Source organism: Methylocella sp. (assembly GCF_041905455.1).
GTDB lineage: Bacteria > Pseudomonadota > Alphaproteobacteria > Rhizobiales > Beijerinckiaceae > Methylocapsa.
In genome coordinates, this window is the sequence record NZ_JAYRLA010000007.1 from 107087 (window position 1) to 162909 (window position 55823).

Below are 55823 nucleotides of genomic sequence, written 5' to 3' on the forward strand. Positions count from 1 at the left end.
TCGCAAGGACGGCCCGGCCTCCTGAGGCGCAAATTCTTATCATGCGCGCCTGCGTCGTTGTCCATCGTCGGCCCGTCTTGAAACATGTCCCCAGGCGGGCGGGAGAGGCGCGGGCGCCGACAATCGACGCTTCAGCCGGAGAATTTTTCGAAATCCGCCTCAGGCGCCCAAGCCTGCAATCTTGACGTTCCAGCGCTTGAGGAAGACCTTGCGGCTGGAAACGCCAGGATGAACGCGGATGACGGAACTCGAGAGTCCGACGACAAGTCAGCCGAGCGGTCCGGACGCCTTTGCGTCGGGTTCCGGGAAGCCGCAGTCCGCGCGCGAGCCGCATGGGCTGAAGGCGAAGGCGGCCGAGGAGGTCCGCAGCTTTTTGGCGCTCTTCTTCTATCTTTGGGTGGTGTTCGGCGTTTTCATGCTGAATCAGGACATCGCCCAGCGCGAGGACGGCATAAATTTCGCCATGCAGGGTTTCGCCGTCGTCAATGCCCTGGTCTTCGCGAAAGTTGTGCTGGTCTTCAACATGTTCGACCCCGGCGCATGGCTGCGCAGGCGCCCGCTCATCTATCCGATCGTCTATGAAACCTTTCTCGTCACGATTCTTCTTCTTGTCGTGCATGTCGCCGAGAGGGTGATCAACGGGCTGATCCGCGGCAGGACGATGCTCGAGAGCCTTCCGAGCATCGGCGGCGGCGGTCTTGCGGGATTGCTGAGCGCCTCGGTCATCATGTTCGTCGCGCTGCTGCCGCTCTTCGGATTGCGGAACCTTGACCTCGCGATGGGGCGCGGCCGCCTCCGGGCGATGCTATTGGGGGGAAAAAGCGGCTCGTGACGCCGATCGGCGACGCCGCCGCGCTCCGCAGGCGCGCAGGCTCAGCTGCGGCTGAATTCGCCGGCTGGCGATCGGCGCTCCGCCTGAAACCTTCAGAGGCTCGTTTGCGTCATGAAAACGCGGCGGGCGGCCTTCACTGCTGCTCAGCCAACGCCACGTTCAATCTCTCGCACGATGCTCATGAAGGCGGCGGCCGCTGGCGATATCATCCGATCGCGCTTGAGGATGAAACCATAATCCACGCTAAGGAACGGCGTCTCGACGGGCAGCATGACAAGATCGTCCGCATCGCTCGCGATCTGAAACGGCAACCCGGCCGAAAGCGCTTCGCCTTCAAGGACGATGCGTTTCGCCGCCGTGAAACTTTCGACGAGTATTCTCGGGCGCAGGCGCGCTTCATGTTTGTCGCGCACGCAGAAGGGCCGTTCGTCCTGCGGCATGGCCGAGCTTATCGCCGGGGGCAGACTAGGCCCCGCCCAAGGGTAGAGCGTGAGATCGTCGAAAGTGACGTCGCGTTTTTTAGCGAGCGGATGGCTGGCGCTGCAGAAGAACGAGAGCGCGCCGGCGCGAACCGGATGAACGTCGAATTCCGGGCTATCGCGCGCTGCGCGAATATCGGCGAAGGCGAGATCGGACGACCCGGTCAGCACTGCGTCCTTGGCTCTTGGCCAGTCGAGGATCCTGAAGTCGATGGCGATTTCCGGATGGCGCCGCGACAGCGCCGCCGCCGCCGCATGGCCGGATATTTCCGCGGGGTAGAAGCCCGCCGCGACGGACAGGTCGCCAAGGCCGAGACCCTTCGTCAACAGGATCTCGCGAGAAAGCGAGGCGGCCGCGCCGAGCATGATCTTTCCGTGCCGCAGCACGATCTCGCCAAACAGGGTCGGGGCGACGCCCTTGCGGTCGAACAATGGGCCTCCAAGCGCCGCCTCGATGCGGCTCAGGCTTCGCGTGAGCGAAGGTTGCGAGACGCCAAGCGACTGCGCCGCCTTGCCGAAATGTCGATGCGTCGCGAGCGCCTGAACGATTTCGAACTCGCGGATCGTCTCCAGGAATTTGCCCATGTTATCATCCGATACCGCCAGAGATATTGGACATCACGATTCTGATAAAATAGGACATGACGAGTATCGTAATCGCCGCAGGAGCGATAGCGACGGAGGAAAATCCCGGAACATTCGCGCGCATCGATTCGTGGCGGCGTTAGACCATGCTGGAGCGTTGTTTCAGCGATATAGTTCAGCGGACAAACATGGAATTGAGCCGGGGCGGCCTGGCCGGGGCCATTATTTCTGACGGAAATCACATGAAAACTGGGTTTCGGTTTTCGCACGTCGTGTGCGCGGCGACCTTTTCGGGCGCCGGAGCCGCTCTTGCGCGACGGCGGCTCAACGTCGCGCGGGACGCAATGGGCTACGTCGACGTTCAGACAGTCGCCCGCGCCCAGTTCGCCGACACATCCCGGGAAGACGCCGATTTTCTCGGCGGCCGGCGCGACGGCCTCTCCAAGAAGCACGCGATCGACGCCGCCCTTCAGGCCGAAAGGAGCCAGTAATTCTCGCGCCATACGTGAGGAGCCCGCGCGAGGGCCGCGCGAATTGACATCCGTGCTTTCGGGGTGACCTTTGATCGCTTTTCTCGCCGCCATCGCCGAGCGGAGCGTCGCCGCCTTCGGCCTGGCGCTGTTCTGCGGCCAGTTCGTCGCCCATGAAATTGGCTATCGTCTCGGGCGCCTGAGAAAACGGCACGCGAGCGCCGAAGGCGAAAGCGTCGGCGTCGTGGTAGGCGGAATGCTCGGTCTTCTGGCCTTCGTCCTGGCGCTGACGCTGTCTTTCTCCAACACCAGGTTCAGCGAGCGTCGCGCCGACACGCTTTCAGAGGCCAACGCTATCGGAACCGCCTGGCTCCGCGCCAAGGCGATCGGCTCGTCGCGTGGGGACGAAATCGCCCGTCTTCTGGAAGACTATACGCGGGCGCGCGCCGACTTCGTGCGCATCGGGCGCGACCCGACTGGAATCGACGCGTTGAACCAGCGCGCCAACACGCTGCAGTCGACGATGTGGGGGCATGTTTCGTCGATGATACGCGAGCATCCGGACCCCGTTTCGACGTCCCTGATGGCTGCGCTGAACGATGTGTTCGACGCGAGCATGGCGATGCGCTTCGCCTTCGAGATGCGGTTGCCGCCGCAGCTTTTCTGGCTTCTCATCGCAATGTCGCTGCTCTGCATGGGCGCGGTCGGATACCAGATGGGACTTAAGGAAAAGCCGGTGCGCGCGCTCGTCGCCGTGCTCACCCTCATGTGGACGATTGTGATCGTCGATATTCTCGATCTCGCGGCGGCGCGGCTCGGCAATTTCCGAACCGATGCGGCGGCGTATGACTGGACTTTGCAGGGGTTCCAGGGCGGCGTCTCCATTCCGCCGCCCCCGGAAGAGCGATGAAGTTCGGGCGTCGCCGCATGCGGCGACGCCCGTCGAACTGATCCCGGCGTGACGCAGGAGATGAAATCAGCATGACGGCTCGCGATTGCGTTCTCGAAATTCAGCGGCGCGTCGAGCAGGGCGTCGTCGGCCAGGAGCGCGTGGTCGAGCGGCTGATCATCGCCCTGCTCGCCAACGGCAACGTGCTGATCGAGGGTCTGCCCGGCCTCGCCAAGACGCGGGCGGTCAGAAGCCTGTCGCAGGCGCTGGAGAGCGACTTCAGCCGCATCCAGTTCACGCCGGACCTGCTCCCCTCCGACGTGACGGGCGGCGAGATCTATCGCGCGGACGCCGCCGGGGCGGGCTCGTTCGAGTTCCGCAAGGGGCCGATCTTCGGCAATCTCGTGCTCGCCGACGAGATCAACCGGGCGCCGGCGAAGGTTCAGTCGGCCCTCCTCGAGGCGATGGAGGAGCGGCAGGTCACGGTGTCCGGCAAGACCTACGCCCTGCCCGACCTGTTCATGGTGCTGGCGACGCAAAATCCGATCGAGCAGGAAGGAACCTATCCGCTGCCCGAAGCGCAGATGGACCGCTTCCTGCTGCATGTGCGCATCTCCTATCCGAGCGACGCGGACGAGGCGAAGGTGATGCGGCTCGTGCGCGGCGAGGAGGCGGGCGCTGAGGGCGACGCCGCGCCGAAGATTCCGCAAAGCGAGATTTTTGCGGCCCGCAAGGAGATCCATGCGGTGCGCACGGTCGAGGCGGTCGAATCCTATATCGTCGCCCTGATCGCGGCGACGCGCCGCCCCGACAAGTTCGGCGACGCTCTGAAGCAGTGGATCGCCATCGGCTCCAGCCCGCGCGGCACGCTGGCGCTCGACCGCGCCTCGCGCGCCTTCGCCTGGCTCAAGGGGCGCGACTACGTCACGCCGGAAGACGTCCAGGCCGTCGCGCATGACTGCCTGCGCCATCGCCTCTCGCTGACCTATGAGGCGGGCGCCGACGGCAAGAGCGCCGACGACGTCGTCGACGAGATTATCCGCCAGGTCGCCGTGGCGGTGTGAGGGAGGCCGGCATGACGCAGGCCCGCGTTTATGTCTCGCTCGACGATCTCCTGCGCCTGAAGCATCGCGCGAAGGGCTTCAGCTTCCTGCCGAAGCAGCCGGTTCATTCGATCCTCGCCGGCCGGCACGCCTCGCGGCTGCGCGGGCGCGGCCTCGAATTCGAGGAGCTGCGCGCCTATTGCGAAGGCGACGACGTGCGGGCGATCGACTGGATGTCCACCGCCCGCGCCGGAACGCCGCAGCTGCGTGTCTACACGGAGGAGCGCGACCGGCCGGTGATCCTTCTGGTGGATCAGCGGCTCGGCATGTTTTTCGGCAGCCGCGGGGCGATGAAATCGGTCGTGGCGGCGGAGGCGGCGGCGCTTGCGGCCTGGCGCGTGACTTCGCTGGGGGACCGCGTCGGCGGCGTCGTCTTCTCGGAAAACGGCCTCGACGAGATCCGTCCGCGCGCGCGACGGGGCGCCATCGGCCCGCTGTTCGAGGCCATCGTGCGGCATAACCGGGCGCTCAGGGCCGACGATCCGCGCCCGTCGGACCCTTCGCTGCTTGACGTCGCCATCGCCCGGGCGATGGCGCTGCTGCCGCATGACGGCCTGCTCGCCCTCATCTCAGACGCCGCCGGGGCGAACGGGGAGACCGCAAGGCTTGTGACGCGGATCGTCGCCCACAATGACGCGCTGACCGTCTTCGTTTCCGATCCGCTCGAGGAGGCGCCGCCCGACATCGGCCGGATCGTGGTCGCCGAAGGCGGCCAGCAGATCGAGGTCGACAGTTCGGCGCGCGGCCTGCGCGCGGCTTTCGCGTCGGAGTTCCGCCAGCGCAGCAAGGCGATCGAACATTTCGCGCGGCAGCGCTCCATTCCCGTTCTTTCGCTCACCACCGCGCGCGACACGGCGGAGCAATTTCGGGAGCTGCTCGGCCGCCGGGCCGCGCGACGGCCGGTCCATCTCGAGGGCGCGGCGTGAGCGACGATCCGGCCGATCTTTCGCAGCTTGCCGACATTGCGACGCCGGCGCCGGTCTCCTTTCTGCCGCCCGCGCCGGGCTGGCTGATCATCGCCGCCGCCCTGCTCGCGGCGGCCGCGATTCTCGGCGCCGCCGCGCTGCGCCGTCATCGGCGCGACGCCTATCGTCGTGAGGCGCTGAAAGAGCTCGCCGCGATCGGCAGAGTCAGCGACGCGGCGAGCGCGGCGGCGGTCTCCGCGATCCTGAAACGCGCGGCGCTCGTCGCCTATCCGCGCGCGCGGAGCGCAAGCCTGACCGGCGCCGCCTGGCTCGCCTTCCTCGACCGCACGGGCGGAATGCGCGATTTCGAGGAGGGACGCGCCAGCGCTCTCGCGTCGGCGGCTTTCGGCGCTCCCGTCCTCGACGGCGACGCGATCGCGGCCGCGGCGGCGCACTGGGTGAAGCGCCACGGAAGGGAGGCCTGAGCATGGCCTTCTCGCCGTCCCTCGCCTTCGCCTACCCGTGGCTCGGCCTGCTCTGGCCGTCGCCGGCGCTGGTCTATTGGCTGGCGCCGCCCTACAGGTCGCATCGCCCCGCCGTCCGCGTTCCTTTCTTCACGGCGCTGCGGCGCCTTAGCGGCGCCGCGCCGAGCGAGGGCGCGAGCGTGAGCCCCCGCGGCCTCTGGCGCTCCCTCGCCCTGTTCATATGCTGGACCCTCGCGCTTCTCGCGCTGACGCGTCCGCAATGGACCCTTCCGCCGGTCCATCACGAGAAGCCGGCGCGCGATCTGCTGCTGCTGGTCGATCTTTCGGGGTCGATGGATACGCAGGACTTCACGAACGCGGCCGGCGAAAAGGTCACGCGCCTCGCCGCGGTCAAGCAGGTGCTGGACGACTTCCTCGCCCGCCGGCAGGGCGACCGGGTCGGCGTCGTCGTGTTCGGCGACGCCGCCTTCACGCTGATCCCCTTCACCGCCGACCTGAAGCTCGCCCGCCAGATGCTCGGCGAGATGCAGGTCGGCATGGCCGGCCCGAAGACCGCGTTCGGCGACGCGATCGGCCTCGGCGTCAATCTCTTCGCCGCCTCGAAAGCGCCGGCGAAGACGATGATCGCGCTCACCGACGGCAATGACACGGCGAGCGGCGTGCCGCCCGCCGAAGCGGCGAAGATCGCGAAGGACAGGCGCGTCGTCATCCACGCCGTCGCCGTCGGCGATCCCGCGGCTGCCGGCGAGGAGAAGCTCGACGAGGCGTCGCTGAAGGAGGTCGCGGCGACGACGGGCGGCGGCTATTACCGCGCGCTCGACCGCGACGAGCTCGCCGGGATCTATCGCCGCCTCGACGCGATCGAGGCGCGCAAGATCGAGACCGTGTCCTTCCAGCCGCGGCTCGAGCTCTACTGGGCGCCGCTGGCCGCGCTCGCGCTCCTCTCCATGGCGGCGCAGGCGCTGCGGCTGGTCCGCCGGCCGCGCCTGCGAACGGCTGAGGCGGCGCGATGACGGGCGCGCTCGCCGATTTCCATTTCCTGCGGCCGTGGGGGCTGCTGCTGATCCTGCCGGCGCTGGCGCTCTGGCTTCTGCAGCGGCGGCGCGCCGACGCGACCGCGCGCTGGCGGGCGGTCATGGACGCCGATCTGCTCGCCGCGCTGACCGTCGGCGGCGCGGGCCGCCGGCGCCTTTCGCCGACCGATCTGCTGCTCGCCGGCTGGACGCTCTGCGCGCTGGCCATCGCCGGCCCGACATGGCGGCAGGCGCCCTCGCCTTTCGCGCAGGCCGCGCGCCCGGCCATGTTCGCGCTCAAGGTCACGCCTTCGATGCAGGAGCGCGACCTCGCCCCGACCCGGCTCGACCGGGCGCGCGAGAAGATGGCTGACCTTTTGAAGCTGCGCGAGGGCGCGCCGACCGGGCTCGTCGCCTACGCCGGCACGGCGCATCTCGTGCTGCCGCCGACGCCCGACGCGTCCGTCGTGAACAGCATGGCCGGCGCGCTCGCGCCCGACGTGATGCCGCGTCAGGGCGACGCGCTCGCCGACGCCGTCGCGCTCGCGGCGAAGACGCTCGATGAGGGCGGCCAGGGCGGCTCCATCGTCGTCTTCGCCGACGCCGCGTCCGCCCTTCCGAAAAACGCCGGCGGGCCTCCCGTCTTCATCTTCGCGACGCTGCCGCCGGCGCGCGCCGCAAGCGATCCGGCGCTGCGCGCGGCGGCCGGCGCGCTCGATGGCCGGCTCATCGCGCCGACCATCGACCCGAGCGACGTCGAGGGGCTGGCGCGGGCGCTCGCGACGGCCGGGCCGCCGCCGCCCTCGCCGGGCGAGGAGCCGCGCTGGGAGGAGACAGGCTACTGGCTGACGCCGCTGATCGCGCTGCTGGCGCTGCTGTGGTTCCGCCGCGGATGGACGCTGTCATGAGCATGCCGCGCGCCTTCGCCCTGCTCGGCGCCGTCCTCGCCCTCGCGCTCGCCGCCGCCGGCTGGGCGGTCGGCTGGTCGAATCTGTGGGCGAGCCCCGACCAGCGCGGGCGCTTTCTGTTCGAGCGCGGCCGCTTCGCCGAGGCGGCGCAGGCTTTCGCCGATCCGTTGTGGCGCGGCGTCGCGCAGTTTCGTGCGGGCGACTTCAAGGCGGCCGAGGCGAGCTTTTCCGGCGTCGACTCCGCAAACGCCGCCTATAATCAGGGCAATGCGCTGGCGATGCTCGGCAACTACGAGCTTGCGGCGGCCCGCTACGGCCATGCGCTCGAGCTGCGGCCGGGCTGGCCGCAGGCGCAGGCCAATCGCAAGATCGCGCTGCTGCGGGCCAAGCGGCTGAAGGCGCCCGGCGGCGATCTCGGCGAGCAGGGCGAGGGCGCCGATCAGATCGTCTACGACAAGGACGCCGGGCGGCCGGGCGGGCAGGAGACGCAGGTGACGGGCGCCGCCGCCATGAACGACGAGGCCGCGCGCGCGCTCTGGCTCAAGCGCGTGCAGACGAAACCCGCCGACTTCCTGCGTTCCCGCTTCGGCTACCAGCTCGAGGCGCGACGGCCGGCGAGCGCCGTGGAGGGCTCGCGATGAGGCGCCTCTTCGCGACGCTGCTTTGGCTCGCCCTCGCCCTCGCCGCGTCGCCGCGCGCGCAGGACTTTTCCGCAGGGAGCGAAAATGCGCCGGCGCCCGCCAATGTCGTCGTTCGCCAGAGCCTCGATCCGCAGACAGGCGCGGTGATCGGCCAGCGGGTGGCGCTTTATGTCGACGTGCTGTTTCGCGGCGATATGCCAAGGCCCCCGCGGGTGAGCCTGCCCGACGCGCCGGGCCTGCAGGCGTTCCGCTTCGAGACGCAGGGCCTCACCATCAGGGATGCGATTTCGGGCGAGCCCTATGTCGGGCAGCGCTTCGAATTCGCCCTCTATCCGCGCCGCGGCGGCCAGCTCGAGGTTCCCGCGGCGGCGGTCACGCTGCTCGACGCGCACGGCGACGCGGTCGGCCGCGCGCAGGGCGAGCCGACGCGCCTCGACGTCGCGAATCCTCCCGGCGTCGACGCCTCGCAGCCGGTGGTCGCCACGCGAAGCTTCAGGCTCGTCGAGCAATGGGCGCCCGAGCCGAAGGCGCAGCTCAAAGCGGGCGACGCCATCGTGCGCACGATCACGCGGACGGCTGAGGACGTGCCCGCCCTCGCCATGCGCGACCTCGCCTTTCCCGCGCCGGCCGGGGTTTCCGTCTATGTCGATCCTCCCGACGTCGACGACCGCAGCGATCGCGGCGTCGTCACGGGGCGTCGCGTCGATCGCGTCACCTATGTCTTCGAGCGCGCCGGACGTTTCGAGCTGCCGCCCGCGACGCAGCCCTGGTGGGACCTCGGCGAAGGCGCGCTGAAGACGGAGACGGCGCAAGGCGCGGCCTTCGACGTCGTCGCCGCGCCCACGGCGACGGACGACGGCGTCTCCCTCCGCGCGGCGCTCGCGGGCGTCGCCGCCGCGGCGGCCCTCGCAGGTCTGGCGCTGCTCGTCGCGCGAGTCCTGCGCCGCCGCCGCACGAGCGCGGCGCACGCCGAGCGCGAGGCCTTCGCCGCCCTGCGCCGCGCCTGCTCGAACGCGACAGCCGACGCAGGCGCCGTCTATGTCGCGTTCTCGCGCTGGCGCAGCTTCCTCGATCCGATCGCAAGGCGCAGCGCGACCGAAGCGGCCGCCGGCCTCGAGAAGGCGCTCTTCGCCGGCGGCGAGCGGCGATGGAGTTCCGCCGACGCCGGAGAGTTCATCAACCGCGCAGCCGGCGTTCGCCGATCCGCTCCAGCCGAACGGCGACCTGCCGACCTGTCGCCGCTCAATCCATGACCGCGGGCCTCGCCGTCCGCCGCGCCGTGGATCGCCTCTTCGCCCGCCTCGACGAGAGGCTGGCGGAAACCCCAAGACTAAAGGAGAGATGAGTGTCTAGGAACCAGGACGACAGCAACCGCAGCGGGGACTGGTCCCGCCGCTCGATACTGGCCGGCTCGACCGCGATCGTCGCCGCGGCGACAGCCGTCAGGGCGCAGGCGGCCACGGAGGCCAAACCCGCCTCCGCGGCCGGCGGCCGCTCGGGCAAGCCGCCGAATATCCTCGTCATCTTCGGCGACGATATCGGCGTCTCACAGATCAGCGCCTACACCATGGGGCTGATGGGCTATCGCACGCCGAACATCGACCGCATCGCGTCCGAAGGAGCGATCTTCACTGATTCCTACGGACAGCAGAGCTGCACGGCGGGCCGCGCCTCGTTCATTCTGGGACAGGAGCCCTTCCGCACCGGCCTCCTCACCATCGGCATGCCGGGCGACCCGCACGGGATCACCGACTGGATGCCGACCATCGCCGACGTCTTGAAGACGAAAGGCTACGCCACGGGCCAGTTCGGCAAGAACCATCTCGGCGACCAGGACCAGCACCTGCCGACAAACCATGGCTTCGACGAGTTCTTCGGCAATCTCTACCACCTCAACGCCGAGGAGGAGCCGGAGGGCTATTTCTATCCGAAGGACCCGGCGTTCCGCAAGAAATACGGCCCGCGCGGCGTCATCCATTCGCACGCCGACGGCCGCATCGAGGACACCGGTCCGCTCGACTCGAAACGCATGGAGACGATCGACGAGGAATTTCTGGCGGCGGCGAAGGATTTCATCGACCGGCAGCACAAGGCGGACAAGCCGTTCTTCGTGTGGTTCAACTCGACGCGCATGCATGTCTTCACGCATCTGAAGCCCGAAAGCAACGGCAAGACCGGCAAGGGCGTCGAGGCTGACGGCATGGTCGAGCATGACGGCCACGTCGGCCAGCTCTTGAAGCAGCTCGATGATCTCGGCGTCGCCGACGACACGATCGTTCTCTACACGACGGACAACGGCGCGGAGCTGGCGCTCTGGCCGGACGGCGCCATGACTCCGTTCCACGGCGAGAAAGGCACGACCTGGGAGGGCGGCATGCGCATTCCCATGGTGGTGCGCTGGCCGGGCGTGGTGAAGCCGGGATCGCAGATCAACGAGATCGTCAGCCTTATGGACTGGATGCCGACATTCGCCACGGCGGCCGGCGTTCCAGACCTCAAGGAAAAGATGAAGACCGGCTTCCAGGCCGGCGCCAAGACCTTCAAGGTCCATCTCGACGGCTACGACCTGACGGAATTGCTGAAAGGAACAGCGAAGACGCCGCCGCGCGACGCGCTGTACTACTTCGATCAGGGCGGCAACCTCAACGCCATCCGCTGGAACGACTGGAAGCTGAGTTTTGCGGTCGCCAGCGAGGGCAATATCGCGACGGCGACGCGCGAGAAGCCGAACTGGGCGCTCATCACAAACCTCAGAATGGACCCCTATGAGCGCGGCCTGAAGGAAGGCGGCGGCGCGATGGAGTTCTTGGGCCGCAACATGTGGCTGCTCGTTCCAATTCAGGGAAAGATCAAGGAGTTCTTCGCCGATTTCGATCAGTTCCCCTATCAGGAGGGCGGCACGCTCAATCCGAGCGGCATCAATTACGGCATGCTGCGCCAGCAGGCGGCGCTGAAGCGCCTGCAGGAAATCGAGCGTCTTACGCCCGACAGATAGCTGCGAACGAGGCCCGGCCCGCGCCGGGCCTTCCCGCCTTTTGACGCCTGTCGCCGCACGCGGCCATTTGCTCCCCGGCGCGACGCGGTAAAGCTGACGCCGACGGGCGCATTCGTTCTCAGCCGATCCGTTCTCGCAATGGGACGAACTCGCTGGCCATCCAGACAGACGCACATGACCGTCCCCGAAACCGCCCTCAACCTTCCTCCGCTGGCGCGCTTCGCCATTCTGCTTCTCGGCATGATGGCGACCCGCTGGGCCAGCCCGCGTCTGCGCCTGCCGGATTGCGTCGGCTATATTCTCCTCGGCGTTCTCGTCGGGCCGCATCTGCTCGGCGTCGTTCCCGAACATGCGGAAGTCGCAAGCTTTTTCGCCGAGCTCGGCAAGCTGCTGCTGATGTTTTTCGTCGGCCTCGAGATCGACCTTCAGGAATTCGCGCGCGCCCGCAGGCGCGCCGCCCTGTTCGGCGCGGCGACCTTCGCCCTTCCTTTCGCCGGCGGAGCCGCGGCGGCTCACGTCTTTGGCTATTCGCCCGTTTCCGCGCTGCTCGTCGGCTCGCTGATCGCGTCGCATACGCTCATCGCCTTTCCGATGGTCGCGGCGGCGGGACTCGCCACGAGGCCCTCCGTCATTGTGACGGTCGGCGGGACGGTGCTGACCGATCTCCTGTCTTTGCTGGTGCTCGCCGCCTGCCTGACGACGCATCGCGCCGGCTTTGCGCCAATCGCAGTCCTCGTGCAGATCGCAGAGGTGATCGTCTTCGCGACGGTCCTGCTCGGCGTGATCGGTCCGCTGGCGCGGCGGGCGGCGCTCGCCCTTGGCGACAGCGAACAGGCGAGCTTTACACTGCTGCTCGTCATCGTCTGCGCGGCCGCCATCGCCGCCGAGATGATCCAGCTCGAAGGCATCATAGGCGCCTTCCTCGCGGGCATGGCGGTCAATCAGGCGGCGAGGGCGTCGGCCGCCAAGGAGAAGCTCGAATTCCTCGGCAACGGCGTCTTCATCCCGGCGTTCTTCATCGTGACAGGATTTCTGATCGATTTGCGTCTGCTTGTCGCATCGCTGACCTCGGACCTGGCGCTCGTGCTGGCCATCATCATGACGTTGATCATCTCCAAGTGGGCGGCGGCGGAAATCTCGGGGCGCGCTTTCGGTTTCGGCGCGGCGGATCGCCTTTTGACCGCCTCGCTCACCATTCCGCAGGTTGCGGCTACGCTTGCGGCCGCGTTGGTCGGCTACGACGCCGTGAACGCCGCCGGCGAGCGGCTGATCGATGGCAGAATGTTGAACGCCATCCTCGTGCTCGTGGTCGTTACGGCCGTGCTCGGCCCGCTGATGACCGAACGCGCCGTCGCGCGTCTGCGCGAACGCCCGACGAGAGGCGATCCCAAGCAGAGCGCCGGGATTTCGATTCCCCGGTCCGGATGACGATCGCCCGCCAGAAAGGCGGCCCCTCCGCCATGGCGCGCACGAGCCCGCCGCCGTCCGTCAGCCTGATCGGCTTCCGGGCGGGCTTCGTCTTGCGGATTTGCAGGTCTGTCAGCGGCTTGCGCCATCCTCTGGTGGCCGCCGCGGGAATCGAACCCGCACGGGCGAAGCCCGAGGCATTTTAAGTGCCTTGTGTCTACCGGTTCCACCAGGCGGCCGCGCTGTTCTTCTAAAGCATCCGCCCCGAAAACCGGAGCGTTTTTCGCGTCGCGGCCGCCTCAGCGCCCGCGCTCGGCGATCGGCGCCTGGAAGCTGAGGCCAAGGTCCCACGGAAAATAGATCCAGGTGTCCTGCGAGACCTCGGTCACATATTCGTCGACGCAGGGCGCGCCGAGCGGCTTGGCGTAGATCGTCGCGACCAGCGCCCGCGGCAGGGCCTCGCGCAGCAGGCGGGCGGTGCCGCCCGTGTCGGCGAGGTCGTCGATCGCCAGCGCGCCTTCGCCGCCCGCCGCCGCGACCTCGGCGCTCGCGCCCTTGATGAGGCGCGTCCGCGCGCGCGTCGATTCGCCGACGTAGCTCGCGACGCAGAAGGTGTCGACGAGGCGCAGGTCAAGCTCGCGCGCGACGATCGCCGCCGGCACGAGGCCGCCGCGCGTCACCGCCACGACGGAAGAGAACGGCCCCCGCGCGGAAAGCTTCCAGGCGAGCGCGCGCGCGTCGCGGTGGAGCTGGTCCCAGGAGACGTGGAACGCCTTCGCCGGTTCGGGACGCGTCACTCCGGAACGGTCCGCGCGGCGAGGACGTCGGCGCCGGCGGCGCGCAGCCGCTCGAGCAGCCCCTCGATCGCCGCGGCGGCGGCGGCCAGCGTCGCCTCGTCCTTGCCGCGGGCGACGATCTCGTTGTGGAAGCTGTCGTTGCGGAAGGACGGATAGGAGCCGATCGAGACCTGCGGATAGGCGTCGGCGATCTCGCGCAGGCCGGCGGCGTAGGCGCCTTCGGGAATGGCCCCGGCGGCGATCGCCCGCGCCCGGCTCGGCGCGCCGCGGTCGAGCCGCGGCGCGACGCGCTCCAGCATCGCCTTCATCACCGCCGGCACGCCGGCCATGCAGACGACGTTGCCGATCCAGAAGCCCGGCGCCTTGGAGACGTCGTTCTCGATCAGCTCCGCCCCGTGCGGAACGCGCGCCATGCGCCGGCGCGCCTCGTTGAGGTCTTCGGGCCGGATGCGCTCGAGCAGCATGGCGATGGCCAGCTCGTTCTCCGAAATCCCGACCTCGAAGGCGACGGCGACGGCGTCCGCCGTGACGTCGTCGTGGGTCGGGCCGATGCCGCCCGTCGTCAGGACGTAGTCGTAGCGCGCGCGCAGGGCGTTGAGCGCGCCGGCGATCTCCTGCGTCGAGTCGCCGACGACGCGGATCTCGCGCAGGTCCACCCCGAGCGCGGCGAGACGCTCGGCGATGTGGCCGCTGTTGGTGTCCTTCGTGCGTCCGGACAGGATCTCGTCGCCGATGACGAGAACCGCAGCCGTCACGGACCCTCTGGCGGCGTCCTGCGCGTTGGCGTCCTGCGTGGTGGTGTCCTGGCTGGTCATGTTCCGCCTCCTCAAGCGCCCATGAGATGCAGCGCCACGCGCCGGCGCGAAGGGGCGCGCCGGTGCTCGTAAAGATAGACGCCCTGCCATGTCCCGAGCAGCATGCGCCCGTCCGCCACCGGAACGGCGAGCTGGGTCTGGGTCAGGGCGGCGCGGATATGGGCGGGCATGTCGTCCGGCCCCTCCGCGTCATGGATATAGAGGCCCGCGCCCTCCGGGGCGATGCGCGAGAAGAAGGTTTCGAGGTCGGCCCGCACGTCGGGGTCGGCGTTCTCCTGGATCAGCAGCGACGCGGAGGTGTGGCGACAGAAAAGGGTGAGCAGCCCGTTCGCCATCCCCTGCGCGCCGACGAAATCCGCCGCCCGCCCGGTGATCTCGACGAGCCCCCGGCCGCGGGTCTCGACCTCGATCTCGCGCAGGGCCTGCCGCATCAGGGCGCCTCGAAGTCATGCGCCGGCGCGCCGTCGAGCGCGCTGAGCGAGAAATGCCACCATTCCTGCGCGAGCGGGGCGAAGCCGGCCCGCTCCATCAATCCGCGCAACAGCGCCCGGTTGCGGCGCGCCTCGTCCGGCAGATGCGGCCAGTCCGCGCCGGAGACCGGATCGAACAGGTCGAAGGGCGAGCCGAAGTCGAGGCCGACGATCGAAAGGTCGACCGCCGCGCCGGTCGAATGCGAGGACTGGCGGGCGATGTAGCCGAGCTCGAACAGGTCCGCCTTGTCGAGGCGCGGATAATAGTCCGCCTTGCGCGCGACGTCGCGCGGATCCTGCGCCCAGGCGAGGAAGGCCCGCGTCGCGCGCTGCGGCCGGTAGCCGTCGTAGACGACGAACGACAGGCCCATCGCCGCGGCCTCCTGCGCCGCCGCCGCGAGGGCGTGCGCGGCCTCGCGCCGCAGCCAGCATTGCGCCGAGCGGTAGCCGGGAACGGGCCGGCCGAGGAAATTCTCGCAGCCCGCGTAGCGCATGTCCTGCGCGATCTGCGGCGCGACCTCGGCGAGGCGGACGAAATTCCCGGGCGGCGCGTCCGGCTGCGCCGCCGCCGGCGCCGCTTCGCCCGACCGGCGCGCGTCCTGCCTCATCGTCGCCTCCCCGCTGCGGTTGCGCCCATGCTTATGTCCGCGTTTTTCGCGGCGCGCAAACGGGTTTCGCGCCGCGGCGGCGAGGGCGAGGCTTCGCGCGATCTTGCGCGCGGCGGCGCGCGACTCCACATTCGTCCAGCGCCCGCAGCGGCGCGGGAGACTTCGAACGCACATGAGCGATTTTCGCAGCGCCGGCTTCCCGGTCGCGCCGTACGAGCCGGCCAACCTGCCGGCCGCCGCCTTCTCGGGCGTGCTGACGCGGCGCGTCAGCGCCTTCGTCCTCGACTTCGTCATCGTCTCGATCGCCTCCTTCGCGATCTGGTTCGGCCTCGCGGTGCTGACGCTCGGACTTTCCGTCGTGCTGCTGCCGCCGCTGTTCCCGCTCGTCGCCTTCTTCTACAACGGCCTCACCGTCTCGGGGCCGAACATGGCGACGCCCGGCATGCGGGCGATGGACCTCGAGCTGCGCACGACCGAGGGCGGCCGCGTCCCCTTCCTGATCGCCGCCGTCCACGCCGTGCTGTTCTACGTCAGCACGATGTTCCCGCCGGTGTTCCTGCTCGCCCTGTTCACCGACGGGCGGCGCTGCCTGCACGACATCGTCGCCGGCGTGGTGATGACCCGCCGCCCGCGCCAGGGATACTGAGCTTCGGGCGACGTTCGCCGGCGATTAATTTTGAGTTGCGGGGCCGGCGCGCAAAGCGCTAGCCTGATTCTCAACAGACGTCGGGTTCGAAAGGGCAGACCAGCTTGACGCGAGAGCCGCGCGACGCGCCGCAGTTCTACCTCACGGCGCCCGCGCCCTGCCCCTATCTGCCCGACCGCCAGGAACGGAAGGTCTTCACCCACCTGATCGGCGGGCGCGCCGCCGGCCTCAACGACCAGCTCACCCTTTCGGGCTTCCGCCGCTCGCAGACGATCGCCTACCGGCCGGCCTGCGAGCGCTGCCGGGCCTGCGTCTCGGTCAGGGTCAAGGTCGACGAGTTCCGCCTGTCCAAGACGTTCCGGCGCGCGCTCGAGCGCAACGGCGACGTTTTCGGCGGCGTCGGCCGCACCGAGCCGACCGCCGAGCAATACGCCCTGTTCCGCCGCTACCTCGACGCCCGCCACGGCGAGGGCGGCATGGCCGACATGACCGTGCTCGACTATTCGATGATGGTCGAGGACACCCATGTCGAAAGCCGCCTCGTCGAATACCGCCTGCCCGAGGGCGGACGTCCGGGCGCGGGCGAGCTCGTCGCCGCCTGCCTCACCGACCTGCTCGCCGACGGGCTGTCGATGGTCTACTCTTTCTATTCGCCCGACCTGCCGCAGCGCTCGCTCGGCACCTTCATGATCCTCGACCATATCGAGCGCGCGCGCCGCCTCGGCCTGCCGCACGTCTATCTCGGCTACTGGGTCGAAGGCTCGCAGAAGATGGCCTACAAGGAGCGCTTCCTGCCGCAGGAGCGCCTCACCATGAACGGCTGGGAGCGGGTGGGCTAGCGTGCTCAGGCCGAGTGTCGCCGGTGCTTGCGCTTCTTCGTCGGCGAGACGACGACGATCTCGATCTTCTGCGAGGCGACGAGCGGCGTGAACGGCCGGTGCTTGGCGTCGCCCAGCACGAGCTGCAGCGTATGCCGCCCGGGAGGAAGATCGAGCGTCGTCTCGGTCTGGCCGCCGCCGAAGTGCAGGTGGCTCTTGTCGGACGGAATCACCGCCGTCTCCGACACCGGCTCGGCGACGTCGACGAGCAGGTGATGGTGCCCGGCGTTCGGCGCGGAGCTTCCCGCCTGCGTCACGCCCATGCCCTTGAGGCCGAACTGGACGACGAAAGGCGAGCGGACGCGCGCCCCGTTCGCGGGCGAGATGACGTAGAGCTTCACGCCCGCCGGCGCCTGGGTCTGCGGCGCGGACGCCGGCGCGTCGGCGGAGGGCGCAGCGGGCGCCGGATTCGGCGCCTGCGCCATGGCCGGGGCGCAGGCGAGGGCGCAGCTCACGAAGACGGCCGTCGCGCCAGGATTCTTCATCATCGCATCCTCCTTCGCAGGGCCGCTCAAAGATCGCGGCCGACGCGCAGCCCATGGCCCGGATAGCGGACATTGGCGTCGTAGAATTCGCGGTTGGTCACCCTGAGGTCGGCCGGCGCGCTCGTCCATGAGCCGCCGCGCAGCACGTGCTGCGCGCAATCGGGCGCGCCGACCGCCGAGCCGTCGGTCGGCGCGCCCCTGTAATTCTTGCGCCAGCAGTCGGCGACCCATTGCGCCGCCGAGCCCGTGACGTCCTGCAGGCCGAAGCCGTTTTGCGGAAACTGGCCGATCTTCGGCGGCTGGTCGGAGTCGCCGGCCTCGCCGCAGCCGCGGCACGCCGACATGCCCGGCTTGAACTCGGACCCCCACCAGAATTTCGTCGGCGAGCCGCCGCGCGCGGCGTATTCCCACTCCGCCTCGGTGAGCAGGCGGTAGCGCTTGCCGGTCTCGTGCGAGAGCCAGTCGACATATTGCGCGGCGTCGCGCCAGCTCAGATTGTGCGCCGGAGCGTCTTCGACGCCGCCGGGATCGTAGCCGCAGCCGCCGGCCTCGACGCAGGCGCGCCATTGCGCGCCGGTGACCGGGAAACGTCCGACCGCGAACGGCGCGACCTTCACCTTGTGGACGGGCTTCTCGCTCGGGTCGGCGGCGCCGCCCATCGAGAAGACGCCGCCCGGCAGCGTCAGCATCTCGGGGCAGCGCGGGCAATCGCGGAAGGCGCCCTCGCGCGTCGAGGGCGCGGGCTCGGCCTGCGCCGCGGGCCGGTCGAAGGCGGCGACGCTCGTCGGCGCGACCGGCGCGGGGGCGGGCGCAGCCGGCGGCGCGGGCGGCGCGACGTCGGAGAGCTTGAAGTCGGAGAGCTGGTCCGGCGCCGCCCGCTCGTGCGCAGGCGGCGGAACGATCCGCGCGGCGGCGTCCGGGGCTGGCTCGCCGGCGCGCCCGGCCGGCGCCGCGTCGGCGCGCGGCGCGGCCGCCGACTCCTTAACCGGCTCTTGCGCCGGCTCGCGCTCCTCGACGAGGCGCGGCGCAGGCGCGTTTTCCATCGCCGCCGGCTTCTCGCCCGAGCGCAGCAGGACGAAGCCGCCGACGCCGAGCGCGAGCGCGCCGAGCGCGGCGGCGACCAGCGCCGCCTTCGGGCGCAGCTTCGCCGGCGGCGCGGCTCTCGACGGAACGGGCGTCGCCGCGGCGGCGGCGTCGGCCGCGGCGGCGACCTCGGCCATGCTCGGCCGCAGCTTCGGATCGGGCTCGAGCATGCGCGCGAGCAGCGGGCGCATCTCGGCCGGAACGGCGGAGAGGTCAGGGACCACGCTGCGCTTGCGCACGATGTCGGCCGGCAGCCCCTCCATGTCGAGCGGGCGGCCGATAAGGGCGGCGACGAGGGTGAGGCCGAGGCTGTAGACGTCCGTCTGCGGGCCGACCTCGCCGCCGAAGAGGCCGATCTGCTCGGGCGAGACGAAATTCGACTTGCCGGCGAATTCGCCGCCGATCACCGTCGCCTCGCCCTTCGAGTCGCGGGCGATGCCGAAGTCGATGATCTTGGCCCGATTCGGATCGTTTTCGGGAATGATGATGTTGTCGGGCGAGACGTCGCGGTGGATCACGCCGGCGCGGTGGGCGACGTCGAGGCCCGAAGCGATGCGGCGCTGCAGGACGCGCACGGTCTCGAGCGGCAGCGGTCCGCGCGCCAGCACGTCGGCGAGCGCCTCGCCCTCGACGAACTCCATGGCGAGGTAGGGGCAGCCGAGCTGCGGGTCGGTGGTGAACAGATAGTAGCGGACGATCGCGTCGTGCGGCGCCCGGTGCAGCGCCGCCGCCTCCTTGCGGAACAGGGCGAGATAGGTGTCGCTTCTGGCGAGCTCGGGCCGAATCATCTTGATCGCCACCTTGTCGGCGGTCTCGATGGCGTGGCCGACGAACACTTGCCCCATGCCGCCGGTGGCGATGAGCTTGTCGATCACATAGACGCCGTTGAGGCGCGTGCCGGGTCCGGCGAGCGAATAGGAGACCAGCGGAGGGCTTGCGGACTCGTTCAAGGCGGCGAGCTCCGTGCGCTGCGGCGAGGCGCCAGCCTAGCGCTCGCGCATGGTAGCGCGGAGCGGGGCGGCGGGCCACGGGGAAATCGAGGACCGCCTCATGCGGCCCGGCATGCAATAAGCTTACTACGAGCGGCGCGCGAATATCCTTATGGCGGCCTCAACCATCGCTGATCCCGGTCTTAGCTTTCTGTTAATTATCGTCTATCCGCGCCGTAAGCGCTCCAGCGCACATTCCGCGCAGGCTTGCGCCGCCCATCATGCCGCCCATCTCATACGAACGACCTTCGCCGGTCGATGGAGTAAAGCGCATGACGGCTTTACAAACGCGCCTGATTCTTATCTGCCTCGCCGGCGCCCTCGTGAGCTTTTCCGCACGCGCCGCGAGCGATGCGCCGCCCCGCGGCGCGATCAGCCAGTCGACGACGCCGCCGTCGGGGCAGGTCGGGCGTTATCTGATCCCGTTCTTCACGTCGGATACGCAGTTCGCGTCCGGCCGCACTGTGACGGTGGTGTCGGTCTTCAATACTTCGAACGTCGTCTGCAAAGCCTACGTCGAGTTCCAGTACGGCGCGCTGAAGAGCAGCGCCTGCACGATCACGACCTCGATAGCGGCGAAGACCTCGGCGCGCCTGTGCAGCCGTCTGGTCAGCGACCCGATCTCGCCCTGCAACGCCGTCTGCCCGAACGGCGGGCTGACCTTCACGACCGGCCACGCCTATGTCGGCTCGGGCCCGTGCAAGATCGCCGTCGACCCGCGCGTCTTCTACAGCAACGGCGACGATACGACTCTTAGCGGCAGCGCGCGGCTCAGCCTCGTTCCGATCAACGCCGGCTCGGCGGGAGACTGAGCGGGAGGGCTCAGCCGAACCTGTTGTCCTTGGGAAAGCCGCGCGGCGGCAGGCGGCCCGCCTGCGCGCGCTCGCCGATCCATTCCTTCAGCTCGTCCGGCGTCACATGGCGCGTGCGCCCGGCGGGGTCCGGCCATGACAGGCCGTCGGCGAGGCGGAAGACGCGCGCGTCGCAGAGCGAGCCGCCGGCCGCGTATTTCTGCAGCCGAACCCCGCGCCCGCGCGCCATCGCCGGAACCTGCTCCAGCGGAAAGACGAGCAGCTTGCGGTTGTCGCCGACGACCGCCACATGGTCGCCCTCGCCGGGGACGACGATTTTCGCGCGCGCCGGCTTCTCGACGTTGAGCAGCTGCTTGCCCTTGCGCGTGCCGGCGACCATCTCGTCCTGCGGCGCCAGAAATCCGCGCCCGTCGCTCGCCGCGACGAGCAGGATCCCGCCGGGCTCGTAGGGACGCACGGCGACGATCTCCTCGCCCTCGCCGATGTCGGCGAGCAGCCGCAGCGGCTCGCCCTGCCCGCGCCCGCCGGGCAGCTTGCCGGCGTCGAGCGCGAAGACGCGGCCGTCGCCGGAGAAGACGAGGATCTTCGAGACCGTCTCGGCGAAGAAGGAGAAGGCCAGCGCGTCGTCGCTCTTGAAGGCGAGGCCCGAGAGGTCGGCGACCTGCCCCTTCAGCGCCCGTATCCAGCCCTTCTGCGAGACGACGACGGTGACCGGCTCGCGCTCGACGAGGGCGCTCGCGACGTCGATTTCGCCGAACTCGGGCGCGGCCGCAAAGCTCGTGCGCCGCGCGCCGAGCTTCGTCTGCGGGCCATAGGCCTTCTTCAGCTCGCGGATCTCGGCGGCGATCTTGCGCCACTGCCGGGCCTCGTCGGAAAGAAGCGCCTCGACCTCGCTCTTCTCCTTCTCGAGCGCGTCCTTCTCGCGGTTAAGCTCCATCTCCTCGAGCCGGCGCAGGCTGCGCAGCCGCGTGTCGAGGATATAGTCGGCCTGCGCTTCGGAGAGCGCGAAGGCGGCGGTCAGCGCCGGCTTCGGCTCGTCCTCCTCGCGGATGATTCGGATCACCTCGTCAAGATTGAGGAAGACGACGATCATGCCGGCGACGAGCTCGAGCCTGCGCGTGATCTGGCCGAGGCGATGGCGCGAGCGGCGCAGCAGCACCTCGCGGCGATGGTCGAGCCATTGCTGCAGCGCCTCCCTGAACGAGAGCACGCGCGGCGCGACGCCGTTCTCGAGCACGTTGAGATTGACCGGAAAGCGCGTCTCGAGCTCGGTGAGCCTGAAGAGGTGCTCCATCATCAGCGCGGGATCGACGGCGCGGGTCTTCGGCTCGATAACGACGCGCACGTCCTCGGCCGATTCGTCGCGCACGTCGCCGACGAGCGGCAGCTTCTTCTCATTGAGAAGCTCGGCGATCTTCTCGATCAGCCGCGACTTCTGCACCGTATAGGGGATTTCGGCGACGACGACGCTCCAGCCGCCGCGCCCAGTGTCCTCCTTCGTCCAGCGGGCGCGCAGGCGGATCGCGCCGCGCCCCGTCGAATAGGTCTCGACGAGCGAGGCCTTCGGCTCGACGATAACGCCGCCGGTCGGAAAGTCCGGCCCCGGCGCGAAGGCGAGCAGCTGCTCGGTCGAGGCGTTCGAATGGGCGAGCAGATAGAGCGCGGCGTCGCAGAGCTCGGCGAGGTTGTGCGGCGGAATCGAGGTCGCCATGCCGACGGCGATGCCCTGCGCGCCGTTGGCGAGCAGGTTCGGCAGCGCCGCCGGCAGCACGACCGGCTCCTGCTGGTCGCCCGAGTAATTGTCGCGGAAATCGACGCAGTCCTCGCCGATGCCCTCCAGCAGCAGGCGCGCGACCGCGGTCATGCGCGCCTCGGTGTAGCGGTAGGCGGCCGCCCCGTCGCCGTCGATGTTGCCGAAATTGCCCTGCCCGTCGATCAGCGGATAGCGCGAGGAGAAGTCCTGCGCGAGGCGCACCAGCGCGTCATAGATCGCCTGGTCGCCGTGCGGATGGAACGAGCCCATCACGTCGCCGACGATCTTCGCGCATTTCTTGAAGGCGGTCCCCGGATCGAGCCGCAGGATCTGCATGCCGTAGAGGATGCGCCGGTGCACGGGCTTCAGCCCGTCGCGCGCGTCCGGCAAGGCGCGGCCCATGATGGTCGACAGCGCGTAGGCGAGATAGCGCTCCTCGAGCGCCTCGCGCAGGCTGACGGGCTCGGTTCCCCCCGAGGCGGGAGGCGGCGGCGGCTTGACGGTCTTTCCCATGGCCAAGGGCTAGCGAGCGCGGCGGCCGGATGCAAGTTCTGTTTTTGTTCGAGTCCGAGCTTCGCGTGAAGAAGGCGAATCAACCCTTAAGAAACGCGCCCGGCGGAGCGGCGGAGGCCGCTTCTACTCCGTCGCGGCGCCCTTCATGTCGGCGGGATGCGGCATCGAGATGATGTTGTAGCCGGCGTCGACGTAATGGATCTCGCCGGTCACCCCGCTCGACAGGCCGGACAGGAGATAGAGCGCCGCGCCGCCCACGTCGTCGATGTCCACCGTGCGGCGCAGCGGCGCATGCGCCTTCTGGAAGTTGAACATGAAGCGCGCGTCGGCGATGCCGGCGCCGGCCAGCGTGCGCACCGGCCCGGCGGAGATGGCGTTGACCCTGATCCCCTGCGGCCCGAAATCAGCGGCGAGATAGCGCACGCCCGCCTCGAGCGCCGCCTTGGCGACGCCCATGACGTTGTAATTGGGCATCACGCGGGTGGCGCCGCCGAAGGTGAGCGTGACCATCGCCCCGCCCGGCCCCATCAGCGGCGCGGCGCGGGCCGCCGCCTCGGTGAAGGAGAAGGCCGAAATGGTCATCGTGCGCTGGAAATTGGCGCGGCTCGTGTCGGCGTAGCGGCCTTTCAGCTCGGCCTTGTCGGAGAAGGCGACGCAATGGACGAGGAAGTCGAGCCCGCCCCACAGCTCGCGCACGGCTTCGAAGACCGCGTCGAGCGAGGAAAGGTCCTCGACGTCGCAGGGCATGACGAGCTCGGCCCCCAGGCTCGCGGCGAGCGGCTTGACGCGCTTGCCGAGCGATTCGCCCTGATAGGTGAAGGCGAGCTCGGCGCCCTGCGCGGCCAGCGCGCGCGCCGCGCCCCAGGCGATCGAATGGTCGTTGGCGACGCCCATGACGAGGCCGCGCCGGCCCGCCATCAGCGTCCCGCGCGGGATCTCGCGCCCGCCGGACTCAGGCGTCGACATGCTTCAGGACGATCGAGGCGTTGGTGCCGCCGAAGCCGAACGAGTTCGACAAAACGGCGCGCAGCGAAACATTGTCGCGGCGCTGGAGCACGATGTCGACGTCGGCGAAGGCCGGATCGAGCTCGTCGACGTTGGCGCTGGCGCAGATGAAGCCGCTCTGCATCATCAGCAGCGAATAGATCGCCTCCTGCACCCCCGTCGCGCCGAGCGAATGGCCGGTTAGCGACTTGGTGGCCGACACCGGCGGCGCCTTCCCGCCCGAGCCGAACACCTCGCGCAGCGCCTCGACCTCCTTGAGGTCGCCGACTCCAGTCGAGGTCGCGTGCGGATTGACGTAGTCGATCGGAACCTTGACGCCCTCGAGCGCCATCCTCATGCAGCGCGCCGCGCCCTCGCCCGAGGGGGCGACCATGTCGAAGCCGTCGGAGGTCGCGCCATAGCCGGCGACCTCGGCGTAGATCTTGGCGCCGCGCGCCTTGGCCCGCTCATACTCCTCGAGCACCAGAATGCCCGCGCCGCCGGCGATGACGAAGCCGTCGCGGTTCCTGTCGAAGGCGCGCGAGGCGGCCGTCGGGCGGTCGTTGTAGGCCGAGGACATGGCGCCCATGGCGTCGAAGAACACCGACAGCGTCCAGTCGAGCTCCTCGCAGCCGCCGGCGAACACGACGTCCTGCTTGCCCCACTGGATCATCTCATAGGCGTTGCCGATGCAATGGTTGGAGGTCGCGCAGGCCGACGAGATCGAATAGTTGACGCCCTTGATCTTGAACCAGGTGGCGAGCGTCGCCGAGGCGGTCGAGCTCATCGCCTTGGGTACGGCGAAGGGGCCGATCTTCTTCGGCCCCTTGGAGCGGGCGGTGTCGGCGCCCTCGACAATGGTGCGCAGCGAGGCGCCGCCGGAGCCGACGACAATGCCGGTGCGCTCATGCGACACCTCGTCGGGGGCGAGGCCGGAATCGGCGATCGCCTGCTCCATGGCGACATGGCACCACTGGCCGCCGCGGGCGAGGAAGCGCAGCGCGCGGCGGTCGATCATCGGCTCGGGGTCGAGCGTCGGCATGCCGTGCACCTGGCTGCGGAAGCCGAGCTCGGCGTATTTGTCCGCCCGCACGATCCCCGAGCGGCCCTCGCGCAGCGAGGCGAGCACCTCCTGCGAATTGTTGCCGATGGACGAAACGACGCCCATTCCGGTGACGACGACGCGCCTCATGCTTCAAAACTCCCGCTTGCGGACCGCTCCCGCGCGGCGCGGCGCCGATCCCCAGCGCTTCAAGGCGGAGGCGGCGCGAATTGCAACAGATTTGGCGCGCTTGCGCCGATTTAAAGCGTAAAACCGGCCGGAGCGGCCGGTTTCGACGCCTGATTTTCTCCTGATCTTCTCCTGCCGATCGCGGAAAAATTCAGGCGGGCGCGGCGGTGAACAGGCCGACGCGCAGGTCCTTAGCCTCATATATGCGCGCGCCGTCGGCTTCCAACCATCCGTCGGCGACGCCGAGCACGAGCTTGGTCTTGAACACGCGCTTCAGGTCGACGCCATAGACCACGCGCTTGACCGAGGGCAGCACCTGGTCGGCGAACTTGACCTCGCCGACGCCGAGCGCCCGGCCGCGCCCGTTGAGGCCGAGCCAGCCGAGATAGAAGCCGAGCAGCTGCCACAGCGCGTCAAGGCCAAGGCAGCCGGGCATGACCGGATCGCCCTTGAAATGGCAGCCGAAGAACCAGAGGTCGGGCTTGATCTCGAGCTCGGCGCGCGCCTGCCCCTTGCCGTTGGGGCCGCCCGTCTCGGAAAGCTCGCCGACGCGGTCGAACATCAGCATCGGCGGCAGCGGCAGCTGCGGATTGCCGGGGCCGAACAGCTCGCCCCGCGCGCAGGCGATCAGATCTTCATAACCGAAGCTTTCGCGCCGCTCTCTGGCTTCACTCACTGGCTTCATCCACTCCCGCGCTCCCGACGCCGCGGCGCCGGCCGCGAAATCGCGGCGTTCTAGCACAGGGCGAGCGGGGCCGGAAGCCGGCCGGACGCGAGCTCCGCCCGCGCATTACCAAAAAGCAATCCGGCGCGGGCGGGCGCGGCTCTTTTTTTCGTGAACGCGCGCGTCCATATCTGTGCGAGCCTCGGGCTTTGCGCCCGCGTTTCAACGGCGAACGGGACATTCGATGGCGATCCGCCAAAAGACCTTCATCTGGATCATCGCGCTGGCGCTGGCGGGAGGCTTGTCGGCCGACGCCTTCGCGCGGGCCGGCAAGGGCGGCTCGTTCGGCAGCCGCGGCGCGCGCACCTGGAGCGCGCCGCCCTCGACGGCCACCGCGCCGCAGGGCGGCTCCATGTTCGAGCGCTCGACGACGCCGAATCAGGGCCAGTACCGACCGAATTTCGGCCAGCAGGCGCCGCAGCGGCGCGGCGGCCTCTTTTCCGGCTTCGGCGGCGGGCTGCTCGGCGGCCTGCTCGGCGCCGGCCTCATCGGCATGCTGTTCGGCCACGGCTTCGGCGGCGGCCTCGGCGGCATGATGTCTTTCATCGGGCTTCTTTTGCAGCTCGCCCTCCTGTTCTTCCTCGTGCGCTTCGCGCTCAACTGGTTCCGCAACCGCAACCTCGCGGCGCAGGGGGCGGGACCGGCGGCCGGAGGGCCAGGGGGCGGCCCCTCGCCGTTCGGCTTCAACCGGCAAGGCGGGATGTTCGGGGGCTCGGGGCCGTTCGGCGGCGCCTCTACGGGCGGCGGGGCGGCGCAGGCGCGGCCGGCGCAGCAGAAGCTCGAGCTCGCGCCGGCGGACTTCTCCATGTTCGAGCGTCGGCTGCAGGAGGTGCAAAGCGCCTATGGCGCGCAGGACATGGACCGCCTGCGCGCGCTGACGACGCCGGAGATGGCCGCGAGCTTTTCCGGCGAGCTCGCCGAAGACGCGCGGCGCGGCGTCGTCAACACGCTCTCGAACGTCCAGTTCCTGCAGGGCGACCTGTCGGAGGCCTGGCGCGAGCCGAACGCGGACTACGCCACCGTGGCGCTGCGCTTCTCGCTGATCGACGCGACCTACGACCGCGCCACCGGACGGCTCGTCGGCGGCGACCCGTCGACGCCGCAGCAGGCGACGGAGCTGTGGACCTTCACGCGCCGCCCCGGCTCCGGGCCGGACGGCTGGACGTTGTCGGGCATCCAGCAGGCCTGAGCCGCGAGGGGCGCCCTCTGGCGGGTGCCCCTTCAAAGCGTCGCGCGAAGCGGCTAGGCTCGCGCCATGGCCGCTCCCGTCACCACCTTCATCTTCGACCTCGGCGGCGTGCTCGTGCGCCACGACAACGCGCATCTGTTCGACCGGCTCGCCGCCTGCTGCGCCGATTCCGAGGCCGCGCGCAGGGCGATGGCGCAGGCGCTCGACGCCGAGCCGATCGCCACGGGCGCGCTCTCCATTCCACGCCTGCACGCGCAGCTCGCCGAGCGCTACGGCTTCGACCGGCCGCTCGCCGACTTCCTCGACCTGTGGAGCTGCCACTTCAGCCCCGAGCCCGGCATGGAGGCGCTGGTCGACGCGCTCCTTCCCCGCTACCGGGTGGCGATCTTCTCGAACACCAACGCCGCGCATATCGACCACATCCGCGCGCGCTACCCGGCGTTCGCCAAGGCGCATGCGGCCTATCTCTCCTATGAGCTCGGCCTCATGAAGCCGCGCCCGGAGGCCTATCTGAAGGTGCTGGAGCTCGAGGGCCGCGCGCCGCAGGAATGCGTCTTCGTCGACGACCGCGCCGAGAACACGGCGGCGGCGGCCGCGCTCGGCATGAAGACGGCGACATTTTCCAGCCGCGCCGCGCTGGAGGCGACAATCGCCGGATACGGCGTCGTGATCGACGCCTGAATTCGTCCGGTCAGCCCGCCGCGGGCGTGATCGCCACCGATTCGCCGCAGCCGCAGGCCGAGGTCTGGTTCGGGTTCTGGAAGGTGAAGCTCGCGGCGAACTTGTCGGTCTCAAAATCGAGCTTGGTTCCGAGCAGGAACATCACGTCCTTGGGCGAGACGATGAGGCGAACCCCCTTGTCCTCGATCACCTCGTCGCCCGGAGCGAGCGCGTCGGCGAGGTCGAGCGTGTAGCTCATGCCGGCGCAGCCGCCGGCCTTGATCCCGACCCTGACGCCCTCGACCGGCCGCCCCGCGCCCTCAATGATCTCGCGCGCGCGCTCGGCGGCCCGCTCCGTCAGCGACAGGACGGCGAATTTCGATGCGGCCATTCTTCACGCCCTCGGCTTCGTCTTTGATCCCGCTCAATATAGGGCGCGCGCGGCGAAATGTGGAGAGGCGCGGACGCCGCAGGCCACGCAGGACGCAAGGCGGCCGCGCGCCTCACGCCGCCTTCTTCGCCGCGATGGCGACGAGCTCCCGCATGATCCTGCGCACCCCCTCGAGCCGCGCGTCGAGCTTCTCGAAGTCGCGGCTGAACACGATCTTCATGTCGGGGCGCACCTTGGCCTCGATCCCCTGCGCCGCGACATAGCGCACGAGCCCCGGCGGATTGGCGAAGGAATTGTCGCGGAAGGCGATCACCACGCCCTTCGGGCCGGCGTCGACGCTCTCGACATGCGCCTTGCGGCACAGCGCCTTGATCGACACGAGCTTGACGAGCTGGCCGACCTCGGGCGGCGAGGGCCCGAAGCGGTCGACCATCTCGGCGGCGAAGGCCTCGATCTCCTCCTCGTTCTCGAGGCTCGCGAGGCGGCGGTAGAGCTGCAGGCGAAGCTGCAGGTCGCCGACGTAGCTCTCGGGGATCGTCACCGGCGCGCCGAGCGTGATCGAGGGCGACCAGACCTCCTCGACCGGCTCCTCGATTCCCGCCTTCAGCGCCTCGACCGCCTCCTGCAGCATCTGCTGGTAGAGCTCGTAGCCGACCTCCTTGATATGGCCGGACTGGTCGTCGCCGAGAAGATTGCCGGCGCCGCGGATGTCGAGATCGTGGCTCGCGAGCTCGAAGCCCGCGCCGAGCTGGTCGAGCGACTGCAGGACCTTGAGGCGCTTCTCGGCCTGCGGCGTGATCGGCTTGCCCGAAGGCGTCGTGAACAGGGCGTAGGCGCGCGCCTTGGAGCGCCCGACGCGCCCGCGCAGCTGGTAGAGCTGGGCGAGGCCGAACATGTCGGCGCGATGCACGACGAGGGTGTTGGCGCGGGGAATGTCCAGCCCCGACTCGACGATGGCGGTGGCGAGCAGCACGTCGTACTGGCCGTCGTAGAAGGCGGCCATCTTGTCCTCGAGTTCGCCCGCGGCGAGCTGGCCGTGGGCGACGACGAACTTCACCTCCGGGACCTCGCGGCGCAGGAAGCTCGCGGCCTCGTCGAGATCCTCGATGCGCGGGCAGACGTAGAAGCTCTGGCCGCCGCGATAGCGCTCGCGCAGCAGCGCCTCGCGCACGACGAGCGCGTCGAACGGCGCGACAAAGGTGCGCACGGCCAAGCGGTCGACCGGGGGCGTGGCGATGATCGAGAGCTCGCGCACGCCGGTCAGGGCGAGCTGCAGCGTGCGCGGAATCGGCGTCGCCGAGAGGGTGAGCACATGCACCTCGGCGCGCAGCTCCTTGAGCCGCTCCTTGTGCTTGACGCCGAAATGCTGCTCCTCGTCGACGACGACGAGGCCGAGGTCCTTGAAGGCGACCCCCTTGCCGAGCACGGCGTGGGTGCCGACGACGATGTCGACGTCGCCCGAGGCCGCGCCCGCCTTCGCCGCGCGCATGTCGGCGGCGCTCGCCATGCGCGACATCTGCGCGACCCTTATCGGCAGATGGGCGAAGCGCGCGGTGAAATTCTTGTAGTGCTGGCGCGCTAGCAGCGTCGTCGGGGCGACGACGACGACCTGCTTGCCCTCGATCGCCGCGGCGAAGGCGGCGCGCAGCGCGACCTCCGTCTTGCCGAAGCCGACGTCGCCGCAGACGAGCCGGTCCATCGGCCGGCCCGCGGCCATGTCGTCGAGCGTCGCTTCGATCGCCGCGAGCTGGTCGTCGGTCTCCTCATAGGGAAAGCCCGCGCAGAATTCGGCGTAGAGCCCCGGCGGCGGGACGAGCTTGGGCGCCGCGCGCGTGAAGCGCTGGGCGGCGATCCTGATGAGGCCCGCCGCCATGTCGAGGATGCGCTTGCGCATCTTCGCCTTGCGCTTCTGCCAGCTTCCCCCGCCCAGCCGGTCGAGCTGGACCTCGGTGTCCTCCGAGCCGTAGCGGGAGAGAAGCTCGAGGTTCTCGACCGGCAGAAAGAGCTTCGCGCCCTCGGCGTAATGCAGCTCCAGGCAGTCGTGCGGCGCCCCGCCCGCCTCGATCGCCTGCAGGCCGACGAAGCGGCCGATGCCATGGTCGACATGGACGACGACGTCGCCGGCCGACAGCGCGCCGACCTCGGCGAGGAAATCCTTGGCCTTACGACTCTTCTTGCGCGCCGGGGCGAGCCGGTCGCCGAGAATGTCCTGCTCGCCGACGACGGCGAGGCTTTCGGTCTCGAAGCCCGCCTCGAGGCCGATGACGGCGAGCGCGGTCCTGTCCGCAGCGAGCTCCTGCGCCTGCTTGAACGAGGAGACGTTCTGCGCGCCCTTGAGGCCGTGGTCGGCGAGCACCTGCGCAAGGCGCTCGCGCGAGCCGTCCGACCAGGCGGCGACGATCGTCCGCTTGCCCGCGCCGCGCAGCGCCTGCGTATGGGCGAGCGCGGCCTCGAACACGTTGGCCGCCTCGTCGGCGCGCTCGGGGGCGAAATTGCGTCCCTGCTTCGAGCCGCAGTCGACGAAGAGGCCCCGCGCGCCCTCGGGCGCGGCGAAGGGGCTGACGCGCAAGACCCTCGCGCGCGAGAGGCGCTCGCTCCACTCCTGCGCGCCCATGTAGAGCGCGTCGGGCTTCAGCGGCTTGTAGCCGGAGGCCGCCGGATCGGCGTCGTAGGCGCTTTTGCGCGCGGCGTAATGATCCTCGATCAGCGCGATCCGCTCGCGCGCGGCCTCGTCGGCGAGCGAGTCGAGCACGACCGGCGCGCGCCCCGCGTAGTCGAACAGCGTGTCGAGCCGCTCGTAGAACAGCGGCAGCCAGTGCTCGCAGCCGGGCTGTCGCCGCCCCTCGCTGATCGCCTCATAGAGCTGGTCGCCGCGCGTCTGCGCGCCGAACTGCGCGACATAGCCCTGCCGGAAACGCCGCATCGTCTCGGCGGTAAGCTGCGCCTCGCTCATCGGCGTGAGGTCGAGGCCTTTCAGCGGGAACAAAGTGCGTTGCGACTCGGGGTCGAAGGCGCGGATCGACTCCAGCGCGTCGCCGAAGAAGTCGAGCCGCACCGGCTGCGCCATGCCCGGCGCGAAGAGATCGACGATGCCGCCGCGCACGGCGTATTCGCCGGCTTCCCGCACGGTGGAGGCGCGCAAAAAACCATTGGAGTCGAGCCAGGCGGCGAGCGCGCCGGTGTCGACGACATTGCCCGGCGCGGCCGAAAAAGTGTCGCGGGCGATCTGCGCCACCGGCGGCAGACGCTGGACGAGCGCCTTGACCGTGGTCGAGAGCACGCGCGGACGCTCCGCCGAGGAGCGCGTGCGCGCGAGGCGCGAGAGCGCCACCATGCGGCGCGCGCAGACCGACGCGTTGGGCGAGGCGCGGTCGTAGGGCTGGCAGTCCCAGCCGGGAAAGTCGATCAGCTCGACGTCGGGGGCGGCGAAGGCGAAGGCCTCCATGAAGGAGGCTTGCCGGCGCCCGTCGCGCGCGACATGGATCAGCGCGAGCGCGCGCTCCTCGGACTCGCGCCCGAGCGCGCGGGCGAGGTCGGCGACGCAGAAGGCGTCATAGCCGTCGGCGAGCGCGGAGAGGGTGAGCGAGCCGCCCTTGGCGAGCTCGGCGAGGACGCGTTTCAGGTCCGGCACGGTCGGCGCGATCCGTCCTTTGAAAAAGCTCCGGCGCGGAACGCCGCATCGGCGAAATCGGCGCCTCTCACCCTTGGGCGCCGTAGAAACGGCTCTGGAAGGCGACGATGCGCCGGAACAGCGGCGTGTCGTGCTCGGGCGGGACCGGCGCCTCGCCGGTCGCCCAGGCGAAGACGTCGCGGTCGACGGCTTCGAGCAGCGCATCGAAGACGTCGAGCTCCGCCTCGGTCAGCCTGTGGACCTCCGAGTCGACGAAGCGGCCAAGCAGCAGGTCGGTCTCCAGCATGCCGCGCCGCCAGGCGCGGACCTTTATACGTCGGCGCCGCACGTCAGGATCGAGGGGCGCGCCGGAATTCTGGGCCGCGTCCGTCATGGCTCGTCTCCTTTCCGGGCGAGGGGCGCCGAAGGGCTTGCGCACCGCCATATAAACGCGCGCGCCGCCGCTGTCAGCCTTTTGGCGTTTTCATGCGGAACATGGGACAAGGCGCGCGCCGGCCGGCTTGCGAACCCGTCCGGCGGCCCTGTTTCCGCGAGCCCAACTCCGCGTCGATGCGCCCTTCCCTCCTCGATCCGCTGTTCGCCTCGGCCGCGAGCCTGCCCGGCGTCGGGCCGAAGACCGGCCGCCTGCTCGACCGGCTGCTGCGCGGGCCGGGCGGCGGCGAGGCGCGCGTGCTCGACCTGCTCTTTCATGCGCCAACGGCGCTGATCGACCGCCGCCTGCGTCCGAAGATCGCCGAGGCGCCGCTCGACTCCTATGTCGTCGTCGAGGCCAGCGTCGTCAGCCATACGCCCTCGCGCGGGCGCGGACCTTTTCGCGTCCTCGTCGAGGACGAGACGGGCGACGTCCTGCTCGTGTTCTTCCTCGCCAACGCCGAGTGGGTGGAGAAAAGCCTGCCCGTCGGCGCGCGGCGCTGGATCTGCGGCCGGCTCGAGCTGTGGGAGGGCCATCGCCAGATGGTCCACCCCGACCGCATCCTCGACGAGGCGGGCCTCGCGAAGCTGGAGCCCGTCGAGCCGGTCTATCCGCTGACCGAGGGGCTGCGTCAGCGGAGCATCGCCAAAGCCGTCGCGGGCGCGCTGGCGCGGCTTCCGGCCCTGCCCGAATGGGGCGCGCCGCCGGGCCTGCCGGCGTTTTCGGACGCGCTCAGGGCGCTGCATCGCCCGCAGGAGCCGAAGGACTTGCTCGCCGACGCGCCGGCGCGCATGAGGCTCGCCTATGACGAGCTGTTCGCCGGCCAGCTGGCGCTCGCCCTGATGCGCGCGCGCGCCAAGGAGCGGCCGGGACGCGCCAGCGTCGGCGACGGACGGCTCGCCGCGAAAATCCTCGCCGCCCTGCCCTTCGAGCTGACCGGCGCGCAGAAAGCCGCGATCGCGGAGATCCGCGCCGACCTCGCCAGCGAGACGCGGATGCTGCGGCTGCTGCAGGGCGACGTCGGCTCGGGCAAGACGCTCGTCGCGCTCATCGCCATGGCCGCCTGCGTCGAGGCCGGACGGCAGGCGGCGCTGATGGCCCCGACCGAGCTGCTCGCGCGCCAGCATTTTGCGAGCCTCGCGCGCTTTTCCGCGCCTGCGGGCTTGCGCGTCGCCCTGCTCACCGGCCGCGAGAAGGGGTCGGCGCGGCGCGCTTTTCTCGAAGAGCTGGCGGCGGGAGAGATCGACGTCGCCGTCGGCACCCACGCCCTGTTTCAGGAGGGCGTCGAGTTCGCCGACCTCGCGCTCGCCGTCGTCGACGAGCAGCATCGCTTCGGCGTGCGCCAGCGCCTCTCGCTCGGCGAGAAGGGCGAGCGCGCCGACCTCCTCGCCATGACCGCGACGCCGATCCCGCGCACGCTGGCGCTCACCTATTTCGGCGACATGGACATTTCCGCGCTGCGCGAGAAACCGCCGGGACGCCAAAAGATCGAGACGCGCGCGCTGCCGCTCGAGCGCATCGACGAGCTGATCGGCCGGCTCGGCGCGGCGCTTCGCTCCGGCGCGCAAGCCTACTGGGTGTGCCCGCTCGTCGAGGAGAGCGCGGAGAGCGATCTTTCCGCCGCCGGCGCGCGCGCCGCGGAGCTGCGCCAGATTTTCGGCGAGGAAGCGGTCGGCCTCGTCCACGGCCGCATGAGGGGTAAGGACAAGGACGAGGCGATGGCCGCCTTTTCGGGCGGCGCGACGAAAATCCTCGTCGCCACCACGGTGATCGAGGTCGGCGTCGACGTGCCCGCCGCCTCGATCATGGTGATCGAGCACGCCGAGCGCTTCGGCCTCGCGCAGCTGCACCAGCTGCGCGGACGCGTCGGGCGCGGCGCCGCGCAGTCCTTCTGCATGCTGCTCTACAAGGGCCCGCTCGGGGAGGCCGGCAAGGCGCGCATCGCCATCCTGCGCGAGAGCGACGACGGCTTCGCCATCGCCGAGGAGGATCTGCGCCTGCGCGGCGAGGGCGAGGTGATGGGCGCCCGCCAGTCCGGCCTGCCGGGCTTCCGCCTCGCCGATCCGGCCGCGCACGGCGACCTCCTCGCCTTCGCGCGCGGCGAGGCGCAGGCCGCCGTCGCGTCCGATCCGGGCCTTTCGGGCGCGCGCGGCCGGGCGCTGCGGCTCCTGCTGCACCTGTTCGAACGGGCGGAGGCGATCAGGCTTCTGGCGGCCGGGTAACGAAGACGCGATTTTCGTCAAACCTCAGCCCGTGATTGGATGCCAGGGAAACGGCGCGCCAGTCGTCGGGGAATCAAACGTCATGCCGAGATGTTCGATCGTCATCCCGGCGTACAACAGCGCGCCTACGATCGATTGCGCGATTCAGTCCGCGCGCCGGCAGACCGAGCGCGACGTCGAGATTCTCGTCGTCGACGACGCCTCGACCGATTCGACCGGCGAGGCGATCAGCCGGCGGGCCGCGCAGGACCCTCGCGTGGTCGCCCTCCACAACGTCAGCAACGGCGGCAAGTCGGTCGCCATGAACCGCGCCCACGCCGTCGCGAAGGGCGACTGGATCGGCGTCCTCGACGCCGACGACGCCTGGCTGCCGGACCGCGCCGGCCGCCTCATCGACGCGGCCGAGGCGGCGGGCGCCGACGGCGTCGCCGACAACCAGCTCAAGGTCGACCCCTTCGCGCGCACGCGCCAGGGCCGCCTGTTCGACCTCTCCGGCGAAAGGCTGACGCTCGACCTTCCCGCCTATCTCGGCTCGATCGACCGCAAGGTCGACTTCGGCACGCTGAAGCCGATCGTGCGGCGCGATTTCCTCGAGCGGACCAGGATCGCCTACGACGAGACGCAGCGCTTCTCGCAGGATTTCAGCTTCATGCTCGAACTGCTGCTCGAGGGGGCGCGCGTGCTCGTGGTGAACGAGGCGCTCTATCTCTACACCCTGCCGTTCAGCGCGCGGAGGCGCAAATGGACGGCGACCGGCGCCGGCGCCTGGCGCCACGATTTCGCCAGCGCGCTGCGCTCGACCGAGCGCTACCTGCATGATCCGCGCGTGCTGCGCCAGCCGCAGATCGAGCTTCTGCTGCGCCGGCGCGCGGCGCTGCTGCGCAAGAGCGGGGTGTGGGACGAGGTCAAGCGCCGCCGGTTCGAGCGGGGCGCCCCGGTCGCGCTCGTCTATCTGCTGCTCCATCCGCCGGCGCTGCGGATCGTCGGCGAGCGGCTGCTGCGCGGGCGTTTCATCGCTTAGGCTTCCGGCCGGCGCAGCGCGGCGGCGGCGAGCAGCGCCGCCGAGGCGAGCGCGAGGGCGGCGAGGCAGAAGGCGGAGGCGCCGTAGCCGAAGGCGCCGATGAGCAGCGCCACCGGATAGGGCATGAGGAAGATGCCGACGTTGAAGGCGGTGTTGAACAGCGCCTGCGGGCCGGCCCGCTCGGACGGCTCCAGCCCCGCGCTGACCGCCGCCGACAGCACCGGATAGATGACGCTGTAGCCCGCCCCGAACAGGATTCCGGCGACGGCGACGAGCCATGAGACGCCCGCCGCGCCGAGCAGCGCCAAGCTCGCCGCCTGGCACAGGAAGCCGCAGGCGACGAGCAGCCTGCGGTCGAGCGTCTCGAACACGCCCATCGCCAGGAAGCGGCTCGCGAACAGCGTCGTCGTCGAGGCCAGAAAAAACGCGCCGATCGGCACCGCCCGCGCCTCCAGCAGCGCGGCGAGGAAGGAGGCGGTGAAGCCGAACATCGTCCCGTTGACGAAGATCGCGGCGAGCGAAGCCGGCCGGCTGCGCGCCAGAGCCGCCTTGAGGTCAAGGCCGCGCCCAGCCTTGGGGAGCGGGATCGGCCGCACGCCGAAGGTGAGCGCGAAGGCGGCGAGCGCGGGGATCGAGCCCTCGAGGAACATCGCCGGCGCGCCGAAGGCGTTGAGGACGGCGGCCCCGAGCGGCGGCGCGAAGGCCTGGGCCAGCGCGAACATGCTGGAGAACAGGCCGATCAGATAGACGAAGCGGTTGGCGTTGAGCCGGCTCTGGCCGTAGGTCACGAAGGAGGCGAGCAGAAGCCCCTGCCCCGTCCCCTGCGCGAGGCGCGAGGCGAGCGCCGGCCAGAACGAGCCCGCCGTGTAGCGCAGGCTGAAGAAGCCCATGGCCATGAGGGCGACGGCGAGGCGGCAGCTGTTGAGCACGCCGATGCGCGCCGAGACCGCGCCCGACAGGAAGGTGAACAGGACGACCGGGCCGGCGTAGAGCGAGAGCAGAAGCCCCGTGTCGTGCAGGTCGAAGCCCTCGCGCTCGAACACGACGGCGAGCAGGGCGGCGTGCGAATACATGAAGGAGATGAGGAAGGCCGAGGCCGCGAACTGTAGATATTCGCGCCTGCCGCGCGCGTCGACGAAGCCCGCCGCCTGCGCGCGCGCGTCGCGCGCCGCCTCGGCTTCGCGCGGGGCGTGGCCGGACGCGCTCAGGCGGGCGCGCGCCGCAGCAGGGCGCGCCAATGGCGTGTCGCGAGGGCGCCCGCCGGCGCGACGTCCTCGATCGCCGCGGGCTCGAGGCCGGCGGCCTCGGCCTGCGCGAAGACGCCCGGCGGCAGCGGCCAGGGCGGGCCCGCCGCCGCCTCGCCCTCGTCCCGCGCGCGCGCGACGAGCAGCATCGCCCCGCCCGGCCGCAGAACGCGCGCGAGCGCGCCGAGCGCCGCCGGCACGAGGTCGGGGGCGAGCGCCTGCAGCGTGTAGCACTCGTTGACGAGGTCGAAGGCGCCGAGCCACTCGGGAGGCGGCGCGAAAAGGTCGGCGACGCGGTAGTCGACGGCGCTTTGCGGGAAGCGCCCGCGCGCCCATTCGACGGCGCCGGCGACGAAATCGAAGGCGCAGACGCGCGCGCCGAGCGAGGCGAAGAACTCGGCGTTGTCGCCGAGCCCGCAGCCGACGTCGAGGACGCGCAGCCCGGAAAAGGCTTCGCGTTCGCCCGCGAGCTGCAGCCCGGCGAAGCTCGAAATCAGCGGATGCGGCGCAAGATGCGCCCAGGGCACGCAGGCCGCGTCGCCCGCGGCGTCCTCGTAGACGGCCTCGAACCAGTTTTTTCGCAGCGCGTCGGCGCCGTTCTCGCCGTTTTTCGCCGGGTCGAGCGCGTCGAGGCGGGCGCGCGCCGCCGCGCGCCGGGCGAAGAAGTCTTCATCCTTGCCTTCGCCGGCTTCCTGCGCCGCGCTCACGCCTTCTTCTCCCAGCGGCCCGCCGCGTCCTGCGCCCAGTAGCTCGCGGGCAGGCCGGCGTCCCTGACCGCGCGCCATTGCGCCCGCGCGCCGGCGAGCTCGGCCTCGTCGCGGCCGTCGAAGACGAGCATGGCGCGCTCATAGGGGCCGGCGCCGAGCGAGGGCAGGATGGGCGCATCCTCGACGAAGAGGCGCAGGCGCGCGCCGTTGGGGTTTTCGTCGCCGGTCGTCAGATAGACGGGCTGCAGGTCGGGATCGCCGTCCGACGCCTGTCCATGGGCGAGGAAGCTGTCGTCGGCGTAGGTCCACAGGCGCTGGTCGAGCGCGTCGAGCAGCTCCTCGCTTTTCGCCTGCACGACGGCGCGCCAGCCCCGCGCGAGGGCCTTCTCGAGGAGGACGGGCAGCGCCTCCTCGCGGCCGCGGCGCTCGAGATGGTAGAACCAGACCTCCATCGCCGCCGGCCCGCGCCTCAGCTCTCGTAGCAGTCGGCGACGAGCCGGTCGAGCAGGCGCACGCCGTAGCCCGAGCCCCAGCTCTGGTTGACGTCGCCCGAGGGCGAAGCCATGCCCGTGCCGGCGATGTCGAGATGCGCCCAGGGCGTTGCGTTGACGAAGCGCTGCAGGAACTGCGCCGCGGTGATCGAGCCGGCGTGGCGCCCGCCGGCGTTTTTCACGTCGGCGAACTTCGAGTCGATCAGCTTGTCGTAGGCGGGGCCGAGCGGCATCCGCCACAGCTTCTCGCCCGTCTCGCGGCCGGCGGCGAGCAGGCGGTCGGCGAGCTCGTCATTGTTCGAGAACAGGCCCGCGTGCTCCTGCCCGAGCGCGACGAGGATCGCGCCGGTCAGCGTCGCGAGGTCGATCATGAACTTCGGCTTGAAGCGGTCCTGCACGTGCCAGAGCACGTCGCAGAGCACGAGCCGCCCTTCCGCGTCGGTGTTGATGATCTCGATGGTCTGGCCGGATAGCGAGGTCACGATGTCGCCGGGCCGCTGCGCGTCGGGGCCGGGCATGTTCTCGACGAGGCCGATCGCGCCGATCGCGTCGACCTTCGCCTTGCGGCGGGCGAGCGCCTCGATGAGGCCGACGACGCAGGCCGCCCCGGCCATGTCGCCCTTCATGTCCTCCATGCCGCCGGCCGGCTTGATCGAGATGCCGCCGGTGTCGAAGGTCACGCCCTTGCCGATGAAGGCGACGGGCTTTTCGTCGGCGCCGGCGGGCGCGCCGCGCCAGCGCATGATGACGAGCCGCCCCTCGCGCGAAGAACCCTGGCTGACGCCGAGCAGCGCTCCCATGCCGAGCCCGCGCATCACCGCCTCGTCGAGGATCTCGACCTCGACGCCGAGCTTCTCGAGCGCCTTCGCCCGATTCGCGAACTCCTCGGGAAAGAGGACGTTCGGCGGCTCGTTGACGAGGGTGCGGGCGGTTATGACGCCTTCGGCCACCGCCTCGCCCTTCGCGGCGGCGGCGCGCGCGGCGTCCGGCTCGGCGACGGCGACGCGCAGCTCGGTCGGGCCGTCGTCCTCGGCGTCGTCCTTCTTCTTCGTCTTGTAGCGGTCGAAGCGATAGTCGCGCAGGCGCAGGCCGAGGGCGAAGTCGGAGGCCGCGGCCGCGGCGTCCTGCGGCGGACGCGGCAGGTCGAACAGGATCGTCGCCGACTTTCCGCGCCCGATCTTGCCGGCGCAATAGCCGCCGAGATTGGCGTAGTCGGCCGAGGACGGCGGGGCGTCCGGCTCCTTGCCGCCGGACGCCTGCGCCTCCTCGGCGTCCTTCTTGTCGCCCGAGGGGCCGCCGGCCCCGATCGCCAGCAGGCGCTCGGCGCCGAGGCCAGCCGGCGCGAGGATCTCGAGCGCCGAGGAGGCCTTGCCCTTGAATTTGGCGACGGCGGCGGCGCGCCGCAGGAGAGCCTCGGCCTCGGCGCCGAGCAGCTTCCGCGTCTTTTCGCCGAGCGCGAGGTCGGGCCCGACGAAGACCGCCAGCGTTCCGATCGGCTCGGCTCCCCCCGGCTGCGGGGCGAGCTTCAGCGCGTCGAGCGCGACGAATTGAATGCTGGCGGCTTGCGGCATGGCGTCCTCGAAACGTTCCGGCGCGCCTCTCCTAGCAAAAAAGCCGGAGGCGAAAAAGTCGCAGTCCCGTCGGGGACGATCGCGAAATTGTCATGCGCCGCCGCGCGGCGCCGGCGCGGGCGGCGCCATATTTCCGCGCAGGGCGCGTGGGATGCGGGCGAGGCGTGTGATGGCGCGGCCACGGCGCGCGCGAATCTCGCGCCTGCGCACAGCCGGCGCGGGCGCGGCTCTGGCCGCAGGCCGCGCCGGGGCGTAATGAACTCGGACGGGCGCGACAGGGCGAAGGGAAGCATGTCGATCGAATTGTTCAGGGCGCGCCGCCTCCTCGCCGCGCCGCGGGCGGACGGGCCGCCGGAAAGGGCGCGGCGGTGATCGGCTGGACGCTCGGACGCTATTTCTCGGGCCGCTTCCTCGCCCTGATCCTCGCCGTCTTCGCGACGATCTGCGGCATGGTCTTCGTCGTCGATTTCGTCGAGATGCTGCGCCGCACCTCCAACATCGAGGACGCCTCGACCGGCTCGGTCGCCCTGCTCGCGCTGCTGCGCGCGCCGGCCGCCGCCGAGCAGCTCACCCCGTTCTGCGTGCTGTTCGGCTCGATGGCCGCCTTCCTCGACCTCACCCGCAAGCTCGAGCTCCTCATCGCGCGCGCCGTCGGCGTCTCGGTGTGGGGCTTCCTCGTCCCGCCGGCGGCCATCGCGCTCCTCATCGGCGTCGGCTCGGTCGCCCTGCTCAATCCCGTCTCGGCCCTCATGAAGCAGCGCGCCGACAAGCTCGAGACGGAAATCTTCGGCCAGCTCACGGCCAAGGAGGCCGTGCCCGACGTCTGGATCCGCCAGAAGAGCGTCGACGGCGACGTGATCGTCAAGGCGAAGTCGATGTCGGGCGACGGCTCGCGCCTCACCGAGCCGACCGCCTACATCTACGATCTCGACGGGCGTTTCGTCGCCCAGGTCGACGCGCAGGCGGCGCAGCTCGTCGACGGCGCGTGGCGCTTCGAGCGGGCGCGCGTCCTCGCCCCTGGCGAGGAGACCTTCACCTCCGCCGTTTACTATGTCGCCACGAATCTGACGCCCGAGCAGGTCGTGCGCGGACCCGTTTCGGCGCAGTCCGTGCCCTTCTTCGAGCTCGGCGCGGAGCAGCGCCGGACCGAGGCCGCGGGGCTCGACGGAACGAGCTTCGCCCTGCAATTCCAGACGCTTCTGGCTCGGCCTCTGCTGTTCCTGGCGATGGTCCTGATCGCCGCCGCTTTTTCCTTAAGATTTTTCCGATTTGGTGGAATCGCCAAAATGGTCGGCGGTGGCGTGGTCGCGGGCTTCATGCTTTATGTCGCGACCAAGCTGGTCGGCGACGTAGGAGGCGCGGGCCTGATCAGCGCGCCGGTCGCCGCCTGGTCGCCCGCGGTGGTGGCGAGCCTTCTCGGCGCGCTGGCTCTGCTCAATCAGGAGGACGGATGAAGGGCGAGGGTCCAGCGCGCATGGAGCGCGGCGAGCGCCGCGCGGCGAGGGGAGCGTCTCCCCGCGCCGGCGCGCGGCTGCGCGCCGTCCTGCTCGCCGGCGCCGCCCTCTTCGCTCTCGCTCCTCTCGTCCCGCACGCCGCCGCCGCGCCGGCGCGCGCGAAGGCCCAGAAGCAGGCTGCTCCCGCTTCCGACGCCGACAAGATGGTCGTCGAGGCCAACGAGCTGCGCCAGGACGACACGAAAAACACTGTCTCGGCGGTCGGCGACGCGCGCGTCTACTACAAGGGCCGCGTCCTCGAGGCCGACGAGGTCACCTACGACCGCAACACCGGTCGCGTGACGGCGCGCGGCAACGCCAAGCTCACCGAAGCCGACGGCACGATCCTGCACGGCGCCTTCTTCGACCTGACCGACGATTTCCGCGACGGCTTCATCGAGAGCCTGCGCGCGGAGACGACGCAGAAGACCTTCATGAGCTCGCCCCACGTCGAGCGCATCGACGACGCGACGACGGTCTTCGCCAAGGGAGTCTACACCGCCTGCAAGGCCTGCGGGACGGATTACGACAAGCCGCCGCTGTGGCAGGTGCGGGCCAAGCGCATCATCCACAACAACGACGAGCAGATGCTCTATTTCCGCGACGCCAGCCTCGAGTTCCTCGGGGTGCCTGTGGCCTGGACGCCGTGGATGTCGATGCCGGACCCCAGCGTCACGCGCAAGTCGGGCGTGCTGTCGCCGACGCTGCTCGCGCGCACCGAGCTCGGCTACGGCTTCGGCCTGCCGATCTTCTGGGCGCTCGCGCCCGACTACGACCTCACCGTCACCCCGACCTATCTGTCGAAGCAGGGATTTCTGGGCCTCGCCGAATGGCGCCAGCGGCTCGACTACGGCTCCTATTACATCCGCGGCGCGGGCATCGACCAGCTGAAGCCTTCGGCCTTTCCCGTCTCGCCCTGGGGCGCGGCCGATTATCATTTCCGCGGCTCGCTCGAGAGCAAGGGCGAATATCAGCTCGCCGACAAATGGAAGTTCGGCTGGCAGTTCACCATCCTCTCCGACAAATGGTTCCTCAACGACTACAATATCGCGAGCCAGACGCTCTCCTCGAACTACATCAGCGAGGTGACCTCGACCGCCTATCTGACCGGCCAGGGCGACCGCGGCTTCTTCGACCTGCGCGGCTATCATTTCGAGGGCCTGTCGACGCGCGACATCCAGGCGCAGCAGACGAGCGCCTATCCGACGTTCGACTACAACCGCACCTTCGACGTCGATCCGGCCAAAAGCTACGGGATCGGCGGACAGGTCGAGGCGGACTTCAACCTCTCCAGCCTCTCGGCCTGGGCGGCGAGCTTCCAGTCGGTCGGCACGCAGGTACTCGACAACGCCTATTCGCTCTATTCGGTCTGCACCAACTACGTGCCCGGCCGCGTCGCCGGCACCTGCCTGCAGCGCGGCGTCGGCGGCGTCTCGACGCGGGCGAGCCTCAACCTCAACTGGAAGCGCCAGTTCATCGACGAGGCCGGCGAGGTCTGGACGCCGTTCGTCTTCGCGCGCTTCAACGCCCAGTCGCTGAACCTCAACACGACCAACACGCTCGGCTTCTCGAACAGCTCGGGCGCCAATTCGGTGATCTCCAACGCCTATCAGCTGCCGTTCCTGTCGAACGCCGAGAACGCCGCCTATGGCGCGCTCAATCCGGGCTTCGGCCTCGAATACCGCTATCCGTTCTTTTCGAAGACCGACTTCGGCGCGCTGACCCTCTCGCCGATCGGCCAGATCATCGTGCGGCCGAACAACCAGATCGGGACCTACGCCAACGCCAATCTCGACGCCCAGAGCCTCGTGTTCGACGAATCGACCCTGTTCGCCTGGGACAAATTCTCCGGCTACGACCGCTTCGAGACGGGCACGCGCCTCAACTATGGCGGCGAGGCGACGCTGAGCTTCCCGCAAGGCTCCTACATCAACCTCGTCGCCGGCCAGTCCTACCAGCTCGCCGGAACCAACGCCTACGCCACGCCCGACGCCGCCAACGTCGGCCTGTCCTCCGGCCTCGACACGCGGCTCTCGGATTACGTCGGCGCGGTCACGCTTCAGCCCACGACCTTCTTCTCGATCACCGCCAAGACGAGGCTCGACGTCGACACCTTCGCGCCCAAGCGCATCGACGTGATCGGCGTCTATAGTTTCGGCGCATGGACGGGCGGCTTCCAGTATGCAAGCTATGCGGCGCAGCCGGAGATCGGCTATTACGTGCGCCGTCAGGGCCTGACCCTGAACACGCGCTACCAGATCAGCGAGAACTACTGGGCGCAGGGCAACGTTACCTTCGACATGAGCCGCCAGTTCTATCCCGCCTCGCTGATCGGCTACTCCAATCCCGGCCCGTTCGCGCCGGCCGCGTTCGGCGTCGGCGCCGGCTACAAGGACGACTGCACCACGGTTTCGCTCAATTTCTCGTCAGTGTATCAGGACAACGGCAACGGCGGGCTCACCCGCAACAAGACGATCCTGCTCCAGTTCGAGCTGCGCACGCTGGGCGAGCTCAAGCTGAGCCAGACCTTCAGCGACGTGCAGAATCTCGGGACGCAATGAGCCGCCGGAATGAACCGCATGGGACGAAACGAGCCGACATGAAGGAAGCGTTTTCGCCGACGACCGCGCCGCGCCGCGCGGCGACGCTCTTGCGCCTTCTCGCGGGCGCCGCCCTCGCCGCGCTCCTCGTCGCCGCGCCGGCGGCGTTCTCGCCCGCCGCGGCGCAGGCCATCGTCGCCAGCGTCAACGGCTATCCGGTCACCGACGTCGACATCGCGCAGCGCATGAAGCTTCTGAAGGCGCTGCGCCAGAACGCCTCGCGCGACGCGGCGATCGAGAGCATGTTCGCCGACCGCCTCAAGCTGCAGGAAGCCTCCAAATACGGCGTCAATCCGCGCGATTCCGACATCGGCCCCGAAATCACCCGCGAGGCGATGGCCCTCAACATGGATCCGCAGGCGCTCTTGCAGGCGCTCAACGCCTCGGGCGCCTCGACCGAGCATGTGAAGGACCATTTCCGCGCCGAGCTCGCCTTCTTCGCCCTCGTCCAGGCGCTCAACAAGGGCGTCGAGGCGAGCGAGACGCAGGTGCGCGCGGAGCTCGCCAAGCAGGGCGGCAAGGCGGCGGCCGGCGCCTCCTACACCGTGCAGCAGGTCATCTTCACCCTGCCGGGCGGCGCCTCCCCGGCGCAGGTCAACGCGCGGGCCAAGGAGGCCGAGGCGCTGCGCGCGCGCTTCACCGACTGCGCGACCGGCGCGCCGCTCGCCCGCCAGCTCAACGACGTCACCGTGCGCGACCCGCTGACGCGCACCTCGGCCGAGCTTAGCCCGCCGTTGCGCGCGCTGCTGGACAAGACGCCGATCGGCCATCTGACGGCGCCGCAGCGCTCGACCTCCGGCCTCGAGATGGTCGCGGTCTGCGCGCGGGGCGCGGCCAAGGACGATACGGCGATCCGCCAGCAGATCGCCCAGAAGCTGCTCGCCGCGCAGATCGAGGCCGACGCCCAGCGCCGCTTCAAGGAGCTGCGCGCCAAGGCCGTCATCGTCAAGAATTGACGCGCCGTCCGCGGAGGTCCTCATGGCGGCGCGCCCGCTGATCGCGCTGACCCGCGGCGACCCGTCGGGCGTCGGCCCCGAGCTCACGCTGAAGGCTTGGAACGCGCTCGCCGGCGACCCGCAGGCGCCGGCCTTCCTCGTCGCGACGCAGGCCGATTTCCTCGCGGCGCTCGCGGCGAAGCTCGGCCTCGACGTTCCGCTCGCCCGGCTCGGCGCGCCGCAGGAGGCGCGCGAGGTCTTTCCCCACGCGCTGCCGGTGCTTGACCCCGGCGGTCGCGTCGCAGGCCCGCCCGGCGCGCCCGATCCCTCCGACGCGGCGGCGACGATCGGCTCGATCGAGGCCTGCGTCGGCCTCGTGCGCGGCGGGTTCGCCGATGCGCTGACGACGAATCCGATCTCCAAGGAGGTTCTCTACCGCGCGGGCTTCGCCCACCCCGGCCACACCGAGTTCCTCGCCGCGCTCGCCGGCGATCCGCCGCCGCGCCCGGTCATGCTGCTCTGGTCGCCCGAGCTCGCCGTCGTTCCGGCGACGATCCATATTCCGCTCAAGGAGGCGCCGCGCGCGCTGACCTTCGAGCTTCTCGTCGAGACGGGGGAGATCGTCGCCCGCGATTTCCGCGACAGGTTCGGGATCGCCGCGCCGCGTCTCGCCTTCTCCGGCCTCAACCCGCACGCGGGGGAAGGCGGCGCCCTCGGGCGCGAGGAGATCGAGGTCGTCGCCCCGGCCGTCGCGGCGCTGCGCGCGCGCGGAATCGCGGCGAGCGGCCCGCATCCGGCCGACACGATGTTCCATGAACGGGCGCGGCGCGCCTATGACGTCGCGATCTGCATGTATCACGACCAGGCGCTGATCCCGATCAAGACGCTCGCCTTCGACCATGGCGTCAACGTCACGCTGGGGCTGCCCTTCGCGCGCACCTCGCCCGACCATGGCACGGCGTTCGACATCGCCGGGCGCGGGATCGCCGACCCCTCGAGCCTCGTCGCCGCGCTGCGCCTCGCCGGCCGGCTCGCGTGAGCGAGACCCCCGACTCCCTGCCGCCGCTGCGCGAGGTGGTGGCGAGCCTCGGCGTCGAGGCGAAGAAATCGCTCGGCCAGAATTTTCTGTTCGACCTCAACCTGACGCGGCGCATCGCGCGCGCCGCCGATCCGGCTTCGGCCGAAATGATCGTCGAGGTCGGCCCCGGCCCCGGCGGACTCACACGCGCGCTGCTGGCCGAAGGCGCGCGAAAGATCGTCGCGATCGAGCGCGACGCGCGCTGCCTGCCGGCGCTCGAGGCGATCGCGCGGGCCTATCCGGGCCGGCTCGAGATCGTCGAGGGCGACGCGCTGGAGCAGGACTATGCGGCGCTGTTCGGCGCGGCGCGCCCGGCGCGCGTCTGCGCCAACCTTCCCTACAACGTCGCGACGCCGCTGCTGACCGGCTGGATCGAGACGGAGCCCTGGCCGCCGGCCTTCGACCGGCTCGTGCTGATGTTCCAGCGCGAGGTCGCCGAGCGGATCGTCGCGAGCCCGGCGCGGCGCGCCGACTACGGACGGCTCGCCGTGCTCGCCAACTGGCGCTGCGAGACGAAAATCCTGTTCGACGTGTCGCCCTCGGCCTTCACGCCGCCGCCGAAGGTGACGTCCTCGGTCGTCGAGCTGCGTCCGCGCGCCGCCCCGCTCGCCTGCGAGGCGCGCGCGCTGTCGCGGGTGACGCAGGCGGCGTTCGGCCAGCGGCGCAAGATGCTGCGCCAGTCGCTGAAATCCATTTCGCGCGATCCGCCGGCGTTGCTCGCGGCGGCCGGGATCGAGGAGACCCGCCGCGCCGAGGAGATCGACGTCGCGGGCTTCGTCGCGCTGGCGCGGGCCTTTAAGAGCGGCTAGCCGGGCCGCGGCTGCGGACGCCCCATCTTACGGTGCGGCGTCGGCCGGGCGCGCCTTCTTGAGGAACAGGCTGACGATCAGGGCGTGCGCGACATGCTCGGCCATGCACTGATAGCCGAGGTCGTTGAGGTGAAACCCGTCGCCGGCCATCAGCGCCTCCTTCGCGCGGCTCTGGGCGATGAAGCGCATGGCGTCGTAGCGGCTCACATAGAGCACGCTCTCCTCGGCGGCGATCCTGTTCAGCGCGTCGCGGATTTCGACATAGGCCGGGTCGCGGGCGAGGCGCGGGGCGTATTGCAGCCCCACCAGCACGACGTCGGTGCCGCTCTCCTTCAGCCAGCGGATGGTCGAGCGGACGGTCGCGTCGAAGTCGGAGAGAGGCACCCGCGCCAGCGCGTCGTTGGTGCCAAGCTGCCACAGCACGAGGTCGGGCTTGTCGAGGGCGACCTCGCTCCTGATGCGCTCGGCGGCGCTCGCCGCGACCTCGCCCGGCAGGCCGCGGTTGACGATGACGACGTCCTCGCCCTTCAGCGCCTGCTCGAGGATCTTCTCGAGCTGGGAGGGATAGCTGCGCGAGGCGTTGGAGGCGCCGGTGCCCGAGGTGGAGGACGAGCCGATGGCGAGGATCGTCACCTTCCTGTCGCGCCGCTGCAGGGCGGCGGCGAAGGTCGGCAGCGCCGTCGGCGCGGCGAGGTCGACCGCGGGCACGGCGCAGGCGGGGCTCAGCGGCGGGGGACCGGCCGGCGGCGGCGGGGCGAGCGGGGTTTGGGGCGCAAGCGGCGTGAGGGGCGGCTGCGCTTCGCCGCCCTGCCCCAGCGCCGGCGGCGTCAGGGCGAGCGCGAACGCGCAGCCGAGGGCGCCGGCAGTCTTGCGCGCCATTCCGAAGCCCATGCGACAAGTCCCATGATCGCCGCGCCGAGGATAATGATCAGCGCGTCCGTTGCAACATGCCCGCCGTAGACGAAACGGGCGATCTGCCCGGCGAGGCTCAAAATCGAGGCGGCGCAGAAGACGTTCAGGGAATTGCGCCCGAGCATCGAGAAATAAGCCGCCGGCGCGCTTAGAAATTTCCACGCCGGCGAGGCCGCGGCCAGGCCGTAAAGGCCGGCGAACGCCGCGTAAAGCGCGAGCGCGTGCAGGATGCGCGCCGGCGACAGGAACGTCTTGTCGAACATGAAGAGAAGCTTCGGCTCGGGGACGAAGCGCGGATTGGGCGAATAGTGGACAAGCGCGGCGAAGGCGCCGGCGACAAGGACGGGTGCCGCCGCGAGCCGCAGCGCGCGTCGGCGCGCCGGATCGAGCGCGCCGAAGCCGTGCGGCCCCGAAAGGCAGAAGCCGAGGCAGAAGATGAGCTGCCAGCTCAGCGGGTTGAAGAACCAGCTTCCCTCGACCGGCCAGGTCGGCAGGTTGACGCCGAAGACGAGCGCATAGGCGTAAAGGGCGAGCGAGAGCGGCAGGAGCAGCGCGGCGCCGCCGGCGCGGTGCAGAAGCGCGATCACGGGCGCCGCGAACATCAGCACGACATAGAGCGGCAGGATGTTGAAATAGCCGAGCTGGTGGGTCAGCAGCACGAGGCCGATATGCGCTTCGACCGGCTGGTTGAACACCGCGGAGGCGTTGTGCCAGTCGAGCATGAAAGGCGCGTCATAGACGATGGACGCCGCCGCCAGCATGGCGATGGCGACCTCGGTGATCAGCGTCTGCGCGACATAGACGGCGAAGGCCCGACCCTCGAGGCGGAACGCGAGCGCCGGCGCCGACAGGGGCGCGACGGGGCCGTCGGCGAGCTTGCGCAGCGCGACGCCGGCGAGGAAGACGAACAGCTCGGCCGAATCGGACAGCGAGAGGTTACGGAAGGTCAGCCGCTCGAAGACGAGGCCGGGAACGTGGTTGACGAAGATCGTGATAAGGGCGAAGCCGCGCCAGAAATCGATCTCGTTCGGCGCCCGCGGCGCGGCCGGGATGCGTTCCATGCCTCGCCCTCGCCGTCCCTGCGGCATGACGCCTTTCAGGCGTCCCTCGCCTCCCGCATTCGCCGTCCAATTGCGGCGGAGCGGCGGCGGCGGGGATCAATTTCCCATGAATGACATCAAACGTGCGGCGCGAAGCTCGCGGCGAGCGCGCGCAGCACCGCCGGCAGGGCTTCCGGCAGATCCTCGGAAATGAGGCCCGGGCCGAACTGGCGCGCCGCCGCGCCATGCATCCAGACGGCGGCGGCGGCCGCCTCGAACAGCGGCATGGCGGCGGCGAGCAGCCCGGCGATCATCCCGGCGAGCACGTCGCCCGAGCCGGCGGTGGCGAGCCAGGGCGGCCCGATCTCGTCAATCGCCGCGCGCCCGTCCGGCGCGGCGACGACGGTGTCGGGGCCTTTCAGCACGACGAGCGCCCCGGTGAGGGCCGCCGCGGCGCGCGCGCGCGCGAGCTTGCCGCCGCGCAAACCCTCGAGCGCCGCATCGAGCGCCTGCGGCGCGACGCCGGCCTCGAGCCAGCGGCCGCGCCCGCGCGTCTCGCCGGCCCGCTCGAAAAGGCGCGCGTACTCGCCCTCGTGCGGCGTCAGCGCGACCGGCGCTCCGCTCGCGCGGATGGCGCCGGCGAGCGCCTGCGCCTCGCCGGAGAAGCTCGACAGCGCGTCGGCGTCGAGCACGAGGGCGCGCTTTTCTCCCGACGCCGCGAGCGCCGCCAGCACGAGGGCTCTCGTCGGCGCGCCGAGCCCGAGCCCGGGTCCGGCGACGACCGCGTTCTTGCGCGCGTCGGCGAGGATTTCAGCGAGCTCGTCCGGACCGTCGCAGACCTGCGTCATCACCGCGGTCAGCGCCGCGGCGTGGACGGCCAGAGCTTCGCGCGGCGTCGCGACGGTGACGAGGCCGGCGCCTGCGCGCAGCGCTCCGCGCGCGGCGAGCCGCGCGGCGCCGGTGTGGGCGAGGCCGCCGGACAGCGCGAGCGCATGGCCGCGCGAATATTTGTGGCCGGCGACGGTCGGAAAGGGGATGCGGGCGCCCCACAGCGCCGGCCCGTTGGCGAAGGCCTTCGGCGCGATTTCGTCGAGAACTTCCTCGCCGATCCCGATGTCGGCGACGATCGTCTCGCCGCAGGCGAGGCGTCCCGGCAGCAGCAGATGGCCCGGCTTGCGGCGGAAGAAGGTGATCGTGCGCGAGGCCTTGACCGCGACGCCGCGGATTTGTCCGCTCGAGCCGTCGACGCCGCTCGCCACGTCGACCGCGAGCACGGGGCGCCCGGTCCGGCGCGACCAGTCGTTGAGGCGCGTCACCGTCTCGCGCGCGAGCCCGTCGAGGTCGCGGGCGAGGCCGGCGCCGAGCAGGGCGTCGACGACGAGGTCGGCGTCCTCGATATCGGCCTGCCCGAGCGGGACGGCCGGCCCGGCGAAGGCGGCCGCTGCGCCCGCCGCGTCGCCGCGCAGCGCCTCGCGCGCGCCGAGCAGCGCCAGGCTCACGCCATAGCCGCGCGCGGCGAGCAGGCGGGCGGCGACGAAGCCGTCGCCGCCGTTGTTGCCGGGGCCGCACAGAACGACGATCCGGCTCTTGCGCGGGACGAGATGCGCCGCCTCCGCGGCGACGGCGGCGCCGGCGTTCTCCATCAGCCGCGCGCCGGGCGTCCCGGCGGCGATCGTGAGCGCGTCGGCGCGCGCCATTTCAGGGCAGGTCAGAAGCTCCAGCGAAGTGTTGCGCGCGCTCATGCCGGCTTCTTACGGCATTCGTCCGGAAAGTCGCAGGATTTTCCGCCCTTCCGTTGCGTCGCGCGCCGATTGACAGAAAAGCCGGCCGCAGGTACCCGCTTAGGGTTACGGCGAGCGTCTCGCCTCGCGCCCGCCGCCCAAACCGCCGCCGACGTGATCCGATGAAGCCGCTGATCGCCAAGTTCGGAATCGGCCAGGTCGTCAAGCACCGGAAATATCCGTTCCGGGGCGTGATCTACGACGTCGATCCGGTGTTCTCCAACACCGAGGAATGGTGGCAGTCGATCCCCGAGGAGGTGCGTCCGCGCAAGGACCAGCCCTTCTATCACCTCTTCGCCGAGAATGCCGACACCGAATATATCGCCTATGTGTCCGAGCAGAACCTTCTGCCCGACACCTCGGGCGATCCGGTGCGCCATCCGCAGGTCGACGAGATTTTCGTGCGCGCGGAGGACGGCGCCTACCAGATGCGCTCCGGCCGGCGCAACTGAACGCCGCACGGCGCCTCATTTCCTGTTCGCGCGATCCGTCAGCTCGAGCGTGACGAGGCGGGCGAGCAGCGTCGCCGGGAACAACTGGCCGATGATCGCCTCGAAATTGGCCAGCGAGCGGGTCACCGGATGCATAGGCAGCATGTCGCCGTAGCCGACCGAGGTCAGGGTGGTGAGGCTGAAATAGATGGCGCGGCTCATCAGTCCGCGCACGTCGGACGAGTCGAGATTGCTGATCGCGCCCGGCGAGGCCAGCGCCGCCATGGCGTAAAGGCTGGCGAATGTGAGCCCGACAGTCAGATAAAGGAGCACCGCGCCGTTGATGCGGTGGATCGTGACGCGGCCCGGCGCGAACACCGCCTGGGCGACCACCACGATCAGCGCGAAATTCACCGCCACCGTCGCGACCGCTTCGAGAAAACGATCGAGATTCGACGGCGAATGGATGCGGATCACCACCGCGGCGAACCCGATCGCGAGCGCGAACACGCTCGCGACGATCACCGACCAGCGGCGCGACTGGGTCATGGCGCAGCTCGCCAGCAGCATGATGATGACGAATCCGTAGCCCTCCGCCGAGATCATTCCCGCGGCGTGGAGCGGCACGATGACGAAGATCACCGACGCCAGCGCGGCGGTCAGGATCGACAGCAGAGGATCGCGGATTTCGTCGCGGCTCTTCGGCAACCGCGGCAGGCGCGCGCGTCGACGCTGCGCCATCAAGGCCCGCGCCGCGTCCTTCGGACCGCGTCCCGGCTCCATCGGCGCGCCTAGGTCTCCGCCGGTCCGGCGGGCGGCTCGCCCTCCTCGCCCTCGCCGCGCGCCGCGTCTTCCTCGCTGATGCGCTCGACCGAGACGACCTCCTCGCCGGGTCCGGTGTTGAAGACGATCACGCCCTGCGCGCCGCGGCCGGCGACGCGGATGCCGTCGACCGGGCAGCGGATGAGCTGGCCGCCGTCGGTCACCAGCATGATCTCGTCGCCGTCCTCGACCGGCATGGCGGCGACGAGGTCGCCGTTGCGCGGCGTCACCGCCATGGCGACGACGCCTTTGCCGCCGCGCCCGGTGATGCGATATTCGTAGGAGGACGTGCGCTTGCCGTAGCCGTTGCGCGAGACGGCGAGGATGATCTCCTCATTGGCCGACATCTGCGCGTAGCGCCCGGAGCTGAGCGCCGCGACCTGCTGGCTCTCTTGCTGGCCGTCCTGCGCCGCTTCCTCGGCGGCCTGATCCTCGCCCTCCTCCGCGCCCGCCTCGCCGGCGACGGCGCGGCGCATCCTGAGATAGGCGGCGCGCTCGGCCGCCTCGGCCTCGACGTGGCGCAGGATGGCGAGCGAGATGACGCGGTCGCCCTCGGCCAGCGCCACGCCGCGCACGCCCATCGAATCGCGGCCCTTGAACACACGCACCTCGTCGACGGGGAAGCGGATGCACTGGCCCTTCGCCGTCGTCAGCAGCACGTCGGAATCCTCGCCGCAGATCTGCACGTCGACGATCTGCTCGCCCTCGTCGAGGCGCATGGCGATCTTGCCGGCGCGGTTCACCTGCGCGAAATCGCTGAGCTTGTTGCGCCGCACCGTGCCGCGCGTCGTCGCGAACATGACGTCGCGCGCCGCCCATGCGGCCTCGTCCTCGGGCAGCGGCATGATGGTGGTGATGCGCTCGTCCTGCTCGAGCGGCAGCATGTTGACGAGCGCCTTGCCCCTGGCCTGGGGAGCGGCGAGCGGCAGACGCCAGACCTTCTCCTTGTAGACCTGCCCGCGCGAGGAGAAGAACAGCACGGGGGCGTGGGTCGAGGCGACGAACAGGCGGGCGACGAAATCCTCGTCGCGAGTCTGCATGCCCGAGCGGCCCTTGCCGCCGCGCTTCTGGGCGCGGTAGGCGGCGAGCGGCACGCGCTTGACGTAGCCGAGATGCGAGACGGTGACGACCATGTCCTCGCGCTGGATCAGGTCCTCGTCGTCGACGTCGCCGACGCTGTCGAGGATGAGCGTGCGGCGCGGCGTGGCGTAGGCCGCCCTGACCGCCAGAAGCTCGTCCTTGACGATGCCGAACAGGCGCTCGCGCGAGCCGAGGATGTCGAGATAGTCGGCGATCTCGGCGGCGAGCCGGTTCAGGGCCTCGGCGATCTCCTCGCGGCCGAGCGCGGTGAGGCGCTGCAGGCGCAGTTCGAGGATCGCGCGCGCCTGCGCCTCCGAAAGGCGGATCGTCCCGTCTTCGGCGAGCACATGGCGCGGATCGGCGATGAGCAGCACCAGCGGCGCCATGTCGCGCGCCGGCCAGCGCCGCTCCATCAGCGCCTCGCGCGCCGCGGCGGCGTCAGCCGACGAGCGGATGAGGCGGATGACCTCGTCGATGTTGGCCACCGCGATGGCGAGGCCGACCTGCAGATGGGCGGCGTCGCGCGCCTTGGCGAGCAGGTGCTTGGTGCGCCTCGTGACGACCTCCTCGCGGAAGTCGACGAAGACGGACAGGAAGTCCTTGAGGCTCAGCATCTCCGGCCGGCCGCCGTTGAGGGCGATCATGTTGCACGGAAAGCTCGACTGCAGGGCGGTGAAGCGCCACAGCTGGTTCAGCACCACGTCGGCGACGGCGTCGCGCTTCAGCTCGATGACGACGCGCATCCCGTCGCGGTCGGATTCGTCGCGCAGGTCCGCGATCCCCTCGACCCGTTTCTCGCGCACGAGGTCGGCGATCTTCTCGACGAGGCTCGCCTTGTTCACCTGATAGGGAATCTCGGTGACGACCAGCGCCTCGCGCTCCTTGCGGATCGTCTCGACCTCGACCCTGGCGCGCACGAGGATCGAGCCGCGCCCGGTGAGGTAGGCCGACTGCGCGCCGGCCCGCCCGAGCATCGCGCCGCCGGTCGGGAAATCGGGGCCGGGCACATAGGCCATCAGCTCCTCGACGGAGAGGCCCGGGTCGTCGATCAGCGCGACGACGGCGTCGACCACCTCGCCGAGGTTGTGCGGCGGGATGTTGGTCGCCATGCCGACGGCGATGCCGCCGGCGCCGTTGACGAGCAGATTGGGGAAGCGCGCCGGCAGGACGACGGGCTCCTGCTCCTTGCCGTCGTAGTTGGGCTGGAAGTCGACGGTGTCGGAGTCGATGTCCTCGAGCAGCGCCGTCGCCGGACGGGCGAGGCGGGATTCGGTGTAGCGCATCGCCGCCGGCGGGTCGCCGTCGACCGAGCCGAAATTGCCCTGCCCGTCGATCAGCGGCAGGCGCATCGAGAAATTCTGCGCCATGCGCACGAGCGCGTCATAGATCGCCGAGTCGCCGTGCGGATGGTATTTGCCCATCACGTCGCCGACGATGCGGGCGGATTTGACGTAGGGACGGTCGGGCGTGTGGTTGTTCTCGCCCATCGAGAACAGGATGCGCCGGTGCACCGGCTTCAGCCCGTCGCGGGCGTCCGGCAGCGCGCGGCTGACGATCACGCTCATGGCGTAGTCGAGATAGCTGCGGGCCATCTCGTCGGAGATGGAGACGGGGCGAATGTCGGAGCCGGGCGCCTCGGGCGCCCTGTCGTCGTTGTCGGCCAAGAAGACGGTTCCAGGATGAGGTTGCGGGCGCCTGCGCGAGGATGCGGGCGAGGCGCGGCGAGAGCGCGCCGGCGTGCGCCATTCTAGGCGGTCCGGCCGCGGAACGCCAGCGCGCGGGCGTCGCGACGGCCGCGAAAGCGCCCTCGAAAAGCGTCCTGAAACAGATGATTACGCCAGCGCGCCGGCGCCGCCTGAACTCGCCGCCTAGAACGGAATGTCGTCGTCGATGATGTCGGCGGCGCGGCCCGCTCCGGCGCCGGCCGGACGGCGGCCTTCGGAGCGCTCGGACGAGCGCTGCGGCGCGCGCTCCATCGGCGAGGAGCGGCCGAAGCCCGGCTCCTCATAGCCGCGCTCCTCGCTGTCGCCGCGGCCGCGGCTGTCGAGCAGCGTCAGCTCGCCGCGAAAACGCTGCAGCACGATTTCCGTGACCTTGCGCTGATTGCCGTCCTTGTCGGTGTATTCGCGCGTCTGCAGCTGGCCCTCGAGATAGACCTTCGAGCCCTTCTTGCAGTACTGCTCCGCGATCCGTCCGAGATTCTCGTTGAAGATCACGATGTTATGCCATTCTGTGCGGTCCTTGCGCTCGCCCGAGGCCTTGTCGCGCCAGGACTCCGTGGTGGCGAGGCTGAAGCTCACGACCGGATCGCCGGAGTTCATCCGCCGCGTCTCGGGATCGCGGCCGAGATTGCCGATGAGAATGACCTTGTTGACGCTGCCCGCCATCCGCCTCTCCGCTCACGCTCGCATAAGCCCAGGATCAAACTCCGCTCTTCGCACGATCGCGGCCGCCGCGCGAGCGAGCGCGCCGGCTTATCACCGTTGTTTTCGGCCGGCGCCGCCGGCGGGGACGATGTTCTTATTATGTTCTAGCCTCGCGCGCCGCGCGGCGCAAGGCCTTTCGCCGCGCCCCTACCCCGTCGCGACGCCGGTCCTCGCTGCGGCGACGTCGACCGGGCGTGAAAGCGCGGCGTTGAGCTTGTCCCGATCGAGCTCGCCCTCCGACCAGGAGACGACCACGGTGGCGACGCCGTTGCCGATGAAATTGGTCAGCGCCCGGCACTCGCTCATGAACTTGTCGACGCCGAGGACGATCGCCATGCCCGGCACGAGGCGCGGGTCGACCACCGCCAGCGTCGCCGCCAGCGTCACGAAGCCGGCGCCGGTCACCCCGCTCGCGCCCTTCGAGGTCAGCATGGCGACGAGCAGGATGGTCATCTGCTGGCTGAAAGTCAGATGCACGTCGAGCGCCTGGGCGATGAACAGGCTCGCCAGCGTCATGTAGATGTTGGTGCCGTCGAGGTTGAACGAATAGCCCGTCGGCACGACGAGGCCGACGACCGGCTTCGAGCAGCCGAGCCGCTCCAGCTTCTCCATCAGGGCGGGCAGAGCGCTTTCCGACGACGACGTGCCCAGAACCAGCAGGAGCTCCGACTTGATGTAACTGAGGAACCTGAAGATGCTGAAGCCGGCGACGCGGGCGATCGTTCCGAGCACCAGGAAGACGAACAGCCCCGCGGTCAGGTAGAAGGTGGCGACGAGGCCGGCGAGGTTGCCGAGCGACTGCGGGCCGTATTTGCCGACCGTGTAGGCCATCGCGCCGAAGGCGCCGAGCGGCGCCGCCTTCATGACGATGTTGATGACGCCGAAGGTGGCGTTGGCCGCCTGGTCGATGAAGTCGAGCAGAGTCTCGCCGCGCCTGCCCATGGCCATCAGCGCGAAGCCGAACAGGATGGCGAAGAACAGCACCTGCAGCACGTCGCCCTTGGCGAAGGCGCCGACGACGCTGTCGGGAATGACGCCGAGCAGGAAGTCGACGGCCGAATGCGGCTCGTGCGCCGCATGCTCGTATTTCTGCACGGCGGCGGCGTCGGCGTGGCCGCCCGAGAAGCCGGCGCCGGGCCGCACCAGATTGCCGATGAGAAGGCCGAAGGCGAGCGCGAAGGTCGAGACCACCTCGAAATAGACGAGCGCCTTGACGCCGACGCGGCCGACCTTTTTGGCGTCCGAGATATGGGCGATGCCGGAGACGACGGTGCAGAAGATGATCGGCGCGATCATCATCTTGATGAGCTTGATGAAGCCGTCGCCGAGCGCCTTGACCCAATCCGCCTGCGCCGCCTGCGGATCGAGCCAGCCGAA

The 55823-nt window shown here is 70.0% G+C and carries 50 protein-coding genes and 1 tRNA gene (1 of these 51 cut by a window edge); 25 read left to right on the forward strand and 26 right to left on the reverse strand.

The features are described from left to right. Positions 1-238: 238 nt before the first annotated feature. Complete coding sequence (locus ACE3OG_RS07985) at positions 239-832, forward strand: hypothetical protein (protein WP_374307407.1); 594 nt, start codon at positions 239-241, stop codon at positions 830-832. Positions 833-975: 143 nt separating this feature from the next. Here ACE3OG_RS07985 and ACE3OG_RS07990 read toward each other — a convergent pair whose 3' ends face one another. Next, positions 976-1896: a LysR family transcriptional regulator gene (locus ACE3OG_RS07990; protein ID WP_374307408.1), complete on the reverse strand. Its 921-nt coding sequence runs from the start codon at positions 1894-1896 to the stop codon at positions 976-978. Positions 1897-2042: 146 nt separating this feature from the next. Between ACE3OG_RS07990 and ACE3OG_RS07995 the strand changes: the two genes are divergently transcribed. The 11 genes from ACE3OG_RS07995 (at position 2043) to ACE3OG_RS08045 (ending at position 12733) form a co-directional block, all read left to right on the forward strand. Then, positions 2043-2387 carry a hypothetical protein gene (locus tag ACE3OG_RS07995; protein ID WP_374307410.1) on the forward strand — a complete coding sequence of 115 codons (345 nt, stop codon included), beginning with the start codon at positions 2043-2045 and terminating at the stop codon, positions 2385-2387. 70 nt (positions 2388-2457) lie between these two features. Then, entirely contained in the window at positions 2458-3276 is an 819-nt protein-coding gene (locus ACE3OG_RS08000; protein ID WP_374307412.1) for a hypothetical protein, read from the forward strand. Between the two features lie 71 nt (positions 3277-3347). Beyond that, positions 3348-4319, forward strand: coding sequence for an AAA family ATPase (locus ACE3OG_RS08005; protein WP_374307414.1), 972 nt, complete (start codon positions 3348-3350; stop codon positions 4317-4319). A gap of 11 nt (positions 4320-4330) precedes the next feature. Next, positions 4331-5284: a DUF58 domain-containing protein gene (locus tag ACE3OG_RS08010; RefSeq protein WP_374307416.1), complete on the forward strand. Its 954-nt coding sequence runs from the start codon at positions 4331-4333 to the stop codon at positions 5282-5284. Next, positions 5281-5748 (forward strand): DUF4381 domain-containing protein, encoded by a 468-nt coding sequence (locus ACE3OG_RS08015; protein WP_374307418.1) that lies wholly within the window; start codon positions 5281-5283, stop codon positions 5746-5748. The genes ACE3OG_RS08010 and ACE3OG_RS08015 overlap by 4 nt, the downstream gene beginning before the upstream one ends. A gap of 2 nt (positions 5749-5750) precedes the next feature. After that, entirely contained in the window at positions 5751-6761 is a 1011-nt protein-coding gene (locus ACE3OG_RS08020; RefSeq protein WP_374307420.1) for a VWA domain-containing protein, read from the forward strand. Continuing rightward, complete coding sequence (locus ACE3OG_RS08025) at positions 6758-7669, forward strand: VWA domain-containing protein (RefSeq protein ID WP_374307422.1); 912 nt, start codon at positions 6758-6760, stop codon at positions 7667-7669. Before ACE3OG_RS08020 ends, ACE3OG_RS08025 begins: the two co-directional genes overlap by 4 nt. Beyond that, positions 7666-8310: a hypothetical protein gene (locus ACE3OG_RS08030; RefSeq protein WP_374307423.1), complete on the forward strand. Its 645-nt coding sequence runs from the start codon at positions 7666-7668 to the stop codon at positions 8308-8310. The genes ACE3OG_RS08025 and ACE3OG_RS08030 overlap by 4 nt, the downstream gene beginning before the upstream one ends. After that, positions 8307-9563, forward strand: coding sequence for a hypothetical protein (locus tag ACE3OG_RS08035; RefSeq protein WP_374307425.1), 1257 nt, complete (start codon positions 8307-8309; stop codon positions 9561-9563). Before ACE3OG_RS08030 ends, ACE3OG_RS08035 begins: the two co-directional genes overlap by 4 nt. Positions 9564-9655: 92 nt before the next feature. Beyond that, a complete protein-coding gene (locus ACE3OG_RS08040; RefSeq protein WP_374307427.1) occupies positions 9656-11305 on the forward strand; it encodes an arylsulfatase in 1650 nt (549 codons plus the stop codon). Positions 11306-11479: 174 nt separating this feature from the next. Then, positions 11480-12733 (forward strand): cation:proton antiporter, encoded by a 1254-nt coding sequence (locus ACE3OG_RS08045; RefSeq protein WP_374307429.1) that lies wholly within the window; start codon positions 11480-11482, stop codon positions 12731-12733. A gap of 132 nt (positions 12734-12865) precedes the next feature. Here ACE3OG_RS08045 and ACE3OG_RS08050 read toward each other — a convergent pair. The 5 genes from ACE3OG_RS08050 to ACE3OG_RS08070 form a co-directional block, all read right to left on the reverse strand. Beyond that, positions 12866-12951 (reverse strand) — tRNA-Leu (locus tag ACE3OG_RS08050). Positions 12952-13011: 60 nt separating this feature from the next. After that, entirely contained in the window at positions 13012-13509 is a 498-nt protein-coding gene (gpt, locus tag ACE3OG_RS08055; protein WP_374307431.1) for a xanthine phosphoribosyltransferase, read from the reverse strand. Then, positions 13506-14324: a competence/damage-inducible protein A gene (locus tag ACE3OG_RS08060; RefSeq protein ID WP_374307432.1), complete on the reverse strand. Its 819-nt coding sequence runs from the start codon at positions 14322-14324 to the stop codon at positions 13506-13508. The genes gpt and ACE3OG_RS08060 overlap by 4 nt, the downstream gene beginning before the upstream one ends. Before the next feature lie 11 nt (positions 14325-14335). Continuing rightward, entirely contained in the window at positions 14336-14755 is a 420-nt protein-coding gene (locus tag ACE3OG_RS08065) for a secondary thiamine-phosphate synthase enzyme YjbQ (RefSeq protein WP_374307434.1), read from the reverse strand. Continuing rightward, positions 14755-15402, reverse strand: coding sequence for a M15 family metallopeptidase (locus tag ACE3OG_RS08070; RefSeq protein ID WP_374307436.1), 648 nt, complete (start codon positions 15400-15402; stop codon positions 14755-14757). The genes ACE3OG_RS08065 and ACE3OG_RS08070 overlap by 1 nt, the downstream gene beginning before the upstream one ends. 172 nt (positions 15403-15574) lie before the next feature. Here ACE3OG_RS08070 and ACE3OG_RS08075 point away from each other — a divergent pair, with 172 nt between their 5' ends. Together ACE3OG_RS08075 and ACE3OG_RS08080 are read left to right on the forward strand one after the other, a co-directional pair. Next, positions 15575-16048, forward strand: a complete 474-nt coding sequence (locus tag ACE3OG_RS08075; RefSeq protein ID WP_374307438.1) for an RDD family protein — start codon at positions 15575-15577, stop codon at positions 16046-16048. A 104-nt stretch (positions 16049-16152) separates the two neighbouring features. Further along, the gene (locus ACE3OG_RS08080) at positions 16153-16887 is read left to right on the forward strand and encodes an arginyltransferase (protein WP_374307440.1); all 735 of its coding nucleotides are present in this window, start codon (positions 16153-16155) and stop codon (positions 16885-16887) included. 5 nt (positions 16888-16892) lie between these two features. Here the strand turns inward: ACE3OG_RS08080 and ACE3OG_RS08085 are convergent, their stop codons facing one another. After that, on the reverse strand, positions 16893-17411 hold the full coding sequence (locus ACE3OG_RS08085) for a DUF4399 domain-containing protein (protein WP_374307547.1): 519 nt from the start codon (positions 17409-17411) through the stop codon (positions 16893-16895). Between the two features lie 26 nt (positions 17412-17437). Continuing rightward, positions 17438-19444, reverse strand: coding sequence for a bifunctional serine/threonine-protein kinase/formylglycine-generating enzyme family protein (locus tag ACE3OG_RS08090; RefSeq protein WP_374307442.1), 2007 nt, complete (start codon positions 19442-19444; stop codon positions 17438-17440). Positions 19445-19755: 311 nt separating this feature from the next. Between ACE3OG_RS08090 and ACE3OG_RS08095 the strand changes: the two genes are divergently transcribed. Further along, complete coding sequence (locus ACE3OG_RS08095; RefSeq protein ID WP_374307443.1) at positions 19756-20295, forward strand: hypothetical protein; 540 nt, start codon at positions 19756-19758, stop codon at positions 20293-20295. A 10-nt stretch (positions 20296-20305) separates the two neighbouring features. Here the strand turns inward: ACE3OG_RS08095 and parC are convergent, their stop codons facing one another. The 4 genes from parC to fabA form a co-directional block, all read right to left on the reverse strand. After that, a complete protein-coding gene (gene parC, locus ACE3OG_RS08100) occupies positions 20306-22561 on the reverse strand; it encodes a DNA topoisomerase IV subunit A (RefSeq protein ID WP_374307445.1) in 2256 nt (751 codons plus the stop codon). Positions 22562-22684: 123 nt separating this feature from the next. Next, positions 22685-23527 carry an enoyl-ACP reductase FabI gene (fabI, locus tag ACE3OG_RS08105; protein ID WP_374307447.1) on the reverse strand — a complete coding sequence of 281 codons (843 nt, stop codon included), beginning with the start codon at positions 23525-23527 and terminating at the stop codon, positions 22685-22687. Next, on the reverse strand, positions 23514-24737 hold the full coding sequence (gene fabB, locus ACE3OG_RS08110; RefSeq protein ID WP_374307449.1) for a beta-ketoacyl-ACP synthase I: 1224 nt from the start codon (positions 24735-24737) through the stop codon (positions 23514-23516). Before fabB ends, fabI begins: the two co-directional genes overlap by 14 nt. A 190-nt stretch (positions 24738-24927) precedes the next feature. Continuing rightward, positions 24928-25452 (reverse strand): 3-hydroxyacyl-[acyl-carrier-protein] dehydratase FabA, encoded by a 525-nt coding sequence (gene fabA / locus ACE3OG_RS08115; protein ID WP_374307452.1) that lies wholly within the window; start codon positions 25450-25452, stop codon positions 24928-24930. Between the two features lie 232 nt (positions 25453-25684). Here fabA and ACE3OG_RS08120 point away from each other — a divergent pair, with 232 nt between their 5' ends. Then, a complete protein-coding gene (locus ACE3OG_RS08120; RefSeq protein ID WP_374307454.1) occupies positions 25685-26689 on the forward strand; it encodes a Tim44 domain-containing protein in 1005 nt (334 codons plus the stop codon). 66 nt (positions 26690-26755) lie between these two features. Beyond that, on the forward strand, positions 26756-27370 hold the full coding sequence (locus ACE3OG_RS08125; protein ID WP_374307456.1) for an HAD-IA family hydrolase: 615 nt from the start codon (positions 26756-26758) through the stop codon (positions 27368-27370). A 10-nt stretch (positions 27371-27380) separates the two neighbouring features. On the opposite strand, the gene ACE3OG_RS08130 is transcribed toward ACE3OG_RS08125, so the two are convergent. From ACE3OG_RS08130 to ACE3OG_RS08140, 3 genes are all read right to left on the reverse strand, one after another. After that, positions 27381-27740, reverse strand: a complete 360-nt coding sequence (locus ACE3OG_RS08130) for a HesB/IscA family protein (protein ID WP_374307459.1) — start codon at positions 27738-27740, stop codon at positions 27381-27383. A gap of 112 nt (positions 27741-27852) precedes the next feature. Continuing rightward, a complete protein-coding gene (mfd, locus tag ACE3OG_RS08135; RefSeq protein WP_374307460.1) occupies positions 27853-31371 on the reverse strand; it encodes a transcription-repair coupling factor in 3519 nt (1172 codons plus the stop codon). Positions 31372-31438: 67 nt separating this feature from the next. After that, positions 31439-31744, reverse strand: a complete 306-nt coding sequence (locus tag ACE3OG_RS08140) for a succinate dehydrogenase assembly factor 2 (protein ID WP_374307462.1) — start codon at positions 31742-31744, stop codon at positions 31439-31441. Positions 31745-31920: 176 nt separating this feature from the next. Between ACE3OG_RS08140 and recG the strand changes: the two genes are divergently transcribed. Then, entirely contained in the window at positions 31921-34005 is a 2085-nt protein-coding gene (gene recG / locus ACE3OG_RS08145) for an ATP-dependent DNA helicase RecG (RefSeq protein ID WP_374307464.1), read from the forward strand. Between the two features lie 82 nt (positions 34006-34087). Then, positions 34088-35026: a glycosyltransferase family 2 protein gene (locus ACE3OG_RS08150; RefSeq protein ID WP_374307465.1), complete on the forward strand. Its 939-nt coding sequence runs from the start codon at positions 34088-34090 to the stop codon at positions 35024-35026. Here ACE3OG_RS08150 and ACE3OG_RS08155 read toward each other — a convergent pair. Genes ACE3OG_RS08155 through ACE3OG_RS08170 form a run of 4 tightly spaced genes read right to left on the reverse strand, consistent with a single transcriptional unit; the run spans position 35023 to position 39039 of the window. Beyond that, on the reverse strand, positions 35023-36264 hold the full coding sequence (locus ACE3OG_RS08155) for an MFS transporter (RefSeq protein ID WP_374307467.1): 1242 nt from the start codon (positions 36262-36264) through the stop codon (positions 35023-35025). The two genes, ACE3OG_RS08150 and ACE3OG_RS08155, sit on opposite strands and share 4 nt — an antisense overlap. Beyond that, positions 36231-36977 carry a class I SAM-dependent methyltransferase gene (locus ACE3OG_RS08160; protein ID WP_374307469.1) on the reverse strand — a complete coding sequence of 249 codons (747 nt, stop codon included), beginning with the start codon at positions 36975-36977 and terminating at the stop codon, positions 36231-36233. The genes ACE3OG_RS08155 and ACE3OG_RS08160 overlap by 34 nt, the downstream gene beginning before the upstream one ends. Continuing rightward, positions 36974-37429, reverse strand: coding sequence for a DNA polymerase III subunit chi (locus ACE3OG_RS08165; protein WP_374307471.1), 456 nt, complete (start codon positions 37427-37429; stop codon positions 36974-36976). The genes ACE3OG_RS08160 and ACE3OG_RS08165 overlap by 4 nt, the downstream gene beginning before the upstream one ends. Positions 37430-37446: 17 nt before the next feature. Further along, entirely contained in the window at positions 37447-39039 is a 1593-nt protein-coding gene (locus ACE3OG_RS08170) for a leucyl aminopeptidase (protein ID WP_374307473.1), read from the reverse strand. Between the two features lie 368 nt (positions 39040-39407). Here ACE3OG_RS08170 and lptG point away from each other — a divergent pair, with 368 nt between their 5' ends. Genes lptG through rsmA form a run of 5 tightly spaced genes read left to right on the forward strand, consistent with a single transcriptional unit; the run spans position 39408 to position 45954 of the window. Continuing rightward, on the forward strand, positions 39408-40493 hold the full coding sequence (gene lptG / locus ACE3OG_RS08175) for an LPS export ABC transporter permease LptG (protein WP_374307474.1): 1086 nt from the start codon (positions 39408-39410) through the stop codon (positions 40491-40493). Then, on the forward strand, positions 40490-43093 hold the full coding sequence (locus ACE3OG_RS08180; protein WP_374307476.1) for an LPS-assembly protein LptD: 2604 nt from the start codon (positions 40490-40492) through the stop codon (positions 43091-43093). The genes lptG and ACE3OG_RS08180 overlap by 4 nt, the downstream gene beginning before the upstream one ends. Positions 43094-43131: 38 nt before the next feature. Beyond that, complete coding sequence (locus ACE3OG_RS08185) at positions 43132-44088, forward strand: hypothetical protein (RefSeq protein ID WP_374307477.1); 957 nt, start codon at positions 43132-43134, stop codon at positions 44086-44088. A 22-nt stretch (positions 44089-44110) separates the two neighbouring features. Then, positions 44111-45106, forward strand: coding sequence for a 4-hydroxythreonine-4-phosphate dehydrogenase PdxA (gene pdxA / locus ACE3OG_RS08190; protein WP_374307478.1), 996 nt, complete (start codon positions 44111-44113; stop codon positions 45104-45106). Further along, a complete protein-coding gene (gene rsmA / locus ACE3OG_RS08195; protein ID WP_374307480.1) occupies positions 45103-45954 on the forward strand; it encodes a 16S rRNA (adenine(1518)-N(6)/adenine(1519)-N(6))-dimethyltransferase RsmA in 852 nt (283 codons plus the stop codon). Before pdxA ends, rsmA begins: the two co-directional genes overlap by 4 nt. A gap of 27 nt (positions 45955-45981) precedes the next feature. Here rsmA and ACE3OG_RS08200 read toward each other — a convergent pair whose 3' ends face one another. The 3 genes from ACE3OG_RS08200 to ACE3OG_RS08210 form a co-directional block, all read right to left on the reverse strand. After that, entirely contained in the window at positions 45982-46833 is an 852-nt protein-coding gene (locus ACE3OG_RS08200) for an SGNH/GDSL hydrolase family protein (RefSeq protein ID WP_374307481.1), read from the reverse strand. Continuing rightward, positions 46782-47927: an OpgC family protein gene (locus tag ACE3OG_RS08205; protein ID WP_374307483.1), complete on the reverse strand. Its 1146-nt coding sequence runs from the start codon at positions 47925-47927 to the stop codon at positions 46782-46784. Before ACE3OG_RS08205 ends, ACE3OG_RS08200 begins: the two co-directional genes overlap by 52 nt. A 116-nt stretch (positions 47928-48043) precedes the next feature. Beyond that, positions 48044-49648 (reverse strand): NAD(P)H-hydrate dehydratase, encoded by a 1605-nt coding sequence (locus ACE3OG_RS08210; protein WP_374307485.1) that lies wholly within the window; start codon positions 49646-49648, stop codon positions 48044-48046. Positions 49649-49809: 161 nt separating this feature from the next. On the opposite strand from ACE3OG_RS08210, the gene hspQ reads away from it, so the two are divergent. Next, entirely contained in the window at positions 49810-50139 is a 330-nt protein-coding gene (gene hspQ, locus ACE3OG_RS08215; RefSeq protein WP_374307487.1) for a heat shock protein HspQ, read from the forward strand. 15 nt (positions 50140-50154) lie between these two features. Here the strand turns inward: hspQ and ACE3OG_RS08220 are convergent, their stop codons facing one another. From ACE3OG_RS08220 to ACE3OG_RS08235, 4 genes are all read right to left on the reverse strand, one after another. Beyond that, on the reverse strand, positions 50155-50859 hold the full coding sequence (locus ACE3OG_RS08220) for a potassium channel family protein (RefSeq protein WP_374307489.1): 705 nt from the start codon (positions 50857-50859) through the stop codon (positions 50155-50157). A gap of 50 nt (positions 50860-50909) precedes the next feature. Further along, a complete protein-coding gene (gyrA, locus tag ACE3OG_RS08225) occupies positions 50910-53612 on the reverse strand; it encodes a DNA gyrase subunit A (protein WP_374307549.1) in 2703 nt (900 codons plus the stop codon). Positions 53613-53888: 276 nt separating this feature from the next. After that, positions 53889-54407 carry a single-stranded DNA-binding protein gene (gene ssb / locus ACE3OG_RS08230; protein WP_374307491.1) on the reverse strand — a complete coding sequence of 173 codons (519 nt, stop codon included), beginning with the start codon at positions 54405-54407 and terminating at the stop codon, positions 53889-53891. Positions 54408-54593: 186 nt separating this feature from the next. Then, positions 54594-55823, reverse strand: the 3' portion of a protein-coding gene (locus tag ACE3OG_RS08235; protein WP_374307493.1) for a dicarboxylate/amino acid:cation symporter. It continues 102 nt past the right edge of the window; the window shows 1230 of its 1332 coding nt (coding positions 103-1332); its start codon lies off the right edge, out of view; its stop codon occupies positions 54594-54596.

Excerpts from the sequence above, each read along its gene's own strand:
- ACE3OG_RS07985 (WP_374307407.1), top strand. The coding sequence starts at position 239 with ATGACGGAACTCGAGAGTCCGACGACAAGTCAGCCGAGCGGTCCGGAC.
- ACE3OG_RS07990 (WP_374307408.1), bottom strand. The coding sequence starts at position 1,896 with ATGGGCAAATTCCTGGAGACGATCCGCGAGTTCGAAATCGTTCAGGCG.
- ACE3OG_RS07995 (WP_374307410.1), top strand. The coding sequence starts at position 2,043 with ATGCTGGAGCGTTGTTTCAGCGATATAGTTCAGCGGACAAACATGGAA.
- ACE3OG_RS08005 (WP_374307414.1), top strand. The coding sequence starts at position 3,348 with ATGACGGCTCGCGATTGCGTTCTCGAAATTCAGCGGCGCGTCGAGCAG.
- ACE3OG_RS08010 (WP_374307416.1), top strand. The coding sequence starts at position 4,331 with ATGACGCAGGCCCGCGTTTATGTCTCGCTCGACGATCTCCTGCGCCTG.
- ACE3OG_RS08020 (WP_374307420.1), top strand. The coding sequence starts at position 5,751 with ATGGCCTTCTCGCCGTCCCTCGCCTTCGCCTACCCGTGGCTCGGCCTG.
- ACE3OG_RS08025 (WP_374307422.1), top strand. The coding sequence starts at position 6,758 with ATGACGGGCGCGCTCGCCGATTTCCATTTCCTGCGGCCGTGGGGGCTG.
- ACE3OG_RS08030 (WP_374307423.1), top strand. The coding sequence starts at position 7,666 with ATGAGCATGCCGCGCGCCTTCGCCCTGCTCGGCGCCGTCCTCGCCCTC.
- ACE3OG_RS08035 (WP_374307425.1), top strand. The coding sequence starts at position 8,307 with ATGAGGCGCCTCTTCGCGACGCTGCTTTGGCTCGCCCTCGCCCTCGCC.
- ACE3OG_RS08045 (WP_374307429.1), top strand. The coding sequence starts at position 11,480 with ATGACCGTCCCCGAAACCGCCCTCAACCTTCCTCCGCTGGCGCGCTTC.
- ACE3OG_RS08060 (WP_374307432.1), bottom strand. The coding sequence starts at position 14,324 with ATGACCAGCCAGGACACCACCACGCAGGACGCCAACGCGCAGGACGCC.
- ACE3OG_RS08065 (WP_374307434.1), bottom strand. The coding sequence starts at position 14,755 with ATGCGGCAGGCCCTGCGCGAGATCGAGGTCGAGACCCGCGGCCGGGGG.
- ACE3OG_RS08070 (WP_374307436.1), bottom strand. The coding sequence starts at position 15,402 with ATGAGGCAGGACGCGCGCCGGTCGGGCGAAGCGGCGCCGGCGGCGGCG.
- ACE3OG_RS08075 (WP_374307438.1), top strand. The coding sequence starts at position 15,575 with ATGAGCGATTTTCGCAGCGCCGGCTTCCCGGTCGCGCCGTACGAGCCG.
- ACE3OG_RS08085 (WP_374307547.1), bottom strand. The coding sequence starts at position 17,411 with ATGAAGAATCCTGGCGCGACGGCCGTCTTCGTGAGCTGCGCCCTCGCC.
- ACE3OG_RS08095 (WP_374307443.1), top strand. The coding sequence starts at position 19,756 with ATGACGGCTTTACAAACGCGCCTGATTCTTATCTGCCTCGCCGGCGCC.
- parC (WP_374307445.1), bottom strand. The coding sequence starts at position 22,561 with ATGGGAAAGACCGTCAAGCCGCCGCCGCCTCCCGCCTCGGGGGGAACC.
- fabI (WP_374307447.1), bottom strand. The coding sequence starts at position 23,527 with ATGTCGACGCCTGAGTCCGGCGGGCGCGAGATCCCGCGCGGGACGCTG.
- fabB (WP_374307449.1), bottom strand. The coding sequence starts at position 24,737 with ATGAGGCGCGTCGTCGTCACCGGAATGGGCGTCGTTTCGTCCATCGGC.
- ACE3OG_RS08120 (WP_374307454.1), top strand. The coding sequence starts at position 25,685 with ATGGCGATCCGCCAAAAGACCTTCATCTGGATCATCGCGCTGGCGCTG.
- ACE3OG_RS08125 (WP_374307456.1), top strand. The coding sequence starts at position 26,756 with ATGGCCGCTCCCGTCACCACCTTCATCTTCGACCTCGGCGGCGTGCTC.
- ACE3OG_RS08130 (WP_374307459.1), bottom strand. The coding sequence starts at position 27,740 with ATGGCCGCATCGAAATTCGCCGTCCTGTCGCTGACGGAGCGGGCCGCC.
- ACE3OG_RS08140 (WP_374307462.1), bottom strand. The coding sequence starts at position 31,744 with ATGACGGACGCGGCCCAGAATTCCGGCGCGCCCCTCGATCCTGACGTG.
- recG (WP_374307464.1), top strand. The coding sequence starts at position 31,921 with ATGCGCCCTTCCCTCCTCGATCCGCTGTTCGCCTCGGCCGCGAGCCTG.
- ACE3OG_RS08150 (WP_374307465.1), top strand. The coding sequence starts at position 34,088 with ATGCCGAGATGTTCGATCGTCATCCCGGCGTACAACAGCGCGCCTACG.
- ACE3OG_RS08165 (WP_374307471.1), bottom strand. The coding sequence starts at position 37,429 with ATGGAGGTCTGGTTCTACCATCTCGAGCGCCGCGGCCGCGAGGAGGCG.
- ACE3OG_RS08170 (WP_374307473.1), bottom strand. The coding sequence starts at position 39,039 with ATGCCGCAAGCCGCCAGCATTCAATTCGTCGCGCTCGACGCGCTGAAG.
- ACE3OG_RS08180 (WP_374307476.1), top strand. The coding sequence starts at position 40,490 with ATGAAGGGCGAGGGTCCAGCGCGCATGGAGCGCGGCGAGCGCCGCGCG.
- ACE3OG_RS08185 (WP_374307477.1), top strand. The coding sequence starts at position 43,132 with ATGAAGGAAGCGTTTTCGCCGACGACCGCGCCGCGCCGCGCGGCGACG.
- pdxA (WP_374307478.1), top strand. The coding sequence starts at position 44,111 with ATGGCGGCGCGCCCGCTGATCGCGCTGACCCGCGGCGACCCGTCGGGC.
- ACE3OG_RS08200 (WP_374307481.1), bottom strand. The coding sequence starts at position 46,833 with ATGGCGCGCAAGACTGCCGGCGCCCTCGGCTGCGCGTTCGCGCTCGCC.
- ACE3OG_RS08205 (WP_374307483.1), bottom strand. The coding sequence starts at position 47,927 with ATGGAACGCATCCCGGCCGCGCCGCGGGCGCCGAACGAGATCGATTTC.
- ACE3OG_RS08210 (WP_374307485.1), bottom strand. The coding sequence starts at position 49,648 with ATGAGCGCGCGCAACACTTCGCTGGAGCTTCTGACCTGCCCTGAAATG.
- hspQ (WP_374307487.1), top strand. The coding sequence starts at position 49,810 with ATGAAGCCGCTGATCGCCAAGTTCGGAATCGGCCAGGTCGTCAAGCAC.
- ACE3OG_RS08220 (WP_374307489.1), bottom strand. The coding sequence starts at position 50,859 with ATGGCGCAGCGTCGACGCGCGCGCCTGCCGCGGTTGCCGAAGAGCCGC.
- gyrA (WP_374307549.1), bottom strand. The coding sequence starts at position 53,612 with ATGGCCCGCAGCTATCTCGACTACGCCATGAGCGTGATCGTCAGCCGC.
- ssb (WP_374307491.1), bottom strand. The coding sequence starts at position 54,407 with ATGGCGGGCAGCGTCAACAAGGTCATTCTCATCGGCAATCTCGGCCGC.